The 56,570-nt window shown below is 60.7% G+C and carries 52 protein-coding genes, 1 tRNA gene, 1 pseudogene and 1 riboswitch; of the genes and pseudogenes, 31 read left to right on the top strand and 23 right to left on the bottom strand.

What is annotated here, in order from left to right; translation table 11 throughout:
* Positions 1-191: pseudogene (locus QDY28_RS17425) on the top strand (hypothetical protein); the annotation flags it as partial.
* Between the two features lie 88 nt (positions 192-279).
* Here QDY28_RS17425 and apaG read toward each other — a convergent pair.
* A complete protein-coding gene (gene apaG / locus QDY28_RS17430; protein WP_331382927.1) occupies positions 280-672 on the bottom strand; it encodes a Co2+/Mg2+ efflux protein ApaG in 393 nt (130 codons plus the stop codon).
* 324 nt (positions 673-996) lie between these two features.
* The gene (locus QDY28_RS17435; protein WP_331382928.1) at positions 997-2,181 is read right to left on the bottom strand and encodes an O-succinylhomoserine sulfhydrylase; all 1,185 of its coding nucleotides are present in this window, start codon (positions 2,179-2,181) and stop codon (positions 997-999) included.
* A gap of 43 nt (positions 2,182-2,224) precedes the next feature.
* Positions 2,225-2,303, bottom strand: a riboswitch (SAM riboswitch).
* Between the two features lie 170 nt (positions 2,304-2,473).
* Between QDY28_RS17435 and QDY28_RS17440 the strand changes: the two genes are divergently transcribed.
* Positions 2,474-3,568, top strand: coding sequence for a 2'-deoxycytidine 5'-triphosphate deaminase (locus QDY28_RS17440; protein WP_331382929.1), 1,095 nt, complete (start codon positions 2,474-2,476; stop codon positions 3,566-3,568).
* A 58-nt stretch (positions 3,569-3,626) separates the two neighbouring features.
* Positions 3,627-3,700 (top strand) — tRNA-Gly (locus QDY28_RS17445).
* Between the two features lie 16 nt (positions 3,701-3,716).
* On the opposite strand, the gene QDY28_RS17450 is transcribed toward QDY28_RS17445, so the two are convergent.
* Together QDY28_RS17450 and QDY28_RS17455 are read right to left on the bottom strand one after the other, a co-directional pair.
* The gene (locus QDY28_RS17450) at positions 3,717-4,028 is read right to left on the bottom strand and encodes a BrnA antitoxin family protein (protein WP_331382930.1); all 312 of its coding nucleotides are present in this window, start codon (positions 4,026-4,028) and stop codon (positions 3,717-3,719) included.
* Complete coding sequence (locus QDY28_RS17455; protein WP_331382931.1) at positions 4,028-4,273, bottom strand: BrnT family toxin; 246 nt, start codon at positions 4,271-4,273, stop codon at positions 4,028-4,030. Before QDY28_RS17455 ends, QDY28_RS17450 begins: the two co-directional genes overlap by 1 nt.
* A gap of 192 nt (positions 4,274-4,465) precedes the next feature.
* Here QDY28_RS17455 and QDY28_RS17460 point away from each other — a divergent pair, with 192 nt between their 5' ends.
* A complete protein-coding gene (locus tag QDY28_RS17460; protein WP_331382932.1) occupies positions 4,466-5,053 on the top strand; it encodes an acyltransferase in 588 nt (195 codons plus the stop codon).
* An 84-nt stretch (positions 5,054-5,137) separates the two neighbouring features.
* On the opposite strand, the gene QDY28_RS17465 is transcribed toward QDY28_RS17460, so the two are convergent.
* Positions 5,138-7,147, bottom strand: a complete 2,010-nt coding sequence (locus tag QDY28_RS17465) for a methyl-accepting chemotaxis protein (protein WP_331382933.1) — start codon at positions 7,145-7,147, stop codon at positions 5,138-5,140.
* A gap of 359 nt (positions 7,148-7,506) precedes the next feature.
* Between QDY28_RS17465 and QDY28_RS17470 the strand changes: the two genes are divergently transcribed.
* Positions 7,507-8,385, top strand: coding sequence for a transporter substrate-binding domain-containing protein (locus QDY28_RS17470; protein WP_442967547.1), 879 nt, complete (start codon positions 7,507-7,509; stop codon positions 8,383-8,385).
* A 9-nt stretch (positions 8,386-8,394) separates the two neighbouring features.
* Here the strand turns inward: QDY28_RS17470 and QDY28_RS17475 are convergent, their stop codons facing one another.
* The 4 genes from QDY28_RS17475 to QDY28_RS17490 form a co-directional block, all read right to left on the bottom strand.
* The gene (locus tag QDY28_RS17475; RefSeq protein ID WP_028751127.1) at positions 8,395-8,808 is read right to left on the bottom strand and encodes a tellurite resistance TerB family protein; all 414 of its coding nucleotides are present in this window, start codon (positions 8,806-8,808) and stop codon (positions 8,395-8,397) included.
* A gap of 81 nt (positions 8,809-8,889) precedes the next feature.
* A complete protein-coding gene (locus QDY28_RS17480; protein ID WP_331382935.1) occupies positions 8,890-9,996 on the bottom strand; it encodes a thermonuclease family protein in 1,107 nt (368 codons plus the stop codon).
* Between the two features lie 15 nt (positions 9,997-10,011).
* Positions 10,012-10,677, bottom strand: coding sequence for a S24 family peptidase (locus QDY28_RS17485; RefSeq protein WP_331382936.1), 666 nt, complete (start codon positions 10,675-10,677; stop codon positions 10,012-10,014).
* A 137-nt stretch (positions 10,678-10,814) separates the two neighbouring features.
* Positions 10,815-11,243 (bottom strand): hypothetical protein, encoded by a 429-nt coding sequence (locus QDY28_RS17490; protein WP_331382937.1) that lies wholly within the window; start codon positions 11,241-11,243, stop codon positions 10,815-10,817.
* A 117-nt stretch (positions 11,244-11,360) separates the two neighbouring features.
* Between QDY28_RS17490 and QDY28_RS17495 the strand changes: the two genes are divergently transcribed.
* A complete protein-coding gene (locus QDY28_RS17495) occupies positions 11,361-11,717 on the top strand; it encodes a DUF952 domain-containing protein (RefSeq protein ID WP_331382938.1) in 357 nt (118 codons plus the stop codon).
* A complete protein-coding gene (locus tag QDY28_RS17500) occupies positions 11,714-12,802 on the top strand; it encodes a quinone-dependent dihydroorotate dehydrogenase (RefSeq protein ID WP_331382939.1) in 1,089 nt (362 codons plus the stop codon). Before QDY28_RS17495 ends, QDY28_RS17500 begins: the two co-directional genes overlap by 4 nt.
* On the opposite strand, the gene QDY28_RS17505 is transcribed toward QDY28_RS17500, so the two are convergent.
* Genes QDY28_RS17505 through QDY28_RS17515 form a run of 3 tightly spaced genes read right to left on the bottom strand, consistent with a single transcriptional unit; the run spans position 12,778 to position 14,916 of the window.
* The gene (locus QDY28_RS17505; protein ID WP_331383023.1) at positions 12,778-14,127 is read right to left on the bottom strand and encodes an MATE family efflux transporter; all 1,350 of its coding nucleotides are present in this window, start codon (positions 14,125-14,127) and stop codon (positions 12,778-12,780) included. The two genes, QDY28_RS17500 and QDY28_RS17505, sit on opposite strands and share 25 nt — an antisense overlap.
* Positions 14,128-14,144: 17 nt before the next feature.
* The gene (locus tag QDY28_RS17510; protein WP_331383024.1) at positions 14,145-14,645 is read right to left on the bottom strand and encodes a CAP domain-containing protein; all 501 of its coding nucleotides are present in this window, start codon (positions 14,643-14,645) and stop codon (positions 14,145-14,147) included.
* Positions 14,646-14,649: 4 nt separating this feature from the next.
* Complete coding sequence (locus tag QDY28_RS17515) at positions 14,650-14,916, bottom strand: DUF6460 domain-containing protein (protein ID WP_028751135.1); 267 nt, start codon at positions 14,914-14,916, stop codon at positions 14,650-14,652.
* A 177-nt stretch (positions 14,917-15,093) separates the two neighbouring features.
* On the opposite strand from QDY28_RS17515, the gene QDY28_RS17520 reads away from it, so the two are divergent.
* Together QDY28_RS17520 and QDY28_RS17525 are read left to right on the top strand one after the other, a co-directional pair.
* Positions 15,094-16,038 (top strand): methyltransferase, encoded by a 945-nt coding sequence (locus QDY28_RS17520; protein ID WP_331382940.1) that lies wholly within the window; start codon positions 15,094-15,096, stop codon positions 16,036-16,038.
* Between the two features lie 107 nt (positions 16,039-16,145).
* A complete protein-coding gene (locus tag QDY28_RS17525; protein WP_331382941.1) occupies positions 16,146-16,781 on the top strand; it encodes a YitT family protein in 636 nt (211 codons plus the stop codon).
* A gap of 11 nt (positions 16,782-16,792) precedes the next feature.
* Here QDY28_RS17525 and QDY28_RS17530 read toward each other — a convergent pair whose 3' ends face one another.
* Complete coding sequence (locus QDY28_RS17530; protein ID WP_331382942.1) at positions 16,793-16,984, bottom strand: DUF2735 domain-containing protein; 192 nt, start codon at positions 16,982-16,984, stop codon at positions 16,793-16,795.
* Between the two features lie 442 nt (positions 16,985-17,426).
* On the opposite strand from QDY28_RS17530, the gene QDY28_RS17535 reads away from it, so the two are divergent.
* A complete protein-coding gene (locus QDY28_RS17535; protein WP_331382943.1) occupies positions 17,427-18,467 on the top strand; it encodes a glutamine synthetase beta-grasp domain-containing protein in 1,041 nt (346 codons plus the stop codon).
* 210 nt (positions 18,468-18,677) lie between these two features.
* Here QDY28_RS17535 and QDY28_RS17540 read toward each other — a convergent pair whose 3' ends face one another.
* Positions 18,678-19,139 (bottom strand): carboxymuconolactone decarboxylase family protein, encoded by a 462-nt coding sequence (locus QDY28_RS17540; RefSeq protein WP_331382944.1) that lies wholly within the window; start codon positions 19,137-19,139, stop codon positions 18,678-18,680.
* A gap of 23 nt (positions 19,140-19,162) precedes the next feature.
* Entirely contained in the window at positions 19,163-19,663 is a 501-nt protein-coding gene (locus tag QDY28_RS17545; RefSeq protein WP_331382945.1) for an RrF2 family transcriptional regulator, read from the bottom strand.
* A gap of 179 nt (positions 19,664-19,842) precedes the next feature.
* On the opposite strand from QDY28_RS17545, the gene QDY28_RS17550 reads away from it, so the two are divergent.
* On the top strand, positions 19,843-22,353 hold the full coding sequence (locus QDY28_RS17550) for a ligase-associated DNA damage response DEXH box helicase (RefSeq protein ID WP_331383025.1): 2,511 nt from the start codon (positions 19,843-19,845) through the stop codon (positions 22,351-22,353).
* Between the two features lie 31 nt (positions 22,354-22,384).
* Complete coding sequence (gene pdeM / locus QDY28_RS17555) at positions 22,385-23,125, top strand: ligase-associated DNA damage response endonuclease PdeM (protein ID WP_331382946.1); 741 nt, start codon at positions 22,385-22,387, stop codon at positions 23,123-23,125.
* Here pdeM and QDY28_RS17560 read toward each other — a convergent pair.
* On the bottom strand, positions 23,122-23,682 hold the full coding sequence (locus QDY28_RS17560; RefSeq protein ID WP_331382947.1) for a dihydrofolate reductase family protein: 561 nt from the start codon (positions 23,680-23,682) through the stop codon (positions 23,122-23,124). The two genes, pdeM and QDY28_RS17560, sit on opposite strands and share 4 nt — an antisense overlap.
* A 112-nt stretch (positions 23,683-23,794) precedes the next feature.
* On the opposite strand from QDY28_RS17560, the gene QDY28_RS17565 reads away from it, so the two are divergent.
* On the top strand, positions 23,795-24,298 hold the full coding sequence (locus QDY28_RS17565; RefSeq protein WP_331382948.1) for a winged helix-turn-helix transcriptional regulator: 504 nt from the start codon (positions 23,795-23,797) through the stop codon (positions 24,296-24,298).
* Positions 24,299-24,569: 271 nt separating this feature from the next.
* Here the strand turns inward: QDY28_RS17565 and QDY28_RS17570 are convergent, their stop codons facing one another.
* The 4 genes from QDY28_RS17570 to QDY28_RS17585 form a co-directional block, all read right to left on the bottom strand.
* Positions 24,570-25,379 carry a TIGR02186 family protein gene (locus tag QDY28_RS17570; protein ID WP_331382949.1) on the bottom strand — a complete coding sequence of 270 codons (810 nt, stop codon included), beginning with the start codon at positions 25,377-25,379 and terminating at the stop codon, positions 24,570-24,572.
* The gene (locus QDY28_RS17575; protein WP_331382950.1) at positions 25,376-26,302 is read right to left on the bottom strand and encodes a sulfite exporter TauE/SafE family protein; all 927 of its coding nucleotides are present in this window, start codon (positions 26,300-26,302) and stop codon (positions 25,376-25,378) included. The genes QDY28_RS17570 and QDY28_RS17575 overlap by 4 nt, the downstream gene beginning before the upstream one ends.
* Positions 26,303-26,644: 342 nt before the next feature.
* Positions 26,645-30,397, bottom strand: a complete 3,753-nt coding sequence (locus QDY28_RS17580; RefSeq protein WP_331382951.1) for a peptidoglycan-binding protein — start codon at positions 30,395-30,397, stop codon at positions 26,645-26,647.
* Between the two features lie 416 nt (positions 30,398-30,813).
* Positions 30,814-31,068, bottom strand: a complete 255-nt coding sequence (locus QDY28_RS17585; protein WP_331383033.1) for a hypothetical protein — start codon at positions 31,066-31,068, stop codon at positions 30,814-30,816.
* Between QDY28_RS17585 and QDY28_RS17590 the strand changes: the two genes are divergently transcribed.
* From QDY28_RS17590 to QDY28_RS17610, 5 genes are all read left to right on the top strand, one after another.
* A complete protein-coding gene (locus QDY28_RS17590) occupies positions 30,958-31,896 on the top strand; it encodes an acyltransferase family protein (protein WP_331383026.1) in 939 nt (312 codons plus the stop codon). The genes QDY28_RS17585 and QDY28_RS17590 overlap by 111 nt on opposite strands.
* Positions 31,897-32,031: 135 nt before the next feature.
* Positions 32,032-33,828: an acyl-CoA dehydrogenase C-terminal domain-containing protein gene (locus QDY28_RS17595; RefSeq protein WP_331382952.1), complete on the top strand. Its 1,797-nt coding sequence runs from the start codon at positions 32,032-32,034 to the stop codon at positions 33,826-33,828.
* 249 nt (positions 33,829-34,077) lie between these two features.
* Entirely contained in the window at positions 34,078-35,286 is a 1,209-nt protein-coding gene (locus tag QDY28_RS17600) for an acetyl-CoA C-acetyltransferase (protein ID WP_331382953.1), read from the top strand.
* A 14-nt stretch (positions 35,287-35,300) separates the two neighbouring features.
* Positions 35,301-37,511 carry an FAD-dependent oxidoreductase gene (locus QDY28_RS17605; protein WP_331382954.1) on the top strand — a complete coding sequence of 737 codons (2,211 nt, stop codon included), beginning with the start codon at positions 35,301-35,303 and terminating at the stop codon, positions 37,509-37,511.
* A gap of 124 nt (positions 37,512-37,635) precedes the next feature.
* Positions 37,636-38,079 carry a YybH family protein gene (locus tag QDY28_RS17610; protein WP_331382955.1) on the top strand — a complete coding sequence of 148 codons (444 nt, stop codon included), beginning with the start codon at positions 37,636-37,638 and terminating at the stop codon, positions 38,077-38,079.
* A gap of 8 nt (positions 38,080-38,087) precedes the next feature.
* On the opposite strand, the gene QDY28_RS17615 is transcribed toward QDY28_RS17610, so the two are convergent.
* The gene (locus tag QDY28_RS17615; protein WP_442967548.1) at positions 38,088-39,299 is read right to left on the bottom strand and encodes an MFS transporter; all 1,212 of its coding nucleotides are present in this window, start codon (positions 39,297-39,299) and stop codon (positions 38,088-38,090) included.
* Between the two features lie 144 nt (positions 39,300-39,443).
* Between QDY28_RS17615 and QDY28_RS17620 the strand changes: the two genes are divergently transcribed.
* The 4 genes from QDY28_RS17620 (at position 39,444) to galE (ending at position 43,369) form a co-directional block, all read left to right on the top strand.
* A complete protein-coding gene (locus QDY28_RS17620; protein WP_331382956.1) occupies positions 39,444-40,046 on the top strand; it encodes a TetR/AcrR family transcriptional regulator in 603 nt (200 codons plus the stop codon).
* Between the two features lie 224 nt (positions 40,047-40,270).
* Positions 40,271-40,705 (top strand): large conductance mechanosensitive channel protein MscL, encoded by a 435-nt coding sequence (mscL, locus tag QDY28_RS17625; protein WP_331382957.1) that lies wholly within the window; start codon positions 40,271-40,273, stop codon positions 40,703-40,705.
* A gap of 142 nt (positions 40,706-40,847) precedes the next feature.
* Entirely contained in the window at positions 40,848-42,014 is a 1,167-nt protein-coding gene (locus QDY28_RS17630) for a pyridoxal phosphate-dependent aminotransferase (protein WP_331382958.1), read from the top strand.
* A 320-nt stretch (positions 42,015-42,334) separates the two neighbouring features.
* Positions 42,335-43,369, top strand: a complete 1,035-nt coding sequence (gene galE, locus QDY28_RS17635; protein WP_331382959.1) for a UDP-glucose 4-epimerase GalE — start codon at positions 42,335-42,337, stop codon at positions 43,367-43,369.
* A 168-nt stretch (positions 43,370-43,537) separates the two neighbouring features.
* On the opposite strand, the gene QDY28_RS17640 is transcribed toward galE, so the two are convergent.
* The gene (locus tag QDY28_RS17640; RefSeq protein ID WP_331382960.1) at positions 43,538-44,455 is read right to left on the bottom strand and encodes a LysR family transcriptional regulator; all 918 of its coding nucleotides are present in this window, start codon (positions 44,453-44,455) and stop codon (positions 43,538-43,540) included.
* Between the two features lie 172 nt (positions 44,456-44,627).
* Between QDY28_RS17640 and QDY28_RS17645 the strand changes: the two genes are divergently transcribed.
* The 8 genes from QDY28_RS17645 to mmsB all read left to right on the top strand — a co-directional run bounded on the left by QDY28_RS17645 (position 44,628) and on the right by mmsB (position 52,979).
* On the top strand, positions 44,628-45,836 hold the full coding sequence (locus QDY28_RS17645) for an ABC transporter substrate-binding protein (RefSeq protein WP_028751160.1): 1,209 nt from the start codon (positions 44,628-44,630) through the stop codon (positions 45,834-45,836).
* A 15-nt stretch (positions 45,837-45,851) separates the two neighbouring features.
* Positions 45,852-46,634, top strand: a complete 783-nt coding sequence (locus QDY28_RS17650) for an ABC transporter ATP-binding protein (RefSeq protein WP_331382961.1) — start codon at positions 45,852-45,854, stop codon at positions 46,632-46,634.
* A gap of 2 nt (positions 46,635-46,636) precedes the next feature.
* Positions 46,637-47,338, top strand: coding sequence for an ABC transporter ATP-binding protein (locus tag QDY28_RS17655; RefSeq protein ID WP_331382962.1), 702 nt, complete (start codon positions 46,637-46,639; stop codon positions 47,336-47,338).
* Positions 47,339-47,342: 4 nt separating this feature from the next.
* Positions 47,343-48,230 (top strand): branched-chain amino acid ABC transporter permease, encoded by an 888-nt coding sequence (locus QDY28_RS17660; protein WP_331382963.1) that lies wholly within the window; start codon positions 47,343-47,345, stop codon positions 48,228-48,230.
* A 1-nt stretch (position 48,231) separates the two neighbouring features.
* Positions 48,232-49,218 carry a branched-chain amino acid ABC transporter permease gene (locus tag QDY28_RS17665; protein WP_331382964.1) on the top strand — a complete coding sequence of 329 codons (987 nt, stop codon included), beginning with the start codon at positions 48,232-48,234 and terminating at the stop codon, positions 49,216-49,218.
* A 163-nt stretch (positions 49,219-49,381) separates the two neighbouring features.
* Entirely contained in the window at positions 49,382-50,977 is a 1,596-nt protein-coding gene (locus QDY28_RS17670; RefSeq protein ID WP_331383028.1) for a GMC family oxidoreductase, read from the top strand.
* Positions 50,978-51,017: 40 nt separating this feature from the next.
* Entirely contained in the window at positions 51,018-52,082 is a 1,065-nt protein-coding gene (locus QDY28_RS17675) for an enoyl-CoA hydratase/isomerase family protein (RefSeq protein ID WP_331382965.1), read from the top strand.
* 15 nt (positions 52,083-52,097) lie between these two features.
* Complete coding sequence (gene mmsB, locus QDY28_RS17680) at positions 52,098-52,979, top strand: 3-hydroxyisobutyrate dehydrogenase (protein WP_331382966.1); 882 nt, start codon at positions 52,098-52,100, stop codon at positions 52,977-52,979.
* Between the two features lie 364 nt (positions 52,980-53,343).
* Here the strand turns inward: mmsB and QDY28_RS17685 are convergent, their stop codons facing one another.
* A complete protein-coding gene (locus QDY28_RS17685) occupies positions 53,344-55,413 on the bottom strand; it encodes an ATP-dependent helicase (protein WP_331382967.1) in 2,070 nt (689 codons plus the stop codon).
* Positions 55,414-55,676: 263 nt separating this feature from the next.
* Between QDY28_RS17685 and QDY28_RS17690 the strand changes: the two genes are divergently transcribed.
* Positions 55,677-56,546 (top strand): SMP-30/gluconolactonase/LRE family protein, encoded by an 870-nt coding sequence (locus tag QDY28_RS17690; RefSeq protein ID WP_331382968.1) that lies wholly within the window; start codon positions 55,677-55,679, stop codon positions 56,544-56,546.
* The last annotated feature ends 24 nt before the right edge of the window (positions 56,547-56,570 follow it).

Below are 56,570 nucleotides of genomic sequence, written 5' to 3' on the forward strand. Positions count from 1 at the left end.
TGGGCCGCAATCATCTCGCTGGAATCACCGGCGACGCCGTCAACGCCGTCCTTGCAGCCGTGGGCTATAACTTCCGCCGCATCCTCGTATGGATCAGGTTTTGCTTGGCTATCATCTGGGCAGCTCTGGCTCTATCCAAACGGTTAGACCCAATATTCCAAGCTTCAAACGCAACCCCGGTAATCGGCTAATCGTTGTTCTTCACGGGCGACCAATTGCGCCGGGCAAAGATGAAAGGGTGCAGCGGTTCCGCGAAAAGCTGAACCGCTTCGGCCAGCTTTAGTTCAGCGTCCGCAGCAGGTTGGGCGTATCCAGCGAAAAGGCGGGGATTTTGACGTGGAAGAGCTTTCCGTCGTCCGTCTCCATCTGGTAATGGCCGAACATCATGCCCGAGGGCGTATCGAGCGGGCAGCCCGAGGAATATTCATAGGTATCGCCGGGCTGCAGTCTCGGCTGCTCGCCCACAACGCCGGGTCCGGTAACCTCGTCCACGATGCCATTCTGATCGGTGATGTGCCAATAGCGCGTCACCAGCCGGACGGAGATCGTCGAATGGTTGGAAATGACGATGCGGTAACCCCAGACGTAACGATCGTCTTCCGGATCGGATTGCTCCTCCAGATAAAAGGGTTCGACGACAACTTCGATGTCGTGTGTTAGTGCGCGATACATGCCTGACACCTTGGTCACTACTCCGAAACGTCGCACGCCCAAACGAACGCACAAAGGACGCTCCAGCATTTAAGTCTAGGGCACCTTATCCGCTTTCTATGATCCCACGGAAAGCGGGATACTTAGGGGTATCCTATAAAGCGACCTGTTCCGTCAAGGAATGGATTGGTGGAAACGCCTTTCACGGATTAAGCCATTCGGATTTTCAGATGTTATGACTAACTCTAAAGGTTAATCGTCCGCGGTCGAAAGTATAGGCGCAAAGTCTGTTTTCAAGATGCGTAAGCCCGCCCAAACAATATTCGGGCGGGCTGGGGTAGAACGTCAGGCAGAAACCTGCGCCAGCGCGCGGGCGAAATCCTCGACCAGGTCCTCGCTGTCCTCGATCCCGGCGGAAAAACGCACCGTTCCCGGGGAAATGCCGAGTTCGGCGCGGGCTTCGTCGGTGAGATTTTTGTGCGTCGTGGTGGCGGGATGGGTGATCAGGCTCTTGGAGTCGCCGAGATTGTTGGAGATCTTGACGATTTCCAGCGCGTTCTGCAGCTTGAAAGCCGCTTCCTTGCCGCCCTTCAGTTCGAAAGCCACCAGCGTCGAGCCGCCGGTCATCTGCTTGGCGATGATGTCGGCCTGCGGATGGTCCTTGCGGCCGGGATAGATCACCTTGCCGACCGTGCTCTGCTCGGCGAGGAAATCGGCGACCCTGGCTGCGTTCTGCGTCTGCTGTTTGACGCGCAGCGGCAGCGTTTCGATGCCCTTCAGCAGCGTCCAGGCCGTGAACGGCGACATGGCCGGGCCGGTATGGCGGAAATAATCGTGCAGGTTCTCGTCGATCCATTTTTTGTCGGAAAGGATGACGCCGCCGAGCGAACGGCCCTGGCCGTCGATGTGCTTGGTGGCGGAGTAGACGACGATGTGCGCACCGAGTTCCAAAGGCTTCTGGAACAGCGGCGTGGCAAAGACGTTGTCGACCACGACCTTGGCGCCGATCTGATTGGCAAGTTTGGCGACGGCGGCGATATCGACCACTTCCAGCGTCGGATTGGTCGGGCTTTCCAGGAAGAAGACCTTGGTATTCGGCTGGATCGCTTTTTCCCAATTCTCGATGAAGCGGCCGTCGACGAGCGTGCATTCGATGCCGTATTTCGGTGCAAGCGTCTCGACAACCCAGCGGCAGGAGCCGAAGAGTGCGCGGGCTGCGACGATATGATCGCCGGCCTTTAGCTGGCAGAGGATGGCGGCGGTAACAGCGGCCATGCCGGAAGCGGTGGCGCGGGCATCTTCGGCACCCTCCAGAGCGCACATGCGCTTTTCGAACATGTCGTTCGTCGGGCTGCCGTAGCGGGCGTAGATGAAGCCGTCTGTCTCACCCTTGAAACGGGCCTCGGCTGCTTCGGACGTGTCGTAGACGAAACCTTGCGTCAGATAGATTGCTTCGGAGGTCTCGCCGAACTGCGAGCGGAGCGTTCCGCCGTGAACGAGCTGGGTTGCGGGGCGCCAAGTCTTGCTCATGCCATCACCACTTTCAAAACAAAAAAACCGGTCGCGAAAGCAGACCGGTTTAACCCCGGTCCTTTTAGCCACTTGTTTAACGTGGCTGCAAGCCGACCGGCCAAATCACCACGGGATAAGTTGCAATACTGCCGTTGACCGCTTGCGTCAATTCCCCGAGTTTGGTTTTGTCTGCGGCAAATTACTGCCCGTGCGTCCGTCGGGATGCGCAAAGGCCGCAGTAAGATTTAGTACGGCGTATAACCCGGCAAGTTTGTTCTCGACTTACTGGGTTATACGCTGGGAAAGAGGCATGATGGCTCGCACTACTGGAATTTTGGCAGATCGCGCCATTGCGGCGCTCTTCGAAGCAGGACGGCTGACGAGCGAAAAAGAACTGGATGTCGATCAGATTCAGCCGGCGAGCCTGGATCTCAGGCTCAGCGCGCATGCTTTCCGTGTCCGCGCCAGCTTTATGCCCGGCCCGTCGCATCTTGTCGCCGACAAGCTCGACCGGCTGAAGCTCCATGTGGTCGATCTCTCGGAAGGCGCGGTGCTGGAAACCGGTTGCGTCTACATCGTGCCGCTGATGGAGCGGCTCGACCTGCCGGCCGATATGTCCGCCTCCGCCAATCCGAAGAGCTCGACCGGCCGTCTGGATATCTTCACCCGCGTCATTACCGACCGTGCGCAGGAATTCGACAAGATTCCGGCCGGCTATTCCGGTCCGCTCTATCTCGAAATCAGCCCGCGCACCTTCCCGATCGTCGTGCGCCGCGGCTCGCGCCTGTCGCAGATCCGCTTCCGCGTCGGCCAGGCCATGCTCTCCGAGCCGGAACTGCTGGCACTGCACGAGAGCGAGACGCTGGTCGCCAGCAAGAAGCCGAATGTCACCGGCGGCGGCATAGCGCTGTCGATCGATCTGGCCGGCGATAAGGAAGGCCTGATCGGCTATCGCGGCAAGCATCACACGGCGGTCGTCGATGTCGACAAGAAGGCCCAGCACGATATCTTCGATTTCTGGGAGCCGCTGTACAGCCGCGGCCGCACCGAACTGATCCTCGATCCCGACGAATTCTATATCCTCGTCTCACGCGAAGCCGTGCATGTGCCGCCGCACTATGCCGCCGAAATGACGCCCTTTGATCCCCTGGTCGGCGAATTCCGCGTTCATTACGCCGGCTTTTTCGACCCCGGCTTCGGCCACGCGCCCGCCGGCGGACGCGGCAGCCGCGCCGTGCTGGAAGTGCGCAGCCACGAAGTCCCCTTCATCCTCGAAGACGGCCAGATCGTCGGCCGCCTGGTCTACGAGCATATGCTGGAACAGCCCTCAAGCCTCTACGGCTCCGGCCTCGGCTCCAACTATCAAGCGCAGGGCCTGAAGCTTTCAAAGCATTTCCGGCTGTGATCGTCTATTTGGCGGCCTTGACAGAGACCGCCAACTGTTGGACACCTCTGAATGTCAGGCGGGTGTAGCTCAATGGTAGAGCAGCAGCTTCCCAAGCTGAATACGAGGGTTCGATTCCCTTCACCCGCTCCAGTTTTTCAATTTGCCTCTATAGACCAGCGGCCTTGCGCAGAGCCTCGTTTATCCGGCTTTGCCAGCCTTCGCCATCCGCCTTGAAAGCTTCGACGACATCCCGGTCCAGGCGAATACTGACAGCAAGCTTGGGATTTTCCGATTTGGGACGCCCGCCTAGATTCTTGCGGATCTCCTCGGTGAGCTCGGGGAATGCTTCCGTAAACGGCTTGGCCTTCCTCAACGCCTCTTCCGTGATCGGCGGATTGTCGGAAACCTCGTCCCAATCCTGCTTCGTATAACCTCGGCCTTCCTTGAAAGAATGCGGACGTTCAAATTTGACAACCATCAGAGCAGGCTCCTTTCTTTACCATTGGCGCGGCGCATGGAAATGACGGAAATGCCTTCCAAACCAAGGGTGCCGAAGATCACTGAAATTGTGCCGTCTTGCGTCTTGCCGATAGCCTGGAAGCGATTCTTCTTCGCCGGGATCACAATGGAATTCAGGAAAAATTCGAGAGATAAAGCGGCAAAGTCGAGACCGTGCTTCTCCAAATTGGCTATTCGCTTCGGCTCGTCCCAAGTAATCTTCATCGGATTTTGTATATACGAAAACTAAAGATTTGCCAACAGCTTTCGTATATACAAAAATTTCTAACCCGACTTGCCACAAGGACGTACGGCATCCCGTGATCCGCCGTTTTCGCCACAACGCTACCCCTCTCCATTCAGGTTAATGCCAGAAACTCGTGCCAGAAGGTCATCCCTCAACTGGAAGGGATGCCGATGCTCAATGTTGCGCTGCTTTACAGATTGAGGGCGATCTTCACGCGCGGTGTGTTGAAGATTTCCCGGCGCACGAAGGTGCCGCGCAGCGCGACGATCATCTGGAAGGATGGCAGCGTTAGTATTGGGCCAAAGGCCTTTCTGCGCAGGGGGATCGTCATCGATGCGCAACGCGGTAGCATCGATATGGGTCGAAGCGTCTCCCTCAACGACTATGCCATTCTGCTCGGACGCGGCGGCATCACGATCGGCAACGACGTGCGGATTGCAGCCCATGCCATGGTCGTCTCGTTCGACCACAATTTCGATGATGCCAAACAGCCCATTCGCATGCAGGGCGTTACCAAGAAGCCGGTCGTCATCGAAGACGATGTCTGGATCGGCGCCGGGGCGAAAATTCTCGGCGGTTCCCATATATCCAAAGGATGCGTCATCGGCGCCAATGCCGTCGTCAAAGGGAAGACCGAACCCTATGGCATCTATGTCGGGGCTCCCGCGAGGCTGATCAGGCGGCGGGGCGAGGCCCATAACGTCAGACACGCGAATGTCGAACGGCTTTCTTTCTCCAAAAGAAAAACGGACCGGTAGGCTCCATCAGTCAAAGAGGCGGGACGGGATAAGGCGCCCGCCTGTGTTTGTGTGACGTTATTGCGTGAAGTGGTGGTGACCGCCTCAGAATTCCGTCCAGTCCGCATCCTTGGAGGATGTCGCCCCTGTCTGTCCGTTGCCGCCGAACGCGCTCATCAGTTTTTGGCCGAGCGCGCGGGCGGGTGAAGGCGCCGGGCGTGCTCTCGTCCCTTCGCCAGCACGGACCGCAGCAACCGCGGCCCGCGGCGCAGGGCGTGTGGACATGCGAGATGCGTGACCCGCCGGAGCCGCAGAAGCAACATAGCTGCCTTCGGTTCCAGTCATGCGGAACTGGCCGAGCAGGGCGGTCAGCGAGGCGGCTTCCGTTGCCAGGCTATGGCTGGCGGCAGTGCTTTCCTCGACCATGGCGGCGTTCTGCTGCGTGCCGTGATCCATGGCGTTGACAGCGGTATTGATCTCCTGCAGGCCGGCCGATTGTTCGCGCGAAGCTTCGGCGATGGCATGCACATGCAGGTTGATCTCCTGCACTTCCGAGACGATGGCGTCGAGCGCCTTGCCGGTCTCGTCGACCAAATTGACGCCGGTCTGCACATGCGTGCTGGACGCCGTGATCAGCGTTTTGATCTCCTTGGCGGCATTGGCCGAGCGCTGCGCCAATTCGCGCACTTCCTGCGCGACGACCGCAAAGCCCTTGCCGGCTTCACCGGCACGGGCCGCCTCGACGCCGGCGTTCAAAGCGAGAAGGTTGGTCTGGAAGGCGATGTCGTCGATCACGCCGATAATGTTGCCGATTTCAGAAGAGGATTTCTCGATCTGCTGCATGGCGCTGACGGCGTTGCGGACGATCTCGCCGGACCGTTCGGCGCCGGCGCGGGTGTGGGCGACAAGCCGGCTTGCTTCTTCCGCCCGCTTGGCGGCGTCTTTGACCGTGGTGGTGATCTGCTCCAGGGCGGCGGCTGTTTCTTCGACGGAGGCAGCCTGTTGTTCGGTGCGCTTGGAAAGCTCATCGGCGGAGCCGCGGATCTCGTTGGCGCCGGCGCTGATGGCGCGCGCATTGGCGCCCACCGCCTGCATGGCCTCGTTCAGCTTGATCAGCGAATTGTTGAAATCCTGCCGTAGCTGGTCGAGATGGGCGACAAACTGCGTGTTGATGTGGGTGACGAGATCACCGTCCGCCAGACGCTTCAGACCGTCGCCGAGCGCCTGCACTGCCTGCTGCAGATGCGCGGCTTCTGCGGCCCGCTGCGCTTCATGCTCGGCGCGCTCGCTGTCGCTGAGATTACGGTCGGCTTCGGCCTGCGCCTCGAGCCGGGCGCGTTCGATGGCGTTGTCGCGGAAAACGGAGACTGCCGAGGCCATCTGCCCGATTTCGTCACGGCGGTCGAGCCCTTCGATTTCGCTTGTCGTATCGCCGCTCGCAAGCGTCGCCATGCGGCGATGGAGGCGGGTCAACGGCGTTGCGATGCCCGTCTGCGCGACATAGACGCCGAAAGCGATGGCCAGAACCGTCAGAATACCGAGAATGGCGAGCGAGTAGTTGATCGTGACGTTGACATGGGCGGATAAGGCATCGCCACCATCGTTCATCCGGTCGGTCAAGGCGTTGTTGTTGGCCTGCATCTTGGCGACGAGCGCGGTCAACTTATCGCTGACGACGGCCATGCTTGCGGTCGCGCCTTTGGCATCGCCACTTTTGCGCTGGTCGATGACCTTGTTTGTCAGCGTTTCCAGCTCGTTGATGCCGGCAAGGATCTCATCCATCGCTGCCTTTTGTGAAGGAACCTGGCTTTCGGCTTGCTTCAACCGATCCCTCGCCTCCGCGAAACGGCTCTTGGAGGCTGCGACTGCCTTGAAGGCATCGCTGTCGGGATCGAAATCCAGCATCATGCTTGCCTGCAGCACCGAGGCCAGAACCGATGTGCTGGAGCGCGTGCCTTGGGTCGCCGCAACGGCCTCGTTGTCGAGGAAGGCGCTGTAGACCTCGTCCGCTTTGCGGAATTCGCTGACGATGTAGAGCAAGCCGGCGAAGGAGATGATCCCGAGAAAGAGGATCACTGCGAGCATCTTGGTTTTGATTTTCAGGTTCCTGAACATGACGATCCGCCCGAGGGATATCGCGCCGCGCCGGACAGTAGCGCGCCTGATCCACGCTCCCTGGGGAAGCGATGGAGTCGCGCTTGCTGGCTGGTGCACGCATATGAAGCCGAATTTTCTGAGATACCTTGATAAGCAAGGTTCCGACGACCTGCGTCATGCGATCAGCTCGTGGAGCCGACGTCGTCGACGCCGAATAGAATCGATAGAGCTTAATCGACCGCTAACGCCGGCATCTTTAAGGCTCGGTTCTTCCGGATATCCCCGCTTTTTCCAGGTATCGCATTCTCCCTTCCGCACGACTCTGTTACACCGGTTTCGAAATCAAAAACCGCGAGCCGCCGGAGGGGATCATCGTCATGCGTGTTTGCCTTTCGTCGTCGTTGGGATTCTTGGCAAGGCGTATGGCGTGCACAGCGCTGCTCTCTGCGACCTGCGCAATGCCTGTGGCCGCGCAGGAGGCGCCGCCGCCCGGCCTGCCGATCCTGTTCGATTCGCGTGAGCGGCTGCCGAAGCCGGACCTTTCTTCGCTGGTCAGGCTGCGTTTTCTCACCTCCGTCGACTTCCCGCCCTTCAATTTCGCCGATCAGAACGGCAAGCTCGCCGGCTTTCACGTCGATCTTGCCCGCGAGATCTGTGACGAGCTCGACATATCGGACAAATGTCAGATCCAGGCGTTGCCCTTCGATGAATTGCAGGGCGCACTATCCGCTTCGCAAGGTGATGCGGTGATCGCCGGGGTCGCCGTGACACCCGAGCTGCGCAAGAGCTTTGCCTTTTCGCGGTCCTTCCTGATGTTGCCCGCTCGCTTCGTCCGCAATCTCAAGGCATCGATCGACGGCACGACGGCCGCCGCGCTTACCGGTCATTCCGTGGGCGTGGTCAAGGGCACGGCGCATGAAGCGATGCTCGCTGCCTTTTTCCCCGCGATCAAGCAGGTGCCGTTCGACGACAAGGACGCGCTGCTGACGGCGGTGAAGGACGGCAAGGTCGACGCAGCCTTTGCCGATGGCTTGCAATTGTCCTTCTGGGTATCGTCGCCGTCTGCCGAAAAATGCTGCGCGCTGTTCGACGGCCCCTATCTCTCCCAGCAGTTTCTCGGCGAAGGCATGACCATCATGTTGCGCCAGCAGGATGCCGATCTGACAGCTGCGATCAACCACGCGCTAGCCACATTGTCACGCGACGGCCGGCTGCAGGAAATCTATCTGCGTTATTTCCCTTATGGACTCTATTGACGAAGCGTCTCAGCCCTTGCGGTAGCGGGCAATAGCGCTGCGTTCGATGGCGGCACAGGTCAGCTTGTCGAGACCGAGACGGTCGCGCAGCAGGCTGAGCAGGCGGAGCTCCTCGGCCTTGACCGAGAAATCGGCGGAAGCGACCTCGACGGCAAGCGCATAGGCGGTATCGTAGAGCCGCACCGGCAGGGTGTCGCGCACGGTTTCCAACACGATATCGAGCCCTTCGCTGCCGGCGAGAAGCTTGGCGCAATCGCGCGAAACCGAGATCAGCCTCTCGTCATCGAAACCGTCGAAAACCGGCAGCGCATGGATCAGCTCGCCGATCCGTCCCAATTCCTTATCGTTCATGGTCCGATCGACTGCAGATGCCATCACCATGACGTAGATCAGGGCCTCATGGGCGGAAAGCGGCTTGTTCATGGCTGTGCAGAATCCTTTAATTTGGCAGCAGACTAGAAAGTCGCGCCCTTCATGACAAGAGCCCGTGTTGGAAGCATGACCTCAGATCGGATTGAGCGGGTTTTCCTTGGCTGGTGGCGGCCCGAGCGTTGACTTTCGACCCGCGCGCGGATCGTCGCCGTAGATGCCGCGTTTCTGCTGTTTCGCCTGTTCGGCTAGCGTCACCAGCGGCGACCCGGGCTCGGGCTCTGCCCAGCCGAAACGCACCAGCCATTCGCTGAGGTCGACCCGAACATATCGGCAGGCGCCGGTCACCGTACCTTGCCAGTTGGGGTTGGGCAGATCGCAATCGACGGTGCGGCCGCGCAGATACATGCGGAAGGCGGTACGCGCCGCCGCCCCGCAAGGCCAGCTCTTGCCGTTCGGCCCGGTGCATGTCCGGTCGGTATCCGTCGGAATGATGCCGGGAAGTTGCACGCTCTTGCCGCCAACGGTCAGTATGCCGGCGCGGTCCGCAAACGGCCGCACCAGTTCCACCGGCTTGGTTTGATCGCTCGGCTTTTGGTCGCTGCCGGACGCCTGCTGTGATGGCGGTGCGGCAGATGCGGTCCGATGGGCTGCGGCGGCCTGTTCCCTGTCCGTCTGGTCGGCCGGCATCTGGCTCGTTGGCGTTTGGTCCGCTTTGGTTTGATCTGATGGCGCCGGGCTTGTCGGCGTTGCCTGCGCCACTTGCGTCTCGCTCGGATGTCCCCGTGTCGCGTTCGGCTCCGCCAACTCTGCGGATGTTTTGCTTTCGGGCAATATGGCCGGCTGCACGCCCGCGGCGGACTGGTCTTTGCCGATTTGCTCTGCAGTTGTGGCGACGAGCGCTTTCGCCGGACCTTCCAGCGTCGCCGTCGGCGTTGCGGCCGGTGGCGTCCGCTCGGCAGCAGCAGGTTGCACCGAGCCTTTGTCGTCCGGCTTCGTCTCGGCCGCTAGCATCGCCTCACGCTGCGTCGTATCGGCCGGCTGCTGGACCGACGCGGTTGTTGCCGGGCCGGCCGCCTTTGCCGTTTCCGCTGGTGTCGGCGCCCTCGCGGCAGGCGGGCTTTCGGCTGCGGCTCGGTTCGCCGAACCGGAGCCATGCTCTTCGACCTGCACGGCAACCAGCGTCAGCCATGAACCGAGGAGCACACCGACCAAACTTGCCAGCCAGATATTGCGACGCATAACGAGAAAACTTTCCTATTGGCTGGCCCAAATGATGCGCGCAATCCATTCCACATCCGCAAGATCGAAGCTTCGATTGGGATGTTCCGGGTTGAGCGACAGCAGTTCGATCGAACGCGCACTCTGTCTGAGCAGCACCTTGGCCATGACTTCGCCTTCGCGGGTCTTGACCACCACGCGATCATTCCGCCTGATCTGCGCGCCCGGTTCGACGATCAGTACGTCGCCATCCCGGTAGAGCGGCAGCATGCTCTCGCCCTGTACTTCCAGCGCATAGACGCCGCCCTTTTGGCCGGGTGAGACCGGAAATTCCACCATGTCCCAGCCTTGGCCGAGCGGAAAGCCGCCGTCGTCGAAAAAGCCGCCGGCGCCGGCTTGGGCGAAGCCGAGCAGCGGGATGGAGCTTGCGGGTAGCGGGAAAGCGCGATCGGATGTACCGCCGGCATTTTCCATCGGGCGGATGAAGCCGAGAAACTGCTCCATGCTGGCCCCGGTCGCATCCAGCACCTTGGCGATCGATTCCGTCGAGGGCCAGCGCAGACGTCCATCCTGGCTCAGCCGCTTCGACTTGTTGAACGAGGTCGGATCGAGGCCTGCGCGCCGGGCAAGACCGGAGGCCGTCAGGGCATGCCGTTCGGCAAGCCTATCGATCGCGCTCCATATCTGCTCATGTGACAGCATTGCGTTCAGCACACTCGAAAGCCGGAATGTTCGGCGTTTGGCCCTAACGAAAGGTTAATCGAGGCTTTTTTACGAGTAAAGGGCAGCGTAGGAATAAGGTCCTTTGTCCCCTTGCTTTCGCTTTGATTCCAGCGGGTTCAGGTCTTTTGAGGCTGCGCCTGATTGTCGGGCGCCTCCTTCTGTAGTTCCTTCGCCATCCCCATGAAGCCGCGCATGAATCTCTGCATGATACCGAGGGTTCGATCGATGTCGGCATCGCTCGGCAAGTTCGATCCGCCACTCGCGGCCACCGTCTTTTCCAGCTTCGAGACGCGATCTGCCAGGCGGTCGAGTTCGTTCTCATAGGCGGCCCGCTCATCGGCTGCCATGCGGCAGACCAGATTGCCGTTCTGATCCTCGCAGATCGACATGGCGCCCGTCTGCTTGTCCAAACGGACGAAATGATCGCCGCTGCGCTCGAGCTGGAAGCGCGCTGGATCCGGCTCGGCGGCCTGGGCCTGCGTGGAGAGAAGAAGAGCGGCGGGCAGGATGAGGGCCGCAAGACCTGATACCATTTCCTTCGTCATGTCATCCTCCGGATTTTCTGCTTAATGTGCACTCATCTGCACTTTTCTCCGTAGTCCCCGTGGACATCGGCAACGGTTTTCGTGCAAAGCCCTATCAAGGACACAAGTCATGTAAGGATGATGACCGCGATGCCAGTGGTTTACAAGATCGTGCCGGATACGCTGTGGCAGCAAGCCAGACAAACCGGCGTTTTTAATGGCGCGTCGATCGATCTGACCGACAATTTCATCCACCTGTCGACGGCAAAGCAGGCAAAGGAAACCGCCGCGCGGTATTTTGTCGGCCAGGAGGGCCTGCTGCTGGTGGCGATCGACGGCGATGCGCTCGGCGACAAGCTGGTGTTCGAGCCCTCGCGGGGCGGTGATCTTTTCCCGCATCTCTACGCGCCGCTGCAGCTTTCGGCCGTGCTTTGGGAAAAGCCGCTGCCGCTCGGCCCCGACGGCGCGCATGTCTTTCCGGAAATGCCGGAATGATCGGCGGCTTTCGTGATCTCGGCCGGCGCGGTCTGTTCATGTTCGATCCGGAAACGGCGCATGGAATGTCGATCGCGGCCCTGAGATCCGGCCTTGTTCCGGCGTGCCGGATCAACGATGACCCCCGCCTTCGTCAGACCGTGGCGAGACTAGATTTTGCCAATCCGCTCGGCATGGCCGCCGGTTATGACAAAAATGCCGAGGTGCCGGAGGCGCTGTTGAAGCTCGGCTTCGGTTTTACCGAGATCGGTACGGTGACGCCGAAGCCGCAATCCGGCAATCCGCGTCCACGCATCTTCCGCCTGGTGGACGACGAGGGGGTCATCAATCGCCTCGGTTTCAACAATGAAGGCCACGACGCGGCTTTCCGGCGCCTGCAGCCGATCCGCAGCAAAGGCATTATCGGCGTCAACATCGGCGCCAACAAGGACAGTCCCGATCGCATCGCCGACTACGTCGCCGGCATCCGCCGTTTCTATTCCGTGGCACGTTATTTCACCGCCAACATCTCCTCGCCGAACACGCCGGGCCTGCGCGATCTGCAGGCGCGCGAAAGCCTTTCGGCGCTGCTTTCGGCAGTGCTTGCTGCGCGCGATGAAGAGGCTGCGAAGGTAGGCAAAAGAATTCCGATCTTTTTGAAGATCGCACCGGATCTAACCGAAGAGGGCATGGACGACATCGCTGCCGAAGTGTTGGCGCATGCGCTGGACGGGCTGATCGTCTCCAACACCACGCTTGCGCGCGATGGGCTGAGGGATCAGGTCCAGGCAAAGGAAGCGGGCGGCCTGTCGGGCAAGCCGCTCTTCGAAAAGTCCACGATCGTACTCGCAAAGATGCGTCGGCGCGTCGGTGCAGCCCTGCCGATCATCGGCGTCGGCGGCGTTTCGTCGGCGGAGACGGCGCTGGAGAAGATCAAGGCCGGTGCCGATCTCGTGCAGCTCTATTCGTGCATGGTTTACGAAGGACCTGGCCTGCCGGGCCGTATCGTAAGCGGCCTCTCGAAACTGCTCGACCGTGAGCGTGTCGGCTCGATTCGCGAACTGCGTGACAGCAGGCTCAATTATTGGGCCGCCCGGAACGTCTGATCGGCTCGCTTCTTCAGGTCCACGACCAGGAAAATGCCGCGGAACAGCAGGAAGGCGTTCATGGCGAGCCACAGGCCATGATTGCCTAGAGTCGGCACGAAGATCGCAAGTGCCAATAGATAGCCGGCAAAGGACAACAGCATGCGATTGCGCATGGCGCTGGACCAGGTGGCGCCAATGAACACGCCGTCCAACAGGAAGGCTAGGACGCCCGTCAATCCGGCGATGGCGGCCCAGGGCAGGTAGATCTCGGCAGCGGCGCGAACCTCTTCAGAGGTTGTCAGCAGGCGGATCAGCGCCGGGCCTGCTATCAGAAAGAAGAGTGTGGTTCCGAGTGCCAGGCCGAAGGACCAAAGGCTGGTCAACCTCAGCCCACGGTCGAAAGCCGGACGGTAGTTGGCGCCGATCGAGCGCCCGGTGATCTGCTCGGCTGCGTTGGCGAGCCCATCGAGATAATAGGCCGACAGCAGGAAGAAGTTCATCAGCACAGCATTGGCGGCGAGCGTGACCGCGCCGAAGGAGTTGCCGATGCGGGTCATCAGCGTGAAGGCGCCGAGCAGCACGAAGGTACGGATAAGGATGTCGCGGTTGAGCGCGAAGAGCTGCTTGAGCTTGGCGGGCGATAGCAGTTCCGCGCGGGTCGGCCTGGCCTCGCCGGCAAAGCCGTTAAGCACGATGGTAAGGCCAGTGAGCATACCGGCCGCCTCGCCAATAAGCGTGCCCCAGGCGACGCCTGCAACGCCCCAGCCGAGCCAGAGACCGAGCACGAGAGCGAGGACGATGTTGACGCCGTTGATCACGGTTTGCAGCAGCAGGCCGATGCGACCCTGACCGCGTCCAAGCACGAAGCCGAGAATGGCATAGTTGGCGAGCGCCGCCGGACCTGACAGCATGCGGATCGAGAAATAGGTGCGTGTCGCCTCTGCGACGCCGCCCTGCGGACCCATCAGTTTGATTCCCAGCCAAACGAGGGCGGGCGATAGCAAGACGATCAGGATGCCGCACCCGAGCGCCGAGAGCAGCGCCCGCCAGAAAACGGTCTGCTGCTCGTGGCGGTCGCGGCGGCCAAAGGCTTGCGCCGTGAGGCCGGTGGTCGAGGCGCGCAGGAAGTTGAAACTGGCAAAGAGGAGATCGAAGAGCATGGCGCCGATCGCCAGCCCCGCAAGCGCATCCGGTTGGCCGAGATGCCCGACGACGGCGGTATCCGCAAGGCCGAGCAATGGCGTCGTCATGAAGCCGAGCGTCATCGGAAGGGCGATCGACAGCACCATCCGGTGCGTCACCTCAAAGGGCAGAACCCTCCTGCTATGCTCTCGATGATCCATATCCAATCAGCCCGTCTTCAATTCGAAGAGAGCACCATGGACCAATAGGGCTTGTCACTGGAAGAGGGAGCATAGGCAAGGGCGACGCCGAGACCGTTATAATTGCCGAGCATGTTGTGCAAATGCTTCGGCGAATTGATCCAGGCCGCCACCGCGGCGTTCACGTCGCGCTGGCCTTCGGCAATGTTCTCGGCCGCCGGCAGCTTGACGCCGCTCGCCTTGACGCGCTTGCCGAAATTGTCGCCGATACCCATCAGATGTTCCATCTTGCCGGCATCTGCCATGCGCTTGGCCTGATAGATCGCCGCCGTGCTGGCAGCCCGATCGATCTTGAGCGGCGGCAGGCCGTTCTTGGCGCGCAGGGAGTTAACGAGCGGCAGCGCCGAAGCGGTCTCGTCATTGGCCGGCGTGTTGGAAACATGGGTCGGCGGAGTGGCGCAGCTTGCGACGATGGCAGCGAGCGCAAGGCCGGCGAGGCGCAGCGCGTGGCGCCGCGTAGAAAGCGGAATGTTTGAGATCATATCAGCGGCGGTAATTGAAAAGACGGAGAATGATGAAGAGCGGAATGACAATGGTGGCGCCGAGCAGCAGATAATCGCCGAACTCGCCGAGCGCGGCAAAGCCGCTGTGCCAGAGATCGAGAAGGAAGCGGCGCAGGCCATAGAGGAAGTCGAGTGGCCGCCAGCCGAAGAATTTCATCACGAAACCGACGATCAGCGACACGATAATAAGCTTCACGAGTGTACGGCCGGGCGAGTCGCCGAGGAACCTGTTCACCTGATCGGACATGCGGCTGTCTCCATAATGCCTGTCGAGCGGTTTTGAGATAAGGCTGTGGCCTGCGACTCGCAAGCGCTTTTGCCCGATGCGTACCGAGTGCTTACCTGAAACAGGTGCCTGCCTGAAATAGGACTTGAGTTTTTTTGTGGCCGCGTCCAAAGGCGGGGACCACATAGGACCGAGACCATGCTGCCGAGCGAGCTTTCCTCCGGCGACGTCATAGCCGACCGTCGCGCAGACTATGCGAAGATGCTCGCCGAAAGCGGCGAGCCGGCAAGCGCTGCCGAATTGATGGAGCAGGCGTTGGAATTGACGCCGGGCTGGGCCGCCGGCTGGTTCACGCTTGCGACCTATCGTGAAAAAGCGGGGAATACGGAAGGTGCCATAGAGGCGCTGAACAAGGTCCTTGCCCTCGACGCCGGCGATGTCTTCGGTGCTCGGCTGAAGCTTTCTGTTTTGGGTGCGGCCGATCTGCCGGATCGGCCGCCGAGCCGCTATGTCGAGCGTCTCTTCGACGATTATGCCGACCGTTTCGAGACGTCCCTGGTCGAAAAACTCGGCTACACCGTACCGCAGAAGCTCGCGGCTCTCATCGGCGATACGGCCAGCATGCCCCGCCATTTCCGTCTTGCCGTCGATCTCGGCTGCGGCACGGGCCTGTTTGGTCCGGAAATCCGCGCGCGGGTCGATCGGCTAGAGGGGTTCGACCTGTCGAAGGGCATGCTCGCGAAGGCAGCGGAGAAGCATGTCTACGATCATCTCGGCCAGGCCGATCTGTCATTGGAACCGGAGCTATCGGGCGTTTTCGATGCCGGGCTTGAGCCACACCGCGCGGATCTGATCACCGCCGCCGACGTGCTGATGTATCTCGGCAAACTGCACGGTGTGATGGCAATCGTGCGCAAGCTCTCTGCCGACGGCGCCATCTTCGCCTTTTCGGTCGAGGATGCGCAGCAGCCGGCCGGCTATGTTTTGCGCGACTCCCTGCGCTTTGCGCACTCGGAAGCCTATGTGAAGGAAATTCTGGCCGATCAAGGCTTCGTCGTACAGAATCTCGCCCGCAGCATCATTCGCATGGATGGCGGAAAACCCGTCCACGGCATTCTGTTCATTACGCGCAAATCGCGCTGATTGTCCGAATCTTGCGAACTTCAAATAGGTCAGTATTACTTACGTATTTTCGCTTGATTGTCGCCTGAGCTTTCAGCAAAAAGCCTTTGAAACACAGGGGATAGCACATGGCGAACGCAAAGAGCGCTTTTGGCGTCTGGAATACATCCGCGACCCGGCATTCCTGGGCTGAGGACGTTCAGGGCATCATTTCCGGCAGCCTGATTTCGTCGCTCGGGCTGTTCTGCCTTTCAAGCGCCGGTCTTTTGACGGGCAGCACCGCCGGTATCGCTTTCCTCTTGCATTACGCGATTGGCGTAAATTTCGGTCTGGCCTTCTTTGCGGTCAATCTGCCGTTCTTCTATCTGTCACTAAAGCAACTCGGTCCGGTTTTCACCGTCAAGACCTTTATCGCTATCGCGCTGACATCGCTGCTCACCAACCTGCAGCCGCTGCTTTTCGATGTGGCGCACATCAATGCGCTCTGGTCGGCGGTCCTCGGCGGCATCCTGCTCGGCTTCGGGCTGCTCGCGCTCTATCGTCATCGTGCCAGCCTTGGCGGTGTGGGCATTCTGGGGATTTATCTGCAAGAGCGTTTTGGAATCAGGGCAGGGCTGGTGCAGCTTGCAATCGACCTCTGCGTGCTCGCGGTCGCTTTCGCCGTCACCACGCCCCCGGTGGTCATCTGCTCGGTGATCGGCGCGATCGCACTCAACCTTTTCGTCGCGATCAATCATCGATCGGATCGCTATATCGCCTTATAATTGCGAGTGCCTTACTGCTTGCGGTTGGGATCGGTCTCGGTGATCGCCTCTTCATGATACCAGCTATCGAAAGCAGCCGTTGCGATGCTCGTGCCGATATCGGGGGTGAGGTTCACCTTTGGACGCTGGCTTGCCGCGGTCGCGCGGGCCTTGACGGGGAGTTGGTAGATCTTTGCCGTTTCGCTTTGAGCACTGATTGCCATTCGCTGTCTCTCCCTTTTGGTGTCTAAGCGGGCGCGCTTAAAGAGACAGCTCATATATAGCAAAGTCGAACGTCGATTTCAGCAAGTTGCTCAAAAAAAATGCTGAAAGTTGAAATTATAGGCAATTTCACTGCTTAACTATTGTGGGTTGCTAATATGCTTTGCCGATTTTTCGAGCTGAGGCGAATCGGTCGATCTGCGACAAGTTGGCAGCCCTCGGCAGCTCGGTGTCTCGCGATTTAAAAGGAATCCGGCGCTTAGCTCTCCAAAAAACTGCGGAAAGGCGGCGCTGCAGCAGAATTTTCGCTGTCTGAGCAATCGGCCTCGCGATTCTGGCACGGCAAATGCATCTCCCTTGGCAGCCGTTCGTAGCGAGGAGTTTTCCGGCGGGCGCCGGCCAAGTTTTTCCTACTTCGCCTGATTAACTGTTATGAGGTGCGTAATGACGAAATATAAGCTCGAGTATATCTGGCTCGACGGGTACACCCCGGTACCGAACCTGCGCGGTAAAACGCAGATCAAGGAATTCGACGCATTTCCGACGCTCGAGCAGCTTCCGCTTTGGGGCTTCGACGGTTCGTCGACCATGCAGGCCGAAGGCCGCAGCTCCGATTGCGTGCTGAAGCCCGTCGCGATCTATCCGGATCCGGCCCGTACCAACGGCGCTCTCGTCATGTGCGAAGTCATGATGCCGGACGGCGTTACGCCGCATCCGTCCAACAGCCGCGCCACCATTCTCGACGACGAAGACGCATGGTTTGGCTTCGAGCAGGAATATTTCTTCTACAAGGACGGCCGTCCGCTCGGCTTCCCGGAATCCGGCTATCCGGCTCCGCAGGGTCCGTACTACACCGGCGTCGGCTACAAGAACGTCGGTGATATCGCCCGCGAGATCGTTGAAGAGCATCTCGACCTTTGCCTCGAAGCAGGCATCAACCACGAAGGCATCAACGCCGAAGTGGCCAAGGGTCAGTGGGAATTCCAGATTTTCGGCAAGGGCTCCAAGAAGGCCGCCGACCAGATCTGGATGGCACGCTACCTGCTGCTGCGTCTTTGCGAAAAATATGGCATCGACATCGAGTTCCACTGCAAACCGCTCGGCGACACCGACTGGAACGGCTCGGGCATGCACTGCAACTTCTCGACCAAGTTCATGCGCGAAGTCGGCGGCAAGGCCTATTTCGAAGCGCTCATGGCTCAGTTCGACAAGAACCTGCACGACCACATTGCGGTCTATGGCCCGGACAACCACATGCGCCTGACCGGCAAGCATGAAACGGCTCCGTGGAACAAGTTCAGCTACGGCGTTGCCGACCGCGGTGCTTCGATCCGCGTTCCGCACTCCTTCATCAAGAACGATTACAAGGGCTACCTCGAAGATCGCCGCCCGAATTCCCAGGGCTGCCCCTACCAGATCGCTTCCCAGGTTCTGAAGACCATCTCGGAAGTTCCGACGGCTGGCTTCGCTTCCGAAGCTGCTTGATGAAAAGATTACCTTCTCCCCCGCGGGGAGAAGGTGGCCCAACGGGCCGGTTGAGGGGGCGCTACAAGCGCGCTCGAGACCGGCCCTTTGTTTTTGAGATGAATGGCGGTGCGTGCGAACACCTCAAATGAGAGAGGGGGCATCCCTTCCCGGTAACGCCCCCTCAACCCGCTTGCGCGACCTTCTCCCCGCTGGGGAGAAGGTGTTTTCTCAGGCCGCTTTCGCATCCTTATCGATCGGATGCTGCGAGCGAAAACCGACTGCCACCCGGTTCCAAACATTGATCGCGCCGATTGCCACGGTGATCTTGACGATCTCTTCTTCACTGAAGTGCTGCTTCAGCGGTTCGAAATCGGCGTCCGGTATGCCGGTCTGGGCGATCTTGGTGACGGAGTCGACCCAGCGCAGCAGGGCGCGTTCGCGGTCGTCATAAATAGGCGATTCCCACCAGACGCACATCAGATTGATCCACTGTTCGCTGAGGCCGTCATGACGGGCTTCCTTGACATGCATGTCGACGCAATAGGCGCAGCCGTTGATCTGGGAGGCCCGCAGCTTGATCAGGTGAATGAAACGGCGCTCCAGCCCGGAGGTCTGGACGAAATTCTCCAGCGCCATGATGGCCTTATAGGAGTCCGGCGAAGCCTTGGCGAAGTTGAAACGAGGTTGCATGGTTCTCTCCTTTGGTTTGGGATCTATCGTGAGGTTCTGCGTTCGTTGAGGGCAAGGAAGGCACAGCCTCTTGCCGCGATGCTGCCGTCATCGCCCGCCGCAACATCGGCGAGGATATCGGCAATAGTGGTCTTGGCGAGCTCGGCGCGGTACACCCGCTCTGCCGCCAACATCGCCGCGCTGATGCCGCACGGCTTTGCGAAGTATTTTCCAGGCAGCGGATTTGGTCCGCGCTGACGGATTTCGGTGCAGCGAAAGGCAGGCGCCGGCCCTTCGACAGCAAGTACGATATCGAGCAGGGTGATTTCGGCCGGCAGACGCGCCAGCCTATAGCCACCCTTGGGACCAGGTACGGTGTCGAGAATGCCGGCGCCAGAAAGCGCTTGCAGATGCTTCAACAGATAACTCACCGACACCCCATGATACTCGGCAATCGCCGCGGCCGAAAGCACGCTGCCCTCAGACAGTCCGGCCAGCATTCCGACGCTGTGTATCGCCTGTTCAACGCCTTCGCCGAGTTTCATCGGTCCGTCCTCTTCATATCGTGGATATTTTTTATCCGCGATTATGAGTGGTGTCAAATCCTTTTTGTGGTCTGGAGTATGCGCCGCGGGGTATGCACTCTCCGCGACCACTGAAGCCATCGATGGGAAGTAACCAACCTCCCGCTTCCTATCCTCCGCATTTCGACTACATTTGCCTCGTGGACCAGATCGATTCCGAGCGCCGCCTTGCCTTGCCTGCCCCTTTCATCCGTTGGTTTGAGGAAAAGGGATGGCAGCCGCGTGTCCATCAGCTTGAGTTGCTGGCTCGTGCCGAAGCCGGCGAGAGCACGTTGCTGATCGCGCCAACCGGGGCCGGCAAGACGCTGGCGGGGTTTCTTCCCTCGCTCACCGATCTGACCCGGCGCGGCAAGATCCCGCCGGGCTCGGCCTTCACCGGCATCCACACGCTCTACATCTCGCCGTTGAAGGCGCTGGCTGTCGATATCGAGCGCAATCTGATGAAACCGGTCACGGAAATGGGCCTGCCGGTCTCCGTCGAAAATCGCACCGGCGATACGCCAAGCGGCAAGCGGCAACGCCAGAAGCTCAGTCCGCCGGACATTCTGCTGACGACGCCGGAGCAAGCGGCCCTGCTGCTCGCGAACCACGAAGCCGAACGCTTCTTCAAGAATTTGAAATACATCGTCCTTGACGAGCTGCATTCCCTCGTGACGTCAAAGCGCGGCCATATGCTCTCGCTCGGTCTTGCGCGCCTGCGCAAGCTTGCGCCTGATCTGCAAACCATCGGCCTGTCGGCGACGGTTGCCGAGCCGATGGACTTGCAGAAATGGCTGGTGGCGCAGGAGGAGGGGATGGAACGGCATGCCGGCCTCGTGACGGTCGAGGGCGGCGCCAAGCCTGATATTTCGATCCTCAGGACCGAGGAACACATCCCCTGGTCCGGCCACTCCGCCAAATACGCGATTCCCGATATTTGTCGCGAACTGAAAGAGCACCGGACGACACTTCTCTTCGTCAACACGCGCTCGCAGGCGGAAATGCTGTTTCAGGAGCTGTGGTCGGCAAACGACGACAATCTGCCGATCGCGCTGCATCACGGCTCGCTCGACGTCGGACAGCGCCGCAGGGTCGAAGCCGCCATGGCCGCCAATAAGCTGCGCGCCGTCGTCGCCACCTCGACGCTCGATCTCGGCATAGACTGGGGCGATGTCGATCTCGTCGTCCATGTCGGCGCCCCGAAAGGCGCATCGCGCCTTGCCCAACGCATCGGCCGCGCCAATCACCGCATGGACGAGCCGTCGAAAGCGATCCTCGTCCCGGCCAATCGTTTCGAGGTGATGGAATGCCAGGCGGCACTCGACGCCAATTATATCGGCGCGCAGGATACGCCGCCGGTCGGTGCCGGCGCGCTCGACGTCCTTGCGCAGCATATTCTCGGCATGGCCTGCGCCGAACCCTTCGACATGTTGGAGCTCTATGACGAGGTCCGCAGCGCTTCGCCGTATGCCGACCTATCCTGGGAGACATTCGAGCGCATCGTCGATTTTGTTGCCACCGGCGGCTATGCCTTGCGCACCTACGAGCGTTATGCCCGCATCCGCAAAACACCGGAGGGCCGCTGGCGTGTCTCCAATCCGCAGGTGGCACAGCAATATCGCCTGAACCTCGGCACCATCGTCGAGGAGGCGATGCTGAACATTCGCCTGGTCAAACGCAACGCGCTGGGCTCGCTTGGTCGCGGCGGAGCTCCCCTCGGCAAGGTCGAAGAGTATTTTCTGGAACAGCTTTCGCCAGGCGACACCTTTCGCTTTTCCGGCAAGGTGCTGCGTTTCGAGGGCATCCGCGAGAATGAATGCCTGGCCTCGCAGACCTTCTCCATGGATGCGAAAATCCCCTCCTATGCCGGCGGCAAGTTTCCGCTGTCGACCTATCTTGCCGATCAGGTGCGCATGATGATCGACGATCCCGATCGCCGTCATCGCTTGCCGGATCAGGTGCGCGACTGGCTCGAGCTGCAGAAGGACAGGTCGCTGCTGCCAAAGCGCGACGAGTTTCTGATCGAAACCTTTCCGCGCGGCAGCCGCGCCTACATGGTCGCCTATCCCTTCGAAGGGCGGCTGGCGCACCAGACGCTCGGCATGCTGCTGACGCGGCGGCTGGAGCGGGCCGGTGCAAAGCCGATGGGCTTCATCGCCACCGATTATTCGCTCGGCATTTGGGGCTTGGAGGATATGAGCCTGATGATCGCCAATGGCCGTCTCAGCCTTTCCGATCTCTTCGACGAGGACATGCTCGGTGACGATCTCGAAGCCTGGCTCGATGAATCCTTCCTGCTGAAGCGCACCTTCCGCAATTGCGCCATCATTGCCGGTTTGATCGAGCGCCGCCATCCCGGCAAGGAAAAAACCGGACGGCAGATGACGGTATCCGCCGATCTGATCTATGACGTGCTGCGCAGCCACGAGCCGGACCATATCCTGCTGCAGGCGACGCGGCGGGACGCCGCCACCGGCCTTTTGGAGATTGGCCGCCTTGGGGATATGCTGAAGCGAATCAAGGGCCACATCACCCATCGGGCGCTGGATCATATCTCGCCGCTTGCCGTGCCGGTGATGCTGGAAATCGGCAAGGTGCCGGTGCCGGGCGAGGCGCATGATGTGGTGCTGGCGGAAGCGGCTGACGATCTGATCCGCGAGGCCATGGAATAAGCATGCCAACGGATGAGGGTAGACCAAGTTGATGAACCGCCTGGCGCTTGCGCGAGAGATGAACGGTCAAGTGAGCAACGGATTGACGCCCGCATCGGGCGTCGAAACCGCCGTTCATGGTGTCGCCGCCGTCTGCGATCCGCTTGGCGCGCTTTATCTTCCGGATGCCGGCATCCTCGTCGTTTCCGATCTGCATCTCGAGAAGGGCGCGGCCTTCGCGCGGCGCGGCATGCTGCTGCCGCCTTACGATACGCTGGCGACACTGACGGTGCTTGCGGCTGTCATCTCCCGCTATGATCCGAAGCTCGTCGTCTCGCTAGGGGACAATTTCCATGACCGCGTGGGCTCCACGCATCTGCCGGAAGAATTCCGCAGCCTGATCGTCAACATGGCGCGCGGCCGCGAATGGATTTGGATCAACGGCAATCACGATCCGGACGGCACTGTCGATCTGCCCGGTCGCTCTGTCGATGAGATGCATTATGGCGGACTGACCTTCCGTCACGAACCGAAGGGCGGTCAGCAGACCGGCGAGATCGCCGGTCATCTGCATCCATCCGCCACCGTCCGCCGCCGCGACAAATCTGTCCGCCGCCCCTGCTTCGCCACCGACGGCGCCCGCCTGCTGATGCCCGCCTTCGGCATCATGACCGGCGGACTGGACCTGCGCCACAAGGCCATGGCCGGCCTGTTCGACCGGGAAAGTCTCATTGCCCACGTGCTTGGTCGCGACCGCATCTATTCGGTACGCTTCGGCAGTCTCTCTGCCTAAGCCGCTTTCGCGGGCTCGTAGCGCAGGATCACCGCGCCGGTCTTTAGGGGTGTGGTTCCGAGCAGCTTCATTGGAATCCGTTCCGCCGCAGGCTTGAAATGCGGATTGCCGCCGCCGAGAACGACGGGAACGAGGCAGAGGCGGATTTCGTCCACCAATCCCGCTTTCAGAAGCGTATCCGTTACTTCGGCGCTGCCGAAGACGAACATGGTCTTGCCCGGCTCTTCCTTCAATTTCCTAACTTCGGGGACGATGTCGCGAACGACTCGGGTATTGTTCCACTCCGCCTTGTCCATCGTCCGCGATGCTGCGATCTTGGCGATGCCGTTCATATAGGCGGCGATATCGGGTGTCTCAGTCGCGGTCGGCCAGTAGGCGGCCATGCCTTCATAGGTCTTGCGGCCGAAGATCAGCAGACCGCCTTCCTTGCCGAGTTCGGTCGCGTAGTGCTCCAACTCGTCGCCCCAGGCGAGCATATGGAAATCGAGATCCCAGGGTTTCGTTCCCTCGAAATAACCGTCAAGCGTCATGAGATTCCAGACAACAAGCTTTCTCATCGGTCTCCTCCTTCGCGATAACCGTATCATAATCAAAACTGGTTGCTAAAAGCAAGCAGTTGAAAATTAGCGTGACTGGTGGCAAAGTGCAAGCAGTTTTTTGGAGGTCCCTATGGACGCGCTCAACCGCTCCGGCTGCCCGATTAATCTCACCCTGGAAATCCTGGGTGACCGCTGGAGCCTGATCATCATCAGGGACATCATGTTCGGCAATCGCCGGCATTTTCGCGAGCTTCTGCAGAACTCGGAGGAGGGGATCGCCTCCAACATCCTCGCCGATCGGCTGAAGCGGCTGGTGGAGCGCGGGCTTTTGACCCGCGACGACGATCCGACCCACAAGCAGAAAGCCGTCTACAGCTTGACCGAAATGGCGATCGACCTCGTGCCGCTCTTTGCCCATATGGGGGCGTGGGGCCGCAAGCATCTGCCGGTCTCGGAGGAGCTGTCCATCCGGGCGGAGCTGTTGGAAGATGGCGGGCCGAAGCTCTGGGAGGATTTCATGGATGAGCTGAGGGCGAAGCACCTGGGCAAGGTCTTGCCGCCGGGAACGCCGTCGGTGCTCGGCCGGTTGACGGAAGCCTATTTGAACGTGGTGGAGCGGAAGAAGAGCGCTTGATGCGGCTACAGAACATGAAGAGAGTGCACACCCCCCTCTGTCACTGTCGTGACATCTCCCCCGCAAGGGGGGAGATTGGTAACCCGTGGCGCCCTCTTGCCTCAGTGACACATCGAATCCGCTGCAATTGCAATTGATTGTTTTGCGGGTAATGAGCGGCAAACTCCCAACGATCTCCCCCCTTGTGGGGGAGATGTCCCGAAAGGGACAGAGGGGGGCATCAGTGGTACGGCATATGCAAAGTTTCGTTTCAGCTTGCTGAAAATAGAACCTAGCTCTTCCGGAACACGAAGCTCGCCGTCCATCCCGTAATCACCGCCAGCAGCACCGAAAACGCGCCATAGGCGATGGGACGTTCATGGGCGGCATCGGTGATCGTCTGCTCGATGCCGGTCTTGATGACGCGCAGCGGCAGGGATTTTTCAGTCAGGAACTTGCCGCTCTTGAAGAGATAGGCGCGCACGGTATGCACGCCGTTCGGCACGTCCGCGGGCAATCTCAGCGTTGCCTTGAACAGGCTGGAACTGACGAAGCGGACGCCTGCCGGATCGCTTTCGTAAAGGCCGCCGATCTGCTGCAGCCGTCGGAAAGCCTGTCGGAATTCCGGTACATCCACGCCGCTGCCGACGAAACCGACCGGGGTGAGCTGAATATGATCCATACCGATGCCGCGATCATTCAGTTCCAGCGGCGCGGTAATGTTGTCGACGGGGCGCGTGCTCGACAGCGAATAGGCCTGCGGCACATGCTCGAAGGTCATCGAGCGAGTATTGACCCAAATGCCGAAGACCCGTTCCTTCTTGCGCACGGTGGCATTTTCGCGCGGCCCCTCCAGCACGACGACGATGTCGTATTGGCCGATAGCCAAAAGTAACTGATCGGTGTTGGAAAGCGCGCCGAAGATCGTGAGATCCGCGCCGGTGAAATCGGAGGTGATGGCGATTTCGCTGGTCGAGGTGCCGATCTCCATCGTTTCGCGTGCCGTCGTGGAGGTTGTCGGCTGGTCGAGCAGCACTTGCGCCTTCGCGCTCAATGGCGCAAGCAGGAGAGCGGCTGCGAGGATCGGGCCAAAACGTCTCATCGGCCCGCTCCTTCGAGCACGACGGAATAGATATCGGCCGGCGTGACCACCAACGCAATCGCCAGGCGCAGGCCGACGGCAAGGACGAGGAGGCCAAGCAGTGCGCGCAATTGCTCGCCGCGCAGCTTCTGACCGACCCGCACGCCATATTGCGCGCCGATAACGCCCGCCACCATCAGCAGGAAGGCCAGTACGATATCGACGGAATAGTTCGTCGCGGCCTGGACGACGGTGGTGTAGGCGGTGACGAAGATGATCTGGAACAGCGAGGTGCCGACAACGACATTGGTCGGGATACGCAGCAGGTAGATCATCGCCGGCACCATGATGAAGCCGCCGCCGACGCCCATGACGGACGTCAGGATGCCGATGCCGAAACCGAGGCCGATTACCGGTATGACGCTGAGATAGATCTTCGATTTCTTGAAACGCATCTTCAGCGGCAGACGGTGCACCCAACTGTGATGACCGGGTTTGCGGGGCCTGGCCGGCTCGTTGCGGGCGGCACGACGCATCGCATTCAGGCTCTCCCACAGCATCAACCCGCCGATCGTGCCTAGAAAGACGACGTAGAGCAGCGAGATGAAGAGATCGAGCTGGCCGATGCGTCTCAGCAGCGAGAAGATCCAGATGCCGACGGTAGCACCCGTAAGACCGCCGATCAGCAGCACCGTGCCGAGTTTCATATCCAGCGTTCCGCGGCGGAAATGCGTGATGGCGCCCGAAATCGACGAGGCGACGACCTGGTTGGCGCCGGTGGCGACGGCGACCACGGGCGGGATATTGTAGAAGATCAGAAGCGGCGTAATCAGAAAGCCGCCGCCAACGCCGAACATGCCGGAGAGAAACCCAACGGCTGCGCCCATGCCGAGAATAATGAATATATTCACCGACAGTTCTGCGATCGGCAGATAGATCGTCACGGTCTGATCCCAGTTGCAGGTATCCGAGCGCGAACGACCGGATGCCTGTGAACAATTCCCCTTTAAACAGACGATTCTAATCTGAAATGATTGCCAGAGCCTTAGGAAAAACCATGGCGCCTTTCAGCGATCGAATTCTTCTTTTCACTCTAACGCGGCATTTTCCGCGATTGTGTGACGTTTGCGCCGCAAGGCAAAGCCGGCGCGAAACCGTGGGTTACCGCCGGCGAAGCGTTCAAATGTGATGATGATCAGGTCGGTGGCCGCAAATTACAAAAGGGTGCGGGTCGCGCATGACCGGCATGCCCGAAGGCTTCATCGATCCGAGATGAAGCCTTCCATCTATTTGTTGCGAGCCAGAAGTTCCTTGACGACCTGGTCGGTCACCCGGCCGTCCTGCGGCAGGCCGACCGATTTTTGGAAGCTCTTCAGCGCGGCGACCGTCTTGCCACCCATGTTGCCGTCCGGCGGGCCGGCGTCGAAGCCGTTATTGTTGAGGATCGCCTGGATGTTGCGGATCGCCTTCTTCATGTCGATCGAAGCGGTATTGACGCCCTTGCCGGTCGTCCATTCCTCGGGGATAGTCGTGCCGTTCGCCTTGGCGTCGAGCGGTTGCGCCTTCCAGAGGTCGACTTTGGCGCGGGCGCTTTCGAGTTCGTCCTGCTTCATGGCGTTCGCCACTTCGTCGCGCTTCTGCGCGGCGTCCTTGTCGCCGCCCTTGGCGGCGATCGCGAACCATTTGTAGGATTCCTGCAGGTCCTGCTTCACGCCGTTGCCGCGCGCATAGAGAATGGCAAGATTGAACTGGCTGTCGGACACGCCGAGATTGGCCGCCTTGATGAACCAGTTCGCCGCGGTCGGATAGTCCTGCGGGCTGGCTGCACCCGAAGCATAGAGGACGGCGAGGTTGTGCATGGCGCTGGCATTGCCCTGATTGGCGGCCTGCTCGTAATAGTCTTTGGCCTTGGCAAGGTCGCGCTCCAGGCCATTGCCCTTTTCGTACATGCTGGCGAGCCGGTATTGCGCCGGCGCAAAACCCTTGTCGGCGGAAAGCTGATACCAGTTTGCTGCCTGCTTGAGATCGGCCGTGACGCCGCGGCCATCCGTGTAGCGCACGCCGATTTCGAACAGAGCGACGGGATCGCCGGATTTTGCGGCGGCAACGAGCGTCGGCGGCTGGATGCCGTCAGGCACGGTGATGGCGGCGGTCGGCGCGGATGCCTGCGCCGCAGCGGTTGCCGGGGTAGCCGTGGCATTGGCGGGCACGAAGGCTGCGGTTTGCTGGGCCGGCGCGGCGCTACCGGCTGGCGCCAGCGTTTCGCTGGCCTGTTTCCCGTCCAGGGGTGCGGCGGTCGTCAGATGATCGTTCGTCGGTGCGGTGGCCGGATTTGTCGGCGCTGTAGAGGATTGCATGGTTGCTGCAGCATCGGCAGCCGGTGCTTCTGTGGCCGGTGCTTGGGTGGCGGGCGCATTCGTTGCAGCCTGAGCGCCCGGTGCCGGCATTTGAGCTGCATTGGCGGAGGCGCCGTTTGCCGCGCTGCTTTCGCCAGTGGAGGTCAGCACCGAGATTTCCGCCGCAGGCGGCGCCTTCTGGCCGCGCGTCAGCGTATTGACGAGCGGGAAGGCCATGATGGCGAGCAGGGCCGCGCCGATAGCGAGCAGGATCGGCCGGCGGAAGCGCGAGAATGCGCCGCGCTTCTTGTCGCCGTTCTTGGGGGCAGGCGCCGAGCGCTGCGTCTGGTCGACTTCCATTGCGGCTGCCTGCGCGGCACGGCGGGCAGCGGCGATATAATCGGCGCGTTCGTTTTCACTTGGTTGTTTGGTAGTGCCGCTGCGCGCGGCATTCTGGCTGGCGCGCACACGTTCCAGGATTTTCTTGATATCGGGCGCCCCCGAGCCTGGCTCGAGCAGCTCGTTTGCTTCCTCGGCCGGCATCATGTCGACCGGATCGATCGACGGCGCCTGCTCGATGACAGGCCGGTCGGGCAGGAAGATAGGTTCGGCCTTCTCGGGCATGAAGAAACGTCTGCCCAGGCTGGCGAGCAGGCTGGTTTTACCCCCTTCCTTCTTCGCCGCGGCCTTGATCTCCGCCTTGGTAACGGCTTCCACTGCTTGCGCGACGGCAGCTTCCGGCGAGGTCGCGGGTTCGGCAGGGGCAACGGTGCGGATTACCGGTCCGGCCTTGCGCGGCGCCGCCAGAGGCGGTTTCACCGTCGAGGTGTCGGCAGGAGCAAAAACGTCGCTTTCGAATTTTGCGGCAGGCATGGCGAGCGCCGGCTGGCGATGTTCCATGTGGTCCAGCCGGTCGGCGATCTGCAGCAGCGTGCCGTGCAGCGCCTCGAACGTGCGATGCGTGCGCTCGTCGCTGCTGCGGCTGAGGTCTTCGAGATGGCGAAGGTCTTCGGCCAATGCCGTCATCGCCGACATGTCGGCGGCAGTCCCGCCATGGCCGAGCATGCCTTCGCGCGAATAGGCCTCGACGACCGCTTCCGCCGCATGGCGCGCAGCTTCGATGATGTATTCGTCATTGGTCGCCATGTAATCTTCGATCGCACTCATGCGGCGATCGAGATCGGGGGGAATATGGTCGGCGACGGCCCGCGGCTCGTGCATCAGCAGCGTCGAGAGATGGGCGATCTGCTCTTCGAGATTGCGCAGCGCCTGCGTATCGGTCGGCGGCGCCGCGGTGCTCGCCTCCAGCCGCATGGCGATATCGGAAAGACGGCCTTCTAGCCGGCGGACGGCGCCATCGTCGAGATTTGCGGCCGGATGCGGCGGATGGAAATCCATTTCGTCGATGCGCCGTGCCAGATAATCCAGCCGTTCGGCCAGCGCATGATCGACCGAGCCCTGTTCCAGCGCGTCGATTTTGCGGGAGATGTCGGCGAGGTGGCTGACCAGTTCCGGCTGCGGCGCCGCCCTCTGTGAGCGCTCCATCAGATAGGAGAGTTGATCCAGGCGCTCTTCCAGCCGGGCGGCCGCCTTGGCATTGCCGAGTTCGTCGATGCGCATCGCCAGCGCTTCAAGGCGCCCGGAAAGATCGTCCGCCGGCTGGCGCCGTGCCGCGTCGCGGCTCATCATGTCGATCTGGTCGGCAAGACCGCTGATGCGGCCTTCGAGCCGCTGCATCGCCTGATCCTGCGGCTGGATCATGCCGCCGAAGCTTTCCACGGCGGTGGCGATCGACAGCAGCTTGTCTTCCAGCGCATGCACTGCGGGGCTGTCGCTCATGCTGCCCAGATGCTGCTTGATATCATCCAGGCGATAGGCGAGCGACACCAACTCGTCCTGCAGACCGGTCGTGTCGATCGCCTGAACCTGGCGCTCGACATGGTGCAGCGAATCCTCGCGGGCAAGCCCATCCATCAGCGAGCGCAGTTCTTCGAACTCCGCCTTCAGCCCGGCCGTTTCCGGCTGGCCGGGATGACCGGCGAGCTGGCTGATACTGTCGGCAAGCCGCGCCATGTCCTCACGCACATCGGCGGCAAAATGCTTGTCCTCGGCATTGTCGCGGATGTCGCGGATTTCGGCGCGCAAGGCGCTGACTTCGCGGGTAATGCTCTCGGCGATATCGCGTTTCAGGTCTTGCCGCAGATTGACCAGCGCCTGGGCGATATCGACGGAGCTTTCGGGGGCGGAGCGCAGGGCCGACGGCAAAGGCTGCCGCGAAGGCGGATTTTCGCCAAGGCGCCCGCCAAGCGGTTGCCGCTCGGCAAGCGGAGCTTCCTCACGGCGAGCATGCAGGCGCTCGCGGCTTGCCTCGAGCGCACGCTGGCGCTGGCGGATTTCGGCAAGCGGATCGGGCCGTAAATCGGTTTCCGCACGTTCGGTGCGAAGAGGACGCTCATAAGGACGTCCGGCGTAGGCGTCCCGCTCGGTACGTGGCGTGCGATCGGAAAGAGGAGCGCGCTCCGGCATCGGGGTCCGCTCCGGCGCCGCGGCATAACCGTTCGCGACACGTTGGCGCGTGTCCCGCGCTGCAGCCGTGCCCATCAGACCTTCGATGCGCGCTTCCAGCCCCTCGATGGTGCGGCTCAACGCATCCAGCGACGTCCAGTCGCCCGTGCCGGTAGGATTTGATCGCGATCCGCTCATCTTCTTGCTCGCTTCGACATATGGACCACTCAAAGGCCATCTTCGCTTGTGGGAAAGCAGCTTCGCGGGTTCGCGCGCAGACCGCATCCCACCGTTCGGAAAGAAATAATTTATTAGGCTTTCCTCAGGCTGAACCGCGAAACGGCGCTCCATCAAGCTAAAGATGAAGGAAACGCGAAGCATCGCTGCTCATCCCGCACAATTCACGAAACGTGGTAAACAACCCGTTAAGTTTTTGCCGATTTCTTAACCTTTTATTTTGGTCTTGTTATTGAATATGCTCATATTCTTATGGATTTGGCGGGGCTGCTGCTGGTGAGATCGGCGCGTTAAACGTCAATCATTGCCTCCGTCTTGCTGTGGGCTCGATGGACGGAAGTAATGAATCCTTAAAATTGAGCGCCATTATCCTTTTCTCAACTGAGTTGTGGAATCGTGGATTGATTTGAATATCCTTGGGAGTCGAGCGCGTGCCGCCATCCATCACCCGTGAACCGGATCAGGCGCGTCACATCCCGGCTCTTGATGGGTGGCGCGGGCTGGCAGTCATCATGGTCTTGATGGGTCATTTCGGAGCCGATGGATATCTGCCGGGTTTCAGCACTTTTGGCGTGGATCTGTTCTTCGTGCTGTCGGGACGGTTGATGGCGGACATTCTCTTCGTCAAACAAATGCCGCTTCCGACGTTCTGCGCCAGACGGTTTGCGCGCGTTTATCCCACATTGTTTATTTTCATATTGGTCATCGGCCTGGCGTTTCACGGTAGGGTCGGTGAATTTGGCCTGAACGTTGCCGCTTTTGCGCTGACCTTCACCTTGAACTATGCCACCGTTTATGGGCTGCCTGTTTCCCTGCTGGACCATATTTGGTCTCTATGCGTCGAGGAGCATAGTTATATCCTGCTGGCTCTGATTGCCTTCGCCACTCGCTCGCGGAGCAAACACGTCCCGTCGGGCACCATTCTCGCGGTTGGATTGATGGCCTTGATCAATGGTGTCGTTCGACTCCACACGGCGGAAGGAGATCCGGGTCTGGTGCTTTGGCGTACCGATGTCGCTATGGCTGGGATATTCATCTCTGCCGCCTTTTACGTTGTTCTCAGACCGAGACTGCATCGGGACAGTTGGACATGGATCGCGCCATGCGCTTTGGCAAGCGCGATCTTGGCGCGGGTATTTGGCCTGGATGCTACAGTCTTTTTCGGCGTCAAGACGATCCTGCTGGCGATGGCCGTCATCGGGATAGAATATTCCGCTCCATGGTTCCGCAGGAATTTCGAAGGCAATGTGCTCCGCTTTGTCGGGCAATGCTCCTTCTCGATCTATCTGTGGCAGGAACCTTTTTTTAAGCTGACCGGCTTGGGCGTCGTGCCGCCTGTTTTCCTGCTTGTCCTGGGGATTGCCTGTGGTGTGGCAAGTTATTACCTCATCGAACGTCCTCTGCGCGCAAGGTTCAGTGCCATGTTGAGCCGCCAGGCCCCCACACAAACTTTCGCCTGATCGCCATCGCCCCCACCCTACCTAAAAATTCGCTTTGCCGCGCAAATTTGACGTTTACGCAAACGTCAATATTTTGTAAGGCTAGGTGAAAGGCCGGAATACGAGTCCCGGCGGCGAATTGGAGGAATTCGAAAGATGCCAGTCTACAAGGCCCCGGTGAACGATACGCTTTTCGTCCTGAATGATGTGCTCGGGCTGGAACGCTACAACAATCTGCCGGGTTTTGCCGAAGCCAGTCCCGACATGATCGAGGCGATCGTCGGCGAAGCGGCCAAGATGGCGGAAGAGGTGCTTTTCCCGCTGAATTATTCCGGCGATCAGGAAGGCTGCGTGCGTCACGATGACGGCAGCGTTTCGACGCCGAAAGGCTTCAAGGAAGCCTACCGGGCTTATTATGAGGGCGGTTGGCTGGGCCTAGCGGTGCCGGAGGAATTCGGAGGGCAGGGGCTGCCCTACACGCTGCATTGCGCTGTCGGCGAATATACCTCCGCCGCCAATATGTCGCTGATGATGTATCCGGGCCTGACGCAAGGCGCGATCGCCGCCATTCTCGTGCATGGCTCCGAGGAGCAGAAGCGGACCTATCTGCCCAAAATGGTCGAGGGTACCTGGTCCGGCACCATGAACCTTACCGAGCCGCATTGTGGCACCGATCTCGGCCTGCTGCGCACCAAGGCGGTTCCGCAGGCCAATGGCAGCTATAAAATCTCGGGCCAGAAGATTTTCATCTCCGCCGGCGAACACGACATGACGGACAATATCGTGCATCTGGTGCTCGCCCGTATCGAGGGCGCGCCGGAGGGTACCAAGGGCATTTCGCTGTTCATCGTGCCGAAATTCATGGCCAAGCCGGACGGTTCGCTGGGCGCGCGCAACGCGGTCTCCTGCGGCGCAATCGAGCACAAGATGGGCATTCACGGCAACGCTACCTGCGTCATGAACTATGACGAGGCCACCGGCTTCCTGATCGGCGCCGAGAACAAGGGCCTCAACGCCATGTTCGTGATGATGAACGAGGCGCGCCTCGGCGTCGGCCTGCAGGGTCTGTCGGTTGCCGAAATCGCCTATCAGAATGCCGTCGCCTATGCCCGCGAGCGCATTCAGGGCCGCTCGCTTTCCGGCCCGAAGGCGCCGGACAAAAAGGCGGACCCGATCATCGTTCATCCCGATATCCGACGCTCGCTGATGACCATTCGTGCCTTTAATGAGGCCGGCCGCGCCTTCCTGCTGTGGACGGCACTGAAGTCCGATATTGCCCATCGCTCGCCGGACGAGAAGGAGCGTCAGGCGGCCGATGATATCCTCGGCCTGGCAACGCCGATCCTGAAGGGCGTCATGACCGACAAGGGCTTCGAGCATGCCGTCTTGGCCCAGCAGGTTTTCGGTGGTCACGGCTATATCGAAGAACACGGCATGAGCCAGTATGTCCGTGACGCCCGTATCACCATGATCTATGAAGGCGCCAACGGCATCCAGGCGCTCGATCTCGTTGGCCGCAAACTGGCGCTGAACGGCGGCCGTGCCGTCATGGCGCTGTTCAAGGAGATTGGCGACTTCTGTGAGGAAAACCGCAACGACGAGCAGATGGCGTTCTACACCAAGCATCTGAAGAAGGGCTTGAACGACGTGCAGGCCGCGACCATGTGGTTTATGCAGAACGCCATGGCCAAGCCCGACAATGCCGGCGCCGGCTCGACCGACTACATGCATCTCTTCGGCATCGTTGTCCTCGGCTATATGTGGGCGAAGATGGCAAAGGCCGCGCAAGCTGGTCTTAGGAGCGGCGACAGCACGCGCGAGGATTATCTGAAGAACAAGCTTGTCACGGCGCGGTTCTACATGGAGCGCATCATGCCGGAAACGGCGTTGCGCAAGGCGCGCATCGAAACCGGCGCCGACACGATGATGGAACTGGCGGCGGAAGCGTTTTGACTGGACTTACCTTCTCCCCGCCGGGGAGAAGGATGCGCGTAAGCGCAGGTTGAGGGGGCGTTGCACCGTAAGGCTGCCTTTCGCTTGCCGCTCAAGGCCCTCGGGATCTATCCCTCGGCCCCCTCATCTGCCCTCCTGAGCTTGTCGAGGGGCGGGCACCTTCTCCCCAAGCGGAGAAGGAGGAGTTCGCGGCCACTGGTCGCTGTATGCAGAATTTGAAGGCGGCTTGCCGCCGCAGGGAGATGAGACATGACCGAGGTTTTCATTTACGACCATGTGCGCACGCCGCGCGGACGCGGCAAGAAGGACGGGGCGCTGCATGAAGTGCCCTCCGTCCGCCTTGCCGCTAGGACGCTGGAGGCGATCCGCGATCGCAACGGGCTCGATACGAAGACGGTCGACGACATCATCATGGGCTGCGTCGATCCGGTGATGGATGCCGGCGCCGTCATTCCGAAGGCAGCCGCCTTCGAAGCGGGTTATTCGACCACGGCCCCCGGCATGCAGATTTCCCGCTTCTGCGCCTCGGGTCTCGATGCCGTGAATTTCGGCGCGGCCAAGATCGCGCAAGGAGCCGATGATATCGTCATCGCCGGTGGCGTTGAGAGCATGTCGCGCGTCGGGCTCGGCATGTCCGGCGGTGCCTGGTTCATGGATCCCTCGGTGAACTTTCCGGCCTATTTCATGCCGCAGGGGGTGTCGGCAGATCTGATCGCCACCAAATACGGTTTCTCCCGCGATGACGTCGATGCCTATGCCGTCGAGAGCCAGAAGCGGGCGGCAAATGCCTGGGAAAAGGGCTATTTCAAGAATTCCGTCGTGCCGGTGAAGGATATCAACGGCCTAACGATCCTCGACAGGGATGAGCATATGCGTCCCGGCACCGACATGCAGGCGCTGGCTTCGCTCAATCCGTCCTTCCAGATGCCCGGCGAAATGGGCGGCTTCGAAGCCGTCGCCATTCAGGCCCATCCGGAAATCGAACGCATCAACTATGTGCACCACGCCGGCAATTCCTCCGGCATCGTCGATGGCGCCGCCGCCGTTCTGCTCGGCTCCAAGGCTGGCGGCGAGAGCATGGGGCTGAAGCCGCGCGGCCGCATCAAGGCTTTCGCCAATATCGGCTCCGACCCGGCGCTGATGCTGACCGGACCCGTCGACGTCACGGAGAAACTGCTGAAGCGCACCGGCATGACGCTTGCCGATATCGATCTTTTCGAGCTTAACGAGGCCTTCGCTGCCGTCGTGCTGCGCTACATGCAGGCTTTCGACATCGGGCACGACAAGATCAACGTCAACGGCGGCGCTATTGCCATGGGCCATCCGCTCGGCGCCACCGGCGCAATGATCCTCGGCACGGTGCTGGACGAGCTGGAGCGCCGCGATCTCAATACGGCACTCGTGACACTCTGCATCGGCGCCGGCATGGGCACGGCCACGATCGTCGAACGCGTCTGAGGGGAGCGGAAACAATGACTTACACGAATTTCACCGTCGAGACCGACGCGGATAGCATCGCACTCGTCACCTGGGACATGCCCGGCAAATCGATGAACGTCTTTACCGCCGAGGTGTTGGAGGAACTGAATACCATCATCGATGCGACCGTTGCCGACAAGGCGATCAAGGGCGTGGTCATTACCTCGGGAAAATCCTCCTTTTCCGGCGGAGCGGATCTGTCGATGATCAAATCGCTCTTTTCGGTCTATCAGGACGAGAAGGCGCGGAATCCGGCGACGGCGGCGCAAAAGCTCTTTGATCTCGTCGGCCGGATGACCGGCCTGTTCCGCAAGCTTGAGACCTGCGGCAAGCCCTGGGTTTCCGCCATCAACGGCACCTGCATGGGCGGAGCGCTGGAGATGTCGCTCGCCTGCCATGGCCGCGTCGCTTCCAATGCCAAGAGCGTCAAGCTGGCGCTGCCCGAGATCAAGGTCGGCATCTTCCCTGGCGCCGGCGGTACGCAACGCGTGTCTCGGCTGGCCGATGCGCAATCGGCGCTGCAGATGATGACGACGGGCCAGTCGCTGACTGCGGCGCGCGCCAAGGCAATGAACCTTGTGCATCAGGTCGTCGAACCGGATCAGCTTGTTCCGGCGGCCAAGCAGATGATCAAGGATGGGCTGAAGCCTGTCGCTCTCTGGGACGAAAAGGGTTTCAAGGTGCCCGGCGGCGGCATCTGGACGCCGGCCGCCGCGCAGCTTTGGCCGGCTGCCCCGGCAATCCTTCGCCGCGAGACATCTGGCAATTATCCGGCCGCGCTCGCCATCCTCAAATGCGTCTACGAAGGCCTGCAGGTTCCCTTCGATACAGGCCTGAAGATCGAGCAGCGTTATTTCACGCAGGTGCTGCAGACGACCGAAGCCTATTCGATGATACGCTCGCTGTTCATCTCCATGCAGGAACTTGGCAAGGGCGCCCGCCGTCCGGCCGGTCAGCCGAAGACGGAGCTGAAGAAGGTCGGCGTCGTCGGCGCCGGCTTCATGGGTGCCTCGATCGCCTATGTCACTGCGGCGGCCGGTATCTCCGTTACCCTGATCGATCGCGACATGGAAGCGGCCGGAAAGGGCAAGACGGTCGCGGAGGGTCTGGTTAAGGAATCGGTTGGTAAGGGGCGTCTTACTCAAGACGATGGCGAGGCACTGCTTGCCCGCATCACGCCTTCGGCCGACTATGCCGATCTCAGCGATGTCGATCTCGTCATCGAGGCGGTGTTCGAGGATCGCGATGTAAAAAAAGCGGTCATCGAGGCGGTCGAAGCCGTACTGCCCGCGGGCGCGGTCTTTGCCACCAACACCTCGACGCTGCCGATCGCCGGCCTTGCGAAGAATTCCAAGCGTCCGGCTGATTTCGTCGGCATCCATTTCTTTTCGCCCGTCGAGAAGATGCTGTTGACCGAAGTCATTCTCGGCAAGGAGACGGGGGACCGCGCCCTTGCCGTTGCGCTTGATTATGTCGCCGCCATCAAGAAGACGCCGATTGTCGTCAACGACACCCGCGGCTTCTTCGTCAATCGCTGCGTGCTGCGCTACATGTCGGAAGCCTATGACATGCTGATCGAAGGCGTGCCGCCGGCCATGATCGAAAATGCCGCCAAGATGGCGGGCATGCCGGTCGGGCCGTTGGCGCTGAACGACGAAGTCGCCATCGACCTGTCGCTGAAGATCCTCAAGGCCGCCGTCGCCGATCTCGGTGACAAGGCTGTCGACGTTAGGCACATGCAGTTGGTCACGCGCTTGGTGGAAGAGGAAGGCCGCTTCGGCCGCAAGAACTCCAAGGGCTTTTACGATTATCCGCCGAAGCCGGGCAAGAAGTCGCTTTGGCCGGGGCTGAAGGATCTCTATCCGCAGAAGAAGGCCGAGGAGATCGATGTCAACGTCCTGAAGCAGCGCTTCCTCGCCACCATCGCGCTGGAGGCGGCGCGGACCATGGAAGAGGGCATCGTCACCGATCCGCGCGAAGCCGATGTCGGCTCCATCCTCGGCTTCGGTTTCGCACCCTACACCGGTGGTGCGCTCTCCTACATCGACGGCATGGGCGTCAAGACCTTCGTCGACCTCTGCGAAACGTTGGCAGCAACTTACGGCAGGCAGTTCAAGCCCACGGCGCTGCTGAAGGATATGGCGGCGAAGGGTGAGACGTTTTATGGGCGATTTGACCCGTATGGCGTGAAAACGGCGGCGTAAAAGAGCTTTCTCTCCCAAAAGAGAACATGGCTACGCAAACCTGCGAAAAATAAAGGGCCGCTCCTGTCGGAAGCGGCCCTTTCTATTCGTCCTCTGCTCAGTTCCATCACAGAGGAGACGAGAGATGGCCGAAATCATTGGAAACCGCGAAGAGGCTGACGCCATTTTTGCGATGCTTGTCGCTTGGGCGATGGCGATCGGAGAAAAGAACACCGCCGGGGTCCTGTCGCATGTCACTGACGACATCGTGGAATTCACTTTGGCGCCGCCGCTGCAATACAAGGGCAAGGATCGGCATGGCCTGCAGGGCTGGTTCGATACCTGGCAGGGACCGATCGAAGGCGATGTCGAAGACCAGAAGCTGACGATCGGCGGGGATATCGCGTTCTGGAGCGGCTTGACGCACATGCTGGGTACCAAGACCGACGGCACCAAAGTCGACCTCTGGTTCCGCCAAACGCTTGGCCTCAGGAAGGAAGCCGGTGTCTGGAAGATCGCCCATGATCACACATCGGTTCCCTTCGCCATGGACGGCAGCGGCTTGGCGGAGCTTGGATTGAAGCCGTAATCGCCGCTTTAGGCTGGCGCCGTGACCTTTCTTAGCCCTGCCCTCAACGCCAGCACGCCGCAGACGATCAGGGCCAGAATGGCGGCCGCATAGATATCCGTCGTTGCCGTGAAGCCGACCGCCTTCGATAAAAACCCGGCCAAAATGGCGGGCAGGCTGAAGGCGAGATAGCTTTGGATATAAAAGGCCGAGAGCAGGCCAGCGCGTTCGTCGGGCTTGGCCAACGGCATGATGCTGCACACGGCTCCCATGAAATTGGCGCCGAATCCGGTGCCCGCGATCAGCGTGCCGGCGATAAGAACCGGCACCTCGGCCGAATGCACGCCGGCGACCACGGCGAGAATGCCGAGCGTCATGGTCGATATGCCGAAGGTCAGTGTGGTTGCCGCAGATTTTTTGCGCAGCAAAAACACGGAAGCGGCGCCACTGATCGTCAGCGCTGCAACGACCGAACCGCCGACGAGCGGTGCGGTGCTCCCCGTCGTGGCGCTGATCAATGATGGGACGAGCGAGAGATAGAAGCCACCTAGTGCCCATACTGCGACATTGATCGGCGTCAGCGCCAGCAATGTCCGGCGGGCTTGCGGGGGAATGGCAACTTCGGGCTTCAATGAGGCAATGACGCCCGCTCTGCGGCGGGTGGTTTCAGGCGTTGTCCAAATCAGGAGGGCCTGTATCACGAGAAGGACAAGCACGACGGCATAGACGAGAAGTGTGGGCGCGGGCGCATATTGCGCCAGCGCGCTGGTTCCAAACGCGCCGACCGCCATACCGATCAGCGGTGCGATGCTGTTGGCCACCGGACCCTTGGCCGGATCGAGATCGACGAGGGCGGCGCCGATCGAGCTTGCTGCCGCACCCGTGGCGAAGCCTTGCACGATACGCGCGGCAATCAGCCAATTCGCGCCACTGGCCGTTAAAAACAGCGCCATCGCCACCATATTGAGGATGAGCGAGGCAAAGATAACCGGCCGTCGTCCGAGATGATCGGAAATCGAGCCGACGATCAGAAGCGAAATGAGGAGCGCGAAGGCATAGACGGCGAAGATCACCGTGATCAGCACCGGCGAGAAGGCGAAGACTTGCTGGTAGATTCGATAGAGTGGCGTCGGTGCAGAGGAGGCGGCAAAGAACGTGGCGCTGGTGGCGGCGTGAAAGAGCGGTGCTAATCGCCGGCCAAACGACTGCGGCGAATTGGCGGTGGAATCCATCGTGGTCATCGACTAATATCCTGGCTTAAAGCAAAAAAGTTGCGTTAAGCAGATGTAGTGTACCGCAAAGCTAAAAGCAAATAATTTGCATTAGTGGCGTGTCACCACTTCTGACGTGATACAAGCGACAAAGGGAAGGATTGGCATAAGTTGATGGTTTCAAAAGAAAATCCCCGCCCCGGCGGCCGCAGCGCCAGGGTTCAGGCAGCGGTGCATCAGGCGGTTCGCGAGATGTTAGCCAGGATGGAACGCGCCGATGTCACGATCCCGCTCATCGCGCAACGCGCTAATGTAACGCCATCAACGATCTATCGCCGCTGGGGCGATCTGCAGGAGCTGCTGGCAGATGTCGCAGCTTCCCGCCTGCAGCCGGAAACGGAGCCGCTCAAAACCGGCAGCGGCAGGAGCGACCTGCAGGCCTGGGCCGAGCAATATGCCGACGAAATGTCCTCGGGCGCCGGCCGGCAGATGATCCGCGATATCCTGGCGGTGTCTGGTACGGCGAATGCGGAGAAGTGCGCGGGCTACACGCAGCAGCAATTGCGCGTCATTATCGCCCGGGCGGAAGAGCAGGGCGAGGCCTTTCCGACGCTCACCGAACTGATGGACTTCGTCATCTCGCCGATCATGTACCGCATTCTCTTCGATCAGGTGCCGAACAGCGACTATATTCATGGCCTGATCTCTCGGGTCATGTCGAAGGTGCGGCCAAGTCCTGAAACTACGGAAACAACAGTTGGTGTGTCCGGCGCCTGACGGCTCCTTGCTGGGTTCGCTTCTTCCGCTGGTTTAGGTGGCATGCCCGCAACCGGCCAAAAGTAAGACAGCGATTATGTTTGAAAAATGCTGCGGCCAGTGATTCCCTTGGGATATGCAGCATCGATATGCCTATCGCGCCATTTCGCTATTGAAGAACCGCGGTAAAGATGATGCTAATGGTTGCTGAATAGATTCAACGGCAACGCAAAGGGGATCATTCGATGCTCAATGAGTTCAAGGCTTTTATCGCCCGTGGGAACGTCATGGATCTCGCGGTCGGCGTGATCATTGGTGGCGCCTTTGGCGGTATCGTCAAGTCGCTGGTGGACGATATCATCATGCCGATCGTCGGCGCCATTTTCGGCGGCTTCGATTTTTCGAATTATTTCCTCCCGCTCTCATCCAACGTCAATGCGCCGACGCTGGCCGCGGCCCGCACACAGGGCGCGGTTTTCGCCTACGGCAATTTCATCACCGTCCTCATCAATTTCCTCATCCTGGCCTGGATCATTTTCCTGATGGTGAAGGGCGTGAACACGTTGCGCAAGCAGGTCGAGCGCAAGCAGGCGAGGGGCGAGGAAACAGCACCGCCGCCGGCCGATGTGCAATTGCTCACCGAAATCCGTGATCTCTTGGCGAGGCGCCCCGCGCTCTGAGGCGCGTTTTCCGTCCTTGTCTTCAGCGCCGGCCCATCAATGGCCGGGGCTCATTCATCACCAAAATCGATTGGTCGCTCAGTCAAAGTCATAGGATTTGCCCGCCGAATTGCTCTAAGAAGGCGGAAACCGGAGACTTTGCATGTCGATATTGGATAGCCTCAGCCCTCGTGCGCTGACCGCGCCCGAAAGCGGGATTGTGGAAGTCGTGAACTATGCCCGTGGGCGCGATGGCCTGCTGCCGCTCTGGGTCGGCGAGGGCGATTTGCCGACGCCGGATTTCATCAACCGCGCGACCATGGCCTCGCTCAACGCCGGTGAAACCTTCTACACCTGGCAGCGCGGTATCCCGGAGCTGCGCCAAGCGCTCTCCGATTATTATGGACGGCATTTCGGCGTCTCGCTTCCGATGGAGCATTTCTACGTCACCGGCTCGGGCATGCAGGCGATCCAGCTCTCGGTGCAGGCGATCACCTCGCCCGGCGATGAGATGATCTATCTGTCGCCGGCCTGGCCGAACATCGCGGCTGCGCTCGAGATCGCCGGCGCCCGCTCCGTCGCGGTGCCGCTGCAGTTCGACAACGGCAAGTGGACGCTTGATCTTGAGCGTCTGAAGGCGGCGATCACGCCAAAAACCAAGGGTCTCTTCATCAACACTCCCTCCAACCCGACCGGCTGGACGGCGATGCATCAGGACCTCAGGAATATTCTGGCGCTTGCCCGGGAGTACGGTCTCTGGATTATGGCCGACGAGATCTATGCGCTCTACTACTACGCCGGCGGCCGGGCGCCCTCCTTCCTCGACATCAAGGAGGCTGACGATAAGATCCTGTTCGTCAACTCCTTCTCGAAGAACTGGTCGATGACCGGCTGGCGCGTCGGCTGGATCGTGGCGCCTCCCGAGCTTGGCCAGGTGATCGAAAACCTCGTGCAATATTCGACCTCCGGTGTGGCGCAGTTCATGCAGAAAGGCGCCGTTGCCGCACTGAATGAAGGCGACGATTTCGTCCGCTCCAACATCGCCAAGGCCGCTCGTTCGCGCGATATCCTCTGTGACGCGCTGATCGCCACCAACCGTGTCCACACGTTGAAGCCGGATGGCGCTCTCTATTTTTTCCTGAAGATCGACGGCGTTACTGACAGCCGCAAGGCCGCCCTCGATATCGTCGACAAGACGGGCGTCGGTCTGGCACCCGGTACGGCCTTCGGCAAGGGCGGCGAACTTTTCATGCGTGCCTGTTTCCTGCGCGATCCTGTGCAGATTGCCGATGCTGCGGAGCGGCTGAGCCGGTATATCTTGAGTCTTTGAGCGTTACCTTCGCCCCAACGGGGAGAAGGCCGCGCTCTACGCGGGTTGAGGGGGCATTGCACCGTGAGGCGGCGGCGAACAGTCCTTGAAACATGAAATCTTCCGGTAACGCCCCTCAACCGCGCCTTTGGCGCACCTTCTCCCCTTGGGGCGAAGGTATTTTCCGCCGTTCGATAAAATTCGAGCAATCCCCGAAAATCCCGCCTAACCATAGGAACAATCTTCCCTTGGCGGCAGCCTGCTCAACCCCTGCTTTTAATCAAATCCGTAAGAAAGCGGGCTTCATATGCTTCTCATATTACTTTGCAGGGGCGCGAAGAATGACAGTGTTGGTGACAGGCGGTGCTGGGTATATCGGCAGCCATATGGTCTGGAAATTGCTCGATGCCGGCGAGGATGTGGTCGTCCTCGACCGTCTTTCCACCGGCTTTCGCTGGGCAGTCGCGCCGGCGGCACGCTTCTATCTCGGCGATGTCGCCGACGAAGTGTTGCTGCAGAAGATCTTCGCGGAAAATGATATCGACGCCGTCATCCATTTCGCCGGCTCCGCCGTCGTGCCCGTGTCGATCGAAGATCCGCTTGCCTATTACGACAATAACACCGGCAAAACCCGCGTCCTGACGAGCGCGGCGATCAAGGCCGGTATTCGCCATTTCGTCTTCTCCTCCACCGCCGCCGTCTACGGCCCGCAGGCGTCCGACGAACCGGTGCGGGAAAACGCTCCGCTGCGGCCGGAAACCCCCTATGGGCAATCCAAGCTGATGTCGGAATTGATGCTGCGCGATGCCGCCGCCGCTTACGATTTCAGCTATGTGGCACTTCGCTACTTCAACGTCGCCGGTGCCGATCCGAAGGGCAGGGCCGGCCAATCGACCGACGGCGCCACACATCTTGTCAAGGTTGCCTGCGAAGCGGCCCTTGGCCAGCGCCGCCAGGTGGATATCTACGGCACCGACTATCCGACGCACGACGGCACGGGCGTGCGCGACTACATCCATGTCTCCGATCTCGTCGAAGCGCATATGATGGCGCTGCAGCACCTGAGAAGCGGCGGCCGGCCGCTGGTCGCCAATTGCGGCTATGGCATGGGCTATTCGGTGCTCGATGTTCTGAACATGGTCATGCGCGTCTATGGCCGCGCGTTCCGCGTTCACATGGCGCCGCGCCGACCGGGCGATGCCGCGAGTGTCGTCGCCGATGCCACGCTCGCCCATCGCGAACTCGGCTGGGTGCCGAAATATAATTGCATGGAGACGATCGTGCGCTCGTCGCTGGAGTGGGAAATTTACCTCGCCCACAGATCCGGTTTCGATGTGAGCGGCTTGCACAAGGTGTTCGCAGCGCCAAGCATCTGATGATGCGCCGACATCGGCATCGTCATCCATATTCGCCGAGGCGCTGCATGCATTCGGCGTGCGGCTGGCGCAGGGCTATCATTTTTCGAGGCCACTGCGCCTGCATGACGCTATCGCCTTTGCCGAGGCGAGCGAGACCGGCCATGAGGCGCGGCACGCGGCCAAGGCCTAAGCTGAGGCGTGCCCAAGAAAGGCCGGCGCGTTGCTATGCACGGCATCGACCAGAAAATCGATGACGGTGCGCACCCGCGGCGATTGTCTGAGGTCGCGATGGCAGGTGATCCAATAATGGCGTTTCAGGTCGACTTCATCGGGCAGCACCATCTGCAGATCCGGATGCCGGCTCGCGATGAAGAAGGGCAGGACGCAGAGCCCAAGCCCGTTCTTGGTCGCCGTCAACTGCGCAAAGATGCTTGAACTTTGGAACTGCGGCCTGATGCGCGGATGGATATCGCCGAGATAATCGAGGCCGGGCGCAAAGATCATGTCTTCGATGTAGCCTATAAAGGCATGCTCAGGCAGATCATCGCGGCTCTCTACCGGCGGGTGGGTGGCGAGATAATCCCGCGAGCCATAGACTTGCAGATGATAGTCGGTCAGCTTCTCGGTGAAATAGGGGCCGGCCTTCGGTGGGTCGAGCACGACGACGATATCAGCCTCCTTGCGCGATAGCGACATGATCTGCTGGATGGTCACCAACTCCAGCGAGATGTTCGGATACCGCGCGGTGAAATCCGAAAGCATGGTGGTGAAGAAGAAATTGGAAAAACCTTCCGGCGCGCTGATCCGCACCACGCCGCGCTGGGCGGCCGAGCCGGCCGTCAGGTCAGACCGCAGCCGCTCGGTTTCCTGCTCCATCCGCTCGGCGGTGTCCACGAAGCGCTGGCCCATGCCGGTCAGCATATAGCCGCGCGGATTGCGCTCGAAGAGCTTGACCTGCAGGGCAAATTCCAGCCGGTCGATGCGGCGCGAGACGGTGGCATGGCTGGTGCGCAATTGCCGGGCGGCGGTCGACAGCTGACCGGTCCGGGCCACCGCCAGGAAAAACTGCAGATCGTCCCAGGTGAAATGCGGCGCGGTTTTCATGCGTCCCTTTCTGTTCAAAAATGAACAGACACTGTTTGGAATTAATTGTAAACTTCACTTGCGTCAACGCAGGATTTCAATGATCTTGACGGACAGGAAAGTCGTTTTGAGGATAACGGCTGGCCAATTTTGAACAGATTCATTTTTGCCAAAATCTCTGGGAGGAGAGGATATGCGAAAGAGTCTCATTGCATCCCTGGCACTTCTGCTTGCAACCGGCACCTCGGCGTTCGCCGCTGGCGCGTCCGACGGTGTGGTGAAGATCGGCATCCTGAATGATCAGTCGGGCGTCTATGCCGACTTCGGCGGAAAGTCCTCGGTGGAGGCCGCGAAGATGGCCGTCGAGGATTTCGGCGGCAAGGTGCTGGGCGTGCCGATCGAGATCGTCGATGCCGACCATCAGAACAAGCCCGATATCGCCTCCAACATCGCTCGCCAATGGTATGACACCGACAAGGTCGATGCCATCATGGAGCTGACCACCTCGTCGGTGGCGCTGGCGGTACAGGCAATCGCCAAGGAAAAGAAGAAGATCGATATCGTCACCGGCGCGGCGACGACCGATCTTACCGGTAAGCAGTGCTCGCCCTACGGTTTCCATTGGGCCTATGACACGCATGCGCTGGCCGTCGGTACCGGCGGTGCGCTGGTCAAACAGGGCGGCGATACCTGGTTCTTCCTGACCGCCGACTACGCCTTCGGTTATTCGCTGGAGCAGCAGACCAGCGATTTCGTCAAGGCGAACGGCGGCAAGATCCTGGGATCCGTGCGTCATCCGCTGTCGACCAACGACTTCTCGTCCTTCCTGCTGCAGGCGCAATCGTCCGGCGCCAAGGTCATCGGCCTTGCCAATGCCGGTCTCGATACCTCGAACGCCATCAAGCAGGCGTCGGAATTCGGCATCACCCAGGGCGGCCAGCATCTGGCGGCGCTGCTTTTCACGCTCGCCGAAGTTCACGGTCTCGGCCTGCAGGCGGCCCAAGGCCTGACGCTGACCGAAGGCTATTACTGGAACCGCGACGACGAGAGCCGCAAGTTCGGCAAACGCTTCTTCGATCGCACCGGCAAGATGCCGAACATGATCCACACCGGCACCTATTCCGCCGTGCTGCAATATCTGAAGGCCGTACAGAAGGCCGGGACCGACGATACCGAAGCGGTCGCCAAGGAACTGCACGAAATGCCGGTCGACGACGTCTTCGGCCGTGGCGGCACGGTCGGTCCCAACGGCCGCATGATCCACGACATGTATTTGCTCCAGGTCAAAAAGCCGGAGGAGAGCAAGCAGCCGTGGGATTACTATAACGTGCTGGCAACGATCCCCGGCAAGGAAGCCTATATCGATCCGGCCAAGAGCGGCTGCGATCTCGTCAAGCAGTAAATTTGCGATCAGCCGATGGCGATCTCTGCGACAGAGAAACAGGAAGAGCCACGGGTGGTTTTATCCGCCCGCGGCCTCCGACGCGATTTTGGCGGCTTCACGGCCGTCAAGAATGTTGATCTCGATGTGCGCCATGCCTGCGTCCACGCGCTGATCGGCCCGAACGGCGCCGGCAAGACGACCGTGTTCAATCTCTTGACCAAGTTCCTGCAGCCGACGCATGGCACGATCACCTTGCTCGGCACCGATATTACCAGGACGAAGCCGGACAAGGTGGCGCGCATGGGACTGGTGCGCTCCTTCCAGATTTCAGCCGTCTTCCCCCATCTCTCCGTGCTGGATAACGTCCGTGTCGCCCTGCAGCGGCCGAACAATCTGGCGCATCAATTCTGGCGGCCGATCTCGGCGCTGGCGAGCCTCGACGATCGTGCCGAGCAATTGCTGGCGGCGGTCGGTCTGACGAAGGAGCGCGATGCCATCGCCGCCGATCTTTCCTATGGCCGCAAGCGGGTGCTGGAGATCGCGACGACCTTGGCGCTTGACCCCAAGGTATTGCTGCTCGACGAACCGATGGCCGGCATGGGGCTGGAGGATGTCAACACCGTCTCCGCCATCATCCGCGACGTGGCGCGCGACCGGGCGGTATTGATGGTGGAACACAATCTCTCCGTCGTCGCCGATATCTGCCACCAGGTCACGGTGCTCCAGCGCGGCGAAATCCTCGCCGAAGGCGATTATGCCACGGTCAGCCGCGACCCGCGCGTCCGCGAGGCCTATATGGGCACGGAGGAGGCTTGAGGATGGCGGCATTGCTCGAAGTCCAGGGTCTCAACGCCTGGTATGGCGAAAGCCACATATTGCATGGCGTCGATATGAACGTCGGCGAGGGCGAAACCATCACCATTCTCGGCCGCAACGGCGTCGGCAAGACGACCACGCTGCGCACCATTATCGGCATCGTCCGGGCGCGCAAGGGCAAGATCGCCTTTGCCGGCGCCGACATGATGCAGGTGCCGCTGCACAAGACGGCGCACAAAGGCATCGGTTTCGTGCCGGAGGAGCGGGGGATATTCTCAACGCTCAACGTTCATGAAAACCTGATGCTGCCGCCGGTGGTGGCGCAAGGCGGGATGACGATCGACGAGATTTTCGAGCTGTTTCCCAATCTGTACGAGCGCCGCAACAGCCCCGGCACGAAACTCTCCGGCGGCGAGCAGCAAATGCTCGCCATGGCGCGCATTCTGCGCACCGGCGTGCGAATGCTGCTGCTCGACGAACCGACCGAGGGACTGGCCCCCGTCATCGTCCAGCGCATCGGCGAGGTGTTGAAGAAACTGAAGGAGCGCGGCATGACCATTCTGCTGGTCGAGCAGAATTTCCGCTTCGCCAGCCGCATTGCCGATCGCTTCTATCTAATGGATCATGGCCAGATGGTCTCGGAATTTCCGGTCGGCGAATTGCCGGAGCGGATGGGCATGCTGCACAAGGTTCTGGGGGTCTGATGCCATGACCATGATATTCGGCATCCCGCTGCAGGCGCTTCTCGGACAATTGCTGATCGGGCTGATCAACGGTTCCTTCTATGCGCTGCTAAGCCTCGGACTGGCGATCATCTTCGGCATGCTACGGGTGATCAATTTCGCCCACGGTGCGCTCTATATGCTCGGCGCCTTCACCGCCTATCTGCTGCTCGCCTATGCCGGCATCGGTTACTGGCCGTCGCTGGTGCTGGCGCCGTTGATCGTCGGCCTGTTCGGCGCCATCGTCGAGCGCCTGTGCCTGCGCCGGCTCTACAAGGTCGATCCGCTCTATGGTCTGCTCTTTACCTTCGGCATGGCGCTGACCATCGAAGGGACCTTCCGCTATCTTTATGGCTCCTCAGGTCAGCCCTATGCCGTCCCGGCGGAGCTGGCGGGCGCAAGGAATATCGGCTTCATGTTCCTGCCCGTTTATCGCGGCTGGGTGGTCATCGCTTCACTGGTCGTCTGCATCGGCACATGGCTGCTGATCGAAAAGACCAAGCTCGGCGCCTATCTGCGTGCGGCAACGGAAAATTCGGTGCTGGTACAGGTTTTCGGCGTCAACGTGCCGGTACTTTTGACGCTGACCTATGCCTTCGGCGTCGCGCTCGCCGCCCTTGCCGGCGTGCTGGCCGCGCCGATCTACCAGGTCTCGCCGCTGATGGGGTCGAACATGATCATCATCGTCTTTGCGGTGGTCGTCGTCGGCGGCATGGGCTCGATCATGGGCGCCATCATTACCGGCTATATGCTTGGTGTGGCGGAAGGCTTGACGAAGGTCTTCTATCCGGAAGCATCCAACATCGTCATCTTCGTGATCATGGCGATCGTGCTGCTCCTCAGGCCCGCGGGCCTCTTTGGCCGGGATGCGTGACATGGCTGATATGACCGATACGCTGAAATCTGAAAGCCGCCGCCCATCGTCGGTGCAGAAGGGCTTCCTGATCGTCGGCCTGGTCCTGCTGATCTGGGCTCCATTTTTCATTTACCCCATCTTCGTCATGAAGGTGCTCTGCTTCGCGCTGTTCGCCTGCGCCTTCAACCTGCTGCTCGGCTATACCGGCCTTCTGTCCTTCGGCCACGCCACCTTCTTCGGCGGTGCGGCCTATTTCACGGCCTACACGGTGAAGGCCTGGGGCGTGCCGCCGGAACTCGGCATCCTCATCGGCGTTGCGGGCGCCGCGCTGCTCGGTCTGATCATGGGTTTCGTCGCCATTCGCCGGCAGGGCATCTATTTCGCCATGATCACGCTGGCGCTGTCCTACATGTTCTATTTCTTCTGCCTGCAGGCGAAGTTCACCCAAGGCGAAGACGGCATTCAGTCGGTGCCGCGCGGCTATCTCTTCGGCGTCATCGACCTGAATAATTCGTTCAACATGTATTATTTCGTGCTGGCGGTGTTCATCATCGGCGTGCTGATCATCTGGCGCTTCATCAATTCGCCCTTCGGCATGATCCTGAAATCGATCCGGGAAAACGAGCAGCGGGCGATTTCGCTCGGCTACTCCGTGGCGCATTATAAGCTCGGCGCCTTCGTCATGTCGGCCGCGCTTGCCGGGCTTGCGGGTGCGGTCAAGGCGCTGGTCTTCCAATTCGCGACGCTGACGGATGTCGCCTGGCAGATGTCGGGCGAGGTGATCCTGATGACCTTGCTCGGCGGCATCGGCACGTTGATCGGCCCGCTTTTCGGTGCCGGCTTCGTGGCCACCCTGGAAAACTACCTCGCGACGTCGGAATTCCCGGTCACCGTCATCACCGGCATCGTCTTCATGGTCTGCGTCCTGCTCTTCCGACGCGGTATTATCGGCGAGTTTTATGCTTCGCGACTGGGGCGGAAGCTAGGATTTGAGTATCGGCGGTGAAGATTGGGCCTATGCGTTTTTGCTATGCACCCCCTCACCCCAGCCCTCTCCCCGAGGGGAGAGGGGGAACTGTTCCTGAAAATCACCGGATTGGAGGGCGACGCAAATGCCGAAATGGTCCCCTCTCCCCTCGGGGAGAGGGTTAGGGTGAGGGGGCATGCAGATGGATCGCTTCGACTACATCATCATCGGCGCCGGCAGTGCCGGTTGCGTGCTTGCCAACCGGCTGTCGGCGGATCGCAGCAACAGGGTGCTATTGCTGGAGGCGGGGGGCAGCGACAATTACCACTGGATCCACATCCCGGTCGGCTATCTCTATTGCATCAACAATCCCCGCACGGACTGGTGCTTCACCACCGCGCCGGAACCCGGGCTGAACGGCCGCTCGCTGAACTATCCGCGCGGTAAGGTGCTCGGCGGCAGCTCCTCGATCAACGGCATGATCTATATGCGCGGCCAAGCACGCGATTATGATCTCTGGCGGCAACTCGGCTGCACCGGCTGGAGCTGGGACGATGTGCTGCCCTATTTCGTGAAGTCCGAAGACCATTACAGGGGCAAGGACGAGATGCATGGCGCCGGTGGCGAGTGGCGGGTCGAGAAGGCCCGCGTGCGCTGGGCTGTGCTCGATGCCTTCCAGGCGGCCGCACGCGAAGCCGGCATTCCCGAAACGGCGGATTTCAATCGCGGCAACAATGAAGGCTCCGGCTATTTCGATGTCAACCAGCGCTCCGGTGTCCGCTGGAATACCGCGAAGGCCTTTCTGCGGCCGGCTCTGAAACAGGGCAATCTCACCATCCTCACCAAAGCGCAGGTCCGCCGCCTGCTCGTCGAGAACGATGCCGTTACCGGTGTCGAATTCCAGCATGACGGCGTGGTGAAGCGTGCCTATGCCGAGAAAGAAACGGTTCTGTCAGCCGGCGCGATCGGTTCGCCGCAGATATTGGAACTGTCTGGTATCGGCCGCGGCGAGATATTGAGCCAGGCCGGCATCGAGGTGGTGCGGGAGGTCAAGGCGATCGGCGAGAACCTGCAGGATCACTTGCAACTGCGCATGGCCTACAAGGTTACGGGCGTGCCGACCTTGAATGAGAAGGCGACCAAATTGCTTGGCAAGGCGGCCATCGGGCTGGAATATCTCGTGCGCCGCTCCGGGCCGATGGCGATGGCGCCGAGCCAGCTCGGCATCTTCACCCGCTCCGGCCCCGACAAGGAAACGCCGGACCTGCAATATCATGTGCAGCCGGTTTCGCTCGATAAGTTCGGCGATCCCGTCCATCCGTTTCCGGCGATTACCGCCAGCGTCTGCAATCTGAGGCCGGAGAGCCGCGGCTCCGTGCACATCGAGAGTCCCGAGTTCACAGCCCAGCCGAAGATCAGCCCAAACTATCTCTCGACATTGCGCGACCGCGAAATCGCCGTGCGCTCCATCCGCCTGACGCGGCGGATCGTGGCGCAGCCGTCTTTCGCCAAGTTCCTGCCGGAGGAGTTCAAGCCCGGCCCGTCCTATCAGACGGACGCCGACCTCGAGCGCGCGGCAGGCGATATTGGCACGACGATCTTTCATCCGGTCGGCACCTGCCGCATGGGCGGCGATCCGCAAAGCGTGGTCGATCCGCGTCTGCGGTTTCGCGCGTTGGCAAGACTTCGCATCGCCGACGCCTCGGTCATGCCGTCGATTACATCAGGCAACACCAACTCGCCGACTATCATGATTGCCGAAAAAGCCGCCGAGATGATCCTTGCCGACAACCGCTGAGCGCCTATTGATTGCGGAAGGCGCGCACAGGGAGTTTCGAATGCAGAGCATAGACGAGGTCATCATCGGACGTCAGGGATCGGTCGGCCTCGTCCGCCTCAACCGGCCGCAGGCGCTGAACAGCCTGACATTGCCGATGATCCGGGCGATTACTTCTGCTCTTGCTGAATTCGCCGCCGATCCCTCCATCGCCAGCGTCATCGTCAAGGGTGAGGGTGAGCGCGCCTTCTGTGCCGGCGGCGATATCCGCCTGCTGCATGAAAGCGGCAAACGAGGTTCTGCGGAAGCCGAGAGCTTCTGGCGCGAGGAGTTTCGCCTCAACCATGCCATCGCCCGCTATCCCAAACCCTATGTGGCGCTGATGGATGGTATCACCATGGGCGGCGGCGTCGGGCTCTCCTCCCATGGCAGCCATCGCGTCGTCACCGAGCGCACCCGGCTCGCCATGCCGGAAACCGGCATCGGCTATTTTCCCGATGTCGGCGCCACCTGGCTTTTGCCGCGGGCGCCCGGCGAAGCCGGCACATGGATGGGGCTGACAGGCCTTGCTATCAACGCCGCCGATGCGATTCACGCGCGGCTGGCAGATCACTGCGTCGCGTCCTCCGATCTGCCAGCGCTGATCAAGGCGATCGGCGCGCTGCCCAACGCCACGGCTGCCGACGATTTGCACAGGGTGATTTCAGGCATGGCAGTCCCCGCGGTCGAAAGTCGGCTCGCCGCCAACCGCGATATGATCGATCGGGCGCTGGCATATGATACCGTTGAGGATATTCAGGAGGCGCTGGCACGAGAGGCAGGCGATTTCGCCGCCGAAACGTCGCGAATGATCGCTACGCGCTCTCCCACCAGCCTGAAATTGACCCTGAAACTGCTGCGGGCCGGCCGCAACAGCGCAAGCCTCGCCGAATGCCTGAACCGCGAACTCGGTGCTTGCTTGGGAATATTGTATAATCCCGACTTTTACGAAGGCGTGCGCGCCGCTGTCATCGACAAGGACCGCAATCCGAAATGGTCGCCGGCAAGCCTCGCCGAGGTCGACGATGCCGCCATCGAGCGTTTCTTTGTGCCGGCGCAGCCGCTGCTTTTCGCGATGGAAAAATAACGGGAGGAGAGCATCATGACACGGATCGCATTCATCGGCCTCGGCAATATGGGCGGTCCCATGGCCGCCAATCTGGTCAAGGCTGGCCATGACGTCATCGGCTTCGATCTCTCCCATGATATGCTGAAAGCCGCGGAGGCAACGGGCGTCAAGGCCGCACACGTGCTGACCGAGGCGTTGGCCGATGCCGAAGCCGTTATCACCATGTTGCCGAAGGGGCAGCATGTGCTGACGGTCTGGACCGATATCCTGCGCTCAGTGCCGAAGGGTACTTTGCTGATCGACAGCTCGACCATCGATGTCGAAAGCGCCCGCAAGGCCCATGCCATGGCTGGTGATGCCGGCTGCCTGTCGCTCGACGCGCCTGTCTCCGGCGGCACCGGGGGTGCTGCGGCCGGAACGCTCACCTTCATGGCCGGCGGGTCGCCGGAAAGCTTTGCAGGCGCCAAACCGCTGCTGGAAGTCATGGGCAAGAAAATCGTCCATTGCGGCGACGCCGGTGCCGGTCAGGCGGCGAAGATCTGCAACAACATGATCCTCGGCATTTCCATGATCGGTGTCTGCGAAGCTTTCGTCCTCGGCGAAAAGCTCGGCCTGTCGCACCAAGCCCTGTTCGACGTCGCTTCGACGTCGTCTGGCCAATGCTGGTCGATCAATACCTATTGCCCGGTGCCCGGGCCTGTGCCGACCTCGCCCGCCAACAACGACTACAAGCCGGGCTTCATGGTGGCACTGATGCTGAAGGACCTGCGGCTTGCGCAGGAGGCGGCACTGTCGGGCGGCGCATCGACGCCGCTGGGCGCGGAAGCGGCGCAACTTTATTCGCTCTTCGAGAAACAGGGTAACGGCGGGCGAGACTTTTCGGCGATCATCGAGATGTTCCGGGACATGAGCTGAGTATTTGCTGGATCGTTGGCCGGGTGCAAGGCTGTCTCTCACTCCGACCTCACCCCTGAGGCAGGGGAATCGCATATGAGATGAGGTTGTTGCCGCGCAACCCCTTCTCCCCCGGGGAGAAGGTGCCGACAGGCGGATGAGGGGGCGAGGAGTGGAACGACGAGCACCCTGAGCGCAAGCGAAAGGTCACTCTTCCCGTGGAGAAAGACCCCCTCATCCGACCCTTCGGGCCACCTTCTCCCCGAGGGGAGAAGGAGCTTACGGCGCTGGCATGCCCCATATGCAATTGCCCTGCACGCAAGGGGGGAGAGGGCTACCGTGAGGGGCTTCACCGGAACAGCGACCTCTATAAATAAACCTCATCTCACCGCCACATGCCGCGCATCCGCGCCCCGACATCGACGCGCACTTGCCGTGCCTGAACCGCTGCAGCGCTCTCCGACCGAGCCTGTGGCCAGCCACAGACTTCGAAGAATTGTAGCAATGTCACCGGAATGAAGCGGGTACGTGAAGCAAAGACATGCCGATCGCCTTGGGCATGCTGGCCATGGGTGAAGAAGCGCTGCGGGATGACGAGATCGAGGCCGTCCTTGGCACGGGTCATGGCGACATAAAGCAGCCGCCGTTCCTCCTCGATCTCAGAGGATGATCCGACGGCGAGATCGGCTGGAATGCAGCCATCCACGGCATTGAGGACGAAGACTTTCGTCCATTCCTGGCCCTTGGCGGAATGGATGGTCGAGAGGATCAGATAGTCCTCGTCGAGCAGCGGTACGCCGGCCTGGTCGCTGGTGGCATCGGGTGGATCGAGCGTCAACTCGGTGAGGAAGCGCTCGCGCGAGCCGTAGCCGCCGGCGATTTGTTCGAGCTGGATCAGGTCCGCCTGACGCGTTGCCGCATCCTCATGCGCCCGCTCTAGATGCGGCTCATACCATTGCCGCACGAGACCGATTTCCGCCGGCCACCCGGCCTTGCCGCTCTTCAGCTCCTGCATCGTCGCAACGAATGCCGTCCAGTCTTCCCCCGAGCGCGGCGGTGCCGGAAAATCGGTAAGGGCGGCCATCGGACTGGCCTGTTCCCAGATATGATCGAGCACGCGCTGGGCGGTCGAAGGGCCGACGCCCGGAAGGAGTTGCATCAGCCGGAAGCCGGCAACGCGGTCGCGCGGGTTCTGGGCAAAGCGAAGGGCGGCGAGCATATCCTTGACATGGGCACTGTCGAGAAACTTCAGCCCGCCGAATTTGACGAAGGGAATGTTGCGGCGGGTAAGCTCCACCTCCAGCGGTCCGCTATGATGCGAGGTGCGGAAAAGTACGGCCTGCTGCTTGAGCTTCGCGCCGCTCTCCCGATTTTCCAGCACCTGGTCGGCAACGTAGCGCGCCTGATCGCTTTCGTCGCGCACCGTCACCAGCCGCGGGCGCTGTGCGCTTTGCCGCTCCGTGCGCAAGTTCTTGGTGAAACGCTCGGAAGCAAGATCGATCACCGCGTTGGCGGCGGCCAGGATCGGCTGCGTCGAGCGGTAATTGCGGTCGAGTGTGACGATGTTGGCGGCGGGGGTAAAGGAGGTTGGGAAATCGAGGATATTGCGCACCGTAGCCGCGCGGAAGGAATAGATCGACTGCGCATCGTCGCCGACGACGGTCAATCCCTGGCCGTCCGGCTTCAGCGCCAGCAGGATCGACGATTGCAGCCGGTTGGTATCCTGATATTCGTCGACAAGCACATGGTCGAAGCGGCCACCGATATCTTCGGCGATCAGCGGCTCGTGCAGCATATGCGCCCAATAGAGCAGCAGATCGTCGTAATCGAGCACATTCTGCGCCTGTTTGGCCTCGACATAGGCCGCGAAGAGCTCGCGCAACTGCTTGTCCCAGGTAGCGCACCAGGGGAAGAAATCGCGCAGCATCTCTTCGAGCGGCGCTTCCGAATTGACGGCGCGGGAATAAATCGAGAGGCAGGTCGCCTTGGTCGGAAAGCGGTTTTCCAGTTTTGAGAAGCCGAGCTCGTGGCGCACGAGGTTCATCAAGTCGGCGCTGTCTTCGCGGTCATGGATCGTGAAGGCCGGGTCGAGGCCGATCTGTTCGGCGTAATCGCGCAGGAGCCGTGCGCCAATGCCATGGAACGTCCCGGTCCAGGCCAGCGCATCGGCCATAATGCCGGCATTGGCGCCAAGCACATCGCGGCAGATGCGTTCGACGCGGCGGCCCATTTCGGCGGCCGCCCGGCGGGAAAACGTCATCAGCAGGATGCGGCGGGGGTCGGCGCCTTTGACGATGAGGTGCGCGACACGGTGGGCCAGCGTATTGGTCTTACCGGAGCCCGCGCCAGCGATCACCAGCAGCGGCCCGGCAATATGGCTGCCGTCGACCGTCGTGCCGTGCTCGACGGCCTGCCGCTGCTCCGGGTTCAGCTTTTCCAGATAGGCGGCGGTCATGGGCTCTCCTGAAGGCTTCGGACGACAGGCGCGCGAACACGAAATCTCCGACGAATCATGTTCGCAATAATATCCGAATGTTCGATGAATGTTCGCAATTGGCTGAAACTGTCAAGTTCGGCCGAATCTGCACAAAGATGTGACCCTGCCGTCATGAATTTGGTTCAGATTTAGCGGCGCTGCCTCGTAAAATGCCGTTGGGGTACTTATTTACCATTATGACTCATGATTTTGGGGTATCGGCGCGCTGAGGGTTCCCGACCATGAACGAGACGATCGCCACCGGATTGCGCCAGCCTGAAGGGCCGGTTGCCCTGACGGACGGACGTGTAGCGCTTGTGGAGACCGACGAGAGCCGCCGTTGCTTGACGATGATTGCGGCCGGTGTGCGCCGCGAAATCTGCCGGCCCGGCGGCCGGCCGACCGGGCTGGCGATCGACGGCGATCATTGTTTCTGGGTGGCGGGGGGTCCCGAAAACTCCCTTGTTAAGGTCTCTCCGGAAGGCCGCACCCTGCAGGTAATCGAAGGCGGCAAGGACGGCCCGTTTCTTTACCCGAATGATCTTGCCTTCGGCCCGGACGGTCTGCTCTACATGACCGATTCCGGCGTTCGTATCTCCGATCTGCTCGACGGCCCCGACATCAATCCCGATTTCTTCCAGGCACCGTATAACGGCCGTATCTACCAGATCGATCCGGCGGAAGGCCGGGTGCAGCGCGTGCTGGCGACTGGCTTGCTCTACGCCAACGGCATTGCGTTCGGGCCGGACGGATTGCTCTACTATAGCGAGACGCTGACCGGAAAAATCTTTCGCCAGATCGTCGGCGGCCGGCAGGAACTGTTTGCGCAGGTCATGCCGGCGCCTGCCGTGAAGGTGTTGCGTGGGCCGGCCGGCATGGCTTTCGATCGCAATGGCACGCTTTATTGCGCGGTCTACGGACAAGGGGAGATCTGCCTGGTCGATCCCAGCGGAAAGATCACGGGCCGTATCCGCACCAATGGCGCGCGGCCAGGCAACATCGCGTTCACGCTCGATGGCAAATATGCGCTCATCACCGAGCAGGAAAACGGTGTTTTGGAGAGAATAGCGGCACCGCGTCCAGGACTGCCGCTGCATATGCCCTCCATCTGATCGGAGGCAGAATGGGCATGCCCG

This window comes from Rhizobium sp. BR 362 (assembly GCF_036528765.1).
GTDB lineage: Bacteria > Pseudomonadota > Alphaproteobacteria > Rhizobiales > Rhizobiaceae > Rhizobium.

Bases quoted from the DNA above. Each gene is read 5' to 3' on its own strand.
- QDY28_RS17605 (WP_331382954.1), top strand. From the start codon at position 35,301: ATGACTTACACGAATTTCACCGTCGAGACCGACGCGGATAGCATCGCA.
- QDY28_RS17470 (WP_442967547.1), top strand. From the start codon at position 7,507: ATGCGTGTTTGCCTTTCGTCGTCGTTGGGATTCTTGGCAAGGCGTATG.
- QDY28_RS17490 (WP_331382937.1), bottom strand. From the start codon at position 11,243: ATGACGAAGGAAATGGTATCAGGTCTTGCGGCCCTCATCCTGCCCGCC.
- QDY28_RS17535 (WP_331382943.1), top strand. From the start codon at position 17,427: ATGACGAAATATAAGCTCGAGTATATCTGGCTCGACGGGTACACCCCG.
- QDY28_RS17690 (WP_331382968.1), top strand. From the start codon at position 55,677: ATGAACGAGACGATCGCCACCGGATTGCGCCAGCCTGAAGGGCCGGTT.
- QDY28_RS17495 (WP_331382938.1), top strand. From the start codon at position 11,361: ATGATGACCGCGATGCCAGTGGTTTACAAGATCGTGCCGGATACGCTG.
- apaG (WP_331382927.1), bottom strand. From the start codon at position 672: ATGTATCGCGCACTAACACACGACATCGAAGTTGTCGTCGAACCCTTT.
- QDY28_RS17610 (WP_331382955.1), top strand. From the start codon at position 37,636: ATGGCCGAAATCATTGGAAACCGCGAAGAGGCTGACGCCATTTTTGCG.
- pdeM (WP_331382946.1), top strand. From the start codon at position 22,385: ATGAACCGCCTGGCGCTTGCGCGAGAGATGAACGGTCAAGTGAGCAAC.
- QDY28_RS17640 (WP_331382960.1), bottom strand. From the start codon at position 44,455: ATGAAAACCGCGCCGCATTTCACCTGGGACGATCTGCAGTTTTTCCTG.
- QDY28_RS17460 (WP_331382932.1), top strand. From the start codon at position 4,466: ATGCTCAATGTTGCGCTGCTTTACAGATTGAGGGCGATCTTCACGCGC.
- QDY28_RS17525 (WP_331382941.1), top strand. From the start codon at position 16,146: ATGGCGAACGCAAAGAGCGCTTTTGGCGTCTGGAATACATCCGCGACC.
- QDY28_RS17580 (WP_331382951.1), bottom strand. From the start codon at position 30,397: ATGAGCGGATCGCGATCAAATCCTACCGGCACGGGCGACTGGACGTCG.
- mscL (WP_331382957.1), top strand. From the start codon at position 40,271: ATGCTCAATGAGTTCAAGGCTTTTATCGCCCGTGGGAACGTCATGGAT.
- QDY28_RS17515 (WP_028751135.1), bottom strand. From the start codon at position 14,916: ATGTCCGATCAGGTGAACAGGTTCCTCGGCGACTCGCCCGGCCGTACA.
- QDY28_RS17500 (WP_331382939.1), top strand. From the start codon at position 11,714: ATGATCGGCGGCTTTCGTGATCTCGGCCGGCGCGGTCTGTTCATGTTC.
- QDY28_RS17650 (WP_331382961.1), top strand. From the start codon at position 45,852: ATGGCGATCTCTGCGACAGAGAAACAGGAAGAGCCACGGGTGGTTTTA.
- QDY28_RS17475 (WP_028751127.1), bottom strand. From the start codon at position 8,808: ATGAACAAGCCGCTTTCCGCCCATGAGGCCCTGATCTACGTCATGGTG.
- QDY28_RS17465 (WP_331382933.1), bottom strand. From the start codon at position 7,147: ATGTTCAGGAACCTGAAAATCAAAACCAAGATGCTCGCAGTGATCCTC.
- galE (WP_331382959.1), top strand. From the start codon at position 42,335: ATGACAGTGTTGGTGACAGGCGGTGCTGGGTATATCGGCAGCCATATG.
- QDY28_RS17600 (WP_331382953.1), top strand. From the start codon at position 34,078: ATGACCGAGGTTTTCATTTACGACCATGTGCGCACGCCGCGCGGACGC.
- QDY28_RS17595 (WP_331382952.1), top strand. From the start codon at position 32,032: ATGCCAGTCTACAAGGCCCCGGTGAACGATACGCTTTTCGTCCTGAAT.
- QDY28_RS17440 (WP_331382929.1), top strand. From the start codon at position 2,474: ATGATGGCTCGCACTACTGGAATTTTGGCAGATCGCGCCATTGCGGCG.
- QDY28_RS17520 (WP_331382940.1), top strand. From the start codon at position 15,094: ATGCTGCCGAGCGAGCTTTCCTCCGGCGACGTCATAGCCGACCGTCGC.
- QDY28_RS17540 (WP_331382944.1), bottom strand. From the start codon at position 19,139: ATGCAACCTCGTTTCAACTTCGCCAAGGCTTCGCCGGACTCCTATAAG.
- QDY28_RS17655 (WP_331382962.1), top strand. From the start codon at position 46,637: ATGGCGGCATTGCTCGAAGTCCAGGGTCTCAACGCCTGGTATGGCGAA.
- QDY28_RS17435 (WP_331382928.1), bottom strand. From the start codon at position 2,181: ATGAGCAAGACTTGGCGCCCCGCAACCCAGCTCGTTCACGGCGGAACG.
- QDY28_RS17665 (WP_331382964.1), top strand. From the start codon at position 48,232: ATGGCTGATATGACCGATACGCTGAAATCTGAAAGCCGCCGCCCATCG.
- QDY28_RS17450 (WP_331382930.1), bottom strand. From the start codon at position 4,028: ATGGTTGTCAAATTTGAACGTCCGCATTCTTTCAAGGAAGGCCGAGGT.
- QDY28_RS17560 (WP_331382947.1), bottom strand. From the start codon at position 23,682: ATGAGAAAGCTTGTTGTCTGGAATCTCATGACGCTTGACGGTTATTTC.
- QDY28_RS17480 (WP_331382935.1), bottom strand. From the start codon at position 9,996: ATGCGTCGCAATATCTGGCTGGCAAGTTTGGTCGGTGTGCTCCTCGGT.
- QDY28_RS17675 (WP_331382965.1), top strand. From the start codon at position 51,018: ATGCAGAGCATAGACGAGGTCATCATCGGACGTCAGGGATCGGTCGGC.
- QDY28_RS17660 (WP_331382963.1), top strand. From the start codon at position 47,343: ATGACCATGATATTCGGCATCCCGCTGCAGGCGCTTCTCGGACAATTG.
- QDY28_RS17570 (WP_331382949.1), bottom strand. From the start codon at position 25,379: ATGAGACGTTTTGGCCCGATCCTCGCAGCCGCTCTCCTGCTTGCGCCA.
- QDY28_RS17545 (WP_331382945.1), bottom strand. From the start codon at position 19,663: ATGAAACTCGGCGAAGGCGTTGAACAGGCGATACACAGCGTCGGAATG.
- mmsB (WP_331382966.1), top strand. From the start codon at position 52,098: ATGACACGGATCGCATTCATCGGCCTCGGCAATATGGGCGGTCCCATG.
- QDY28_RS17530 (WP_331382942.1), bottom strand. From the start codon at position 16,984: ATGGCAATCAGTGCTCAAAGCGAAACGGCAAAGATCTACCAACTCCCC.
- QDY28_RS17645 (WP_028751160.1), top strand. From the start codon at position 44,628: ATGCGAAAGAGTCTCATTGCATCCCTGGCACTTCTGCTTGCAACCGGC.
- QDY28_RS17590 (WP_331383026.1), top strand. From the start codon at position 30,958: ATGGGTCATTTCGGAGCCGATGGATATCTGCCGGGTTTCAGCACTTTT.
- QDY28_RS17565 (WP_331382948.1), top strand. From the start codon at position 23,795: ATGGACGCGCTCAACCGCTCCGGCTGCCCGATTAATCTCACCCTGGAA.
- QDY28_RS17615 (WP_442967548.1), bottom strand. From the start codon at position 39,299: ATGACCACGATGGATTCCACCGCCAATTCGCCGCAGTCGTTTGGCCGG.
- QDY28_RS17630 (WP_331382958.1), top strand. From the start codon at position 40,848: ATGTCGATATTGGATAGCCTCAGCCCTCGTGCGCTGACCGCGCCCGAA.
- QDY28_RS17620 (WP_331382956.1), top strand. From the start codon at position 39,444: ATGGTTTCAAAAGAAAATCCCCGCCCCGGCGGCCGCAGCGCCAGGGTT.
- QDY28_RS17670 (WP_331383028.1), top strand. From the start codon at position 49,382: ATGGATCGCTTCGACTACATCATCATCGGCGCCGGCAGTGCCGGTTGC.
- QDY28_RS17455 (WP_331382931.1), bottom strand. From the start codon at position 4,273: ATGAAGATTACTTGGGACGAGCCGAAGCGAATAGCCAATTTGGAGAAG.
- QDY28_RS17505 (WP_331383023.1), bottom strand. From the start codon at position 14,127: ATGGATCATCGAGAGCATAGCAGGAGGGTTCTGCCCTTTGAGGTGACG.
- QDY28_RS17685 (WP_331382967.1), bottom strand. From the start codon at position 55,413: ATGACCGCCGCCTATCTGGAAAAGCTGAACCCGGAGCAGCGGCAGGCC.
- QDY28_RS17485 (WP_331382936.1), bottom strand. From the start codon at position 10,677: ATGCTGTCACATGAGCAGATATGGAGCGCGATCGATAGGCTTGCCGAA.